General features: G+C 72.1%; 47 protein-coding genes. 24 read left to right on the forward strand and 23 right to left on the reverse strand.

Features of this window, described 5'->3' with window-relative positions:
* Positions 1 to 36: 36 nt before the first annotated feature.
* A complete protein-coding gene (locus ACFUN8_RS17075) occupies positions 37 to 2214 on the reverse strand; it encodes a phage holin family protein (RefSeq protein WP_383637467.1) in 2178 nt (725 codons plus the stop codon).
* A 151-nt stretch (positions 2215 to 2365) separates the two neighbouring features.
* Entirely contained in the window at positions 2366 to 2770 is a 405-nt protein-coding gene (locus ACFUN8_RS17080; protein WP_383637470.1) for a hypothetical protein, read from the reverse strand.
* A 239-nt stretch (positions 2771 to 3009) separates the two neighbouring features.
* On the opposite strand from ACFUN8_RS17080, the gene ACFUN8_RS17085 reads away from it, so the two are divergent.
* Both ACFUN8_RS17085 and ACFUN8_RS17090 read left to right on the forward strand, forming a co-directional pair.
* Positions 3010 to 3801, forward strand: a complete 792-nt coding sequence (locus tag ACFUN8_RS17085) for an MBL fold metallo-hydrolase (RefSeq protein ID WP_383637472.1) — start codon at positions 3010 to 3012, stop codon at positions 3799 to 3801.
* An 11-nt stretch (positions 3802 to 3812) separates the two neighbouring features.
* The gene (locus tag ACFUN8_RS17090) at positions 3813 to 4526 is read left to right on the forward strand and encodes a DedA family protein (protein ID WP_383637475.1); all 714 of its coding nucleotides are present in this window, start codon (positions 3813 to 3815) and stop codon (positions 4524 to 4526) included.
* On the opposite strand, the gene ACFUN8_RS17095 is transcribed toward ACFUN8_RS17090, so the two are convergent.
* The 3 genes from ACFUN8_RS17095 to ACFUN8_RS17105 all read right to left on the reverse strand — a co-directional run bounded on the left by ACFUN8_RS17095 (position 4506) and on the right by ACFUN8_RS17105 (position 7720).
* A complete protein-coding gene (locus ACFUN8_RS17095) occupies positions 4506 to 5603 on the reverse strand; it encodes an MBL fold metallo-hydrolase (protein WP_383637478.1) in 1098 nt (365 codons plus the stop codon). The genes ACFUN8_RS17090 and ACFUN8_RS17095 overlap by 21 nt on opposite strands.
* A gap of 81 nt (positions 5604 to 5684) precedes the next feature.
* On the reverse strand, positions 5685 to 6935 hold the full coding sequence (locus tag ACFUN8_RS17100; RefSeq protein WP_383637481.1) for an aminotransferase class I/II-fold pyridoxal phosphate-dependent enzyme: 1251 nt from the start codon (positions 6933 to 6935) through the stop codon (positions 5685 to 5687).
* Positions 6936 to 7147: 212 nt separating this feature from the next.
* On the reverse strand, positions 7148 to 7720 hold the full coding sequence (locus ACFUN8_RS17105) for a TIGR03086 family metal-binding protein (RefSeq protein ID WP_383637484.1): 573 nt from the start codon (positions 7718 to 7720) through the stop codon (positions 7148 to 7150).
* A gap of 116 nt (positions 7721 to 7836) precedes the next feature.
* On the opposite strand from ACFUN8_RS17105, the gene ACFUN8_RS17110 reads away from it, so the two are divergent.
* The 4 genes from ACFUN8_RS17110 to ACFUN8_RS17125 all read left to right on the forward strand — a co-directional run bounded on the left by ACFUN8_RS17110 (position 7837) and on the right by ACFUN8_RS17125 (position 11375).
* A complete protein-coding gene (locus ACFUN8_RS17110; protein WP_383637487.1) occupies positions 7837 to 9339 on the forward strand; it encodes a bifunctional phosphatase PAP2/diacylglycerol kinase family protein in 1503 nt (500 codons plus the stop codon).
* A 113-nt stretch (positions 9340 to 9452) separates the two neighbouring features.
* On the forward strand, positions 9453 to 10022 hold the full coding sequence (locus tag ACFUN8_RS17115; RefSeq protein WP_383637490.1) for a GNAT family N-acetyltransferase: 570 nt from the start codon (positions 9453 to 9455) through the stop codon (positions 10020 to 10022).
* A gap of 119 nt (positions 10023 to 10141) precedes the next feature.
* Positions 10142 to 10957, forward strand: a complete 816-nt coding sequence (locus tag ACFUN8_RS17120; RefSeq protein ID WP_383637493.1) for a methyltransferase domain-containing protein — start codon at positions 10142 to 10144, stop codon at positions 10955 to 10957.
* Positions 10958 to 11015: 58 nt separating this feature from the next.
* A complete protein-coding gene (locus ACFUN8_RS17125; protein WP_383637496.1) occupies positions 11016 to 11375 on the forward strand; it encodes a VOC family protein in 360 nt (119 codons plus the stop codon).
* A gap of 166 nt (positions 11376 to 11541) precedes the next feature.
* Here the strand turns inward: ACFUN8_RS17125 and ACFUN8_RS17130 are convergent, their stop codons facing one another.
* A complete protein-coding gene (locus tag ACFUN8_RS17130; protein WP_383637499.1) occupies positions 11542 to 13527 on the reverse strand; it encodes a DUF5107 domain-containing protein in 1986 nt (661 codons plus the stop codon).
* Positions 13528 to 13635: 108 nt separating this feature from the next.
* Entirely contained in the window at positions 13636 to 14532 is an 897-nt protein-coding gene (locus ACFUN8_RS17135) for an arginase family protein (RefSeq protein WP_383637502.1), read from the reverse strand.
* A 67-nt stretch (positions 14533 to 14599) separates the two neighbouring features.
* Between ACFUN8_RS17135 and ACFUN8_RS17140 the strand changes: the two genes are divergently transcribed.
* The gene (locus tag ACFUN8_RS17140; RefSeq protein ID WP_383637596.1) at positions 14600 to 14947 is read left to right on the forward strand and encodes a DUF6204 family protein; all 348 of its coding nucleotides are present in this window, start codon (positions 14600 to 14602) and stop codon (positions 14945 to 14947) included.
* A 28-nt stretch (positions 14948 to 14975) separates the two neighbouring features.
* On the opposite strand, the gene ACFUN8_RS17145 is transcribed toward ACFUN8_RS17140, so the two are convergent.
* From ACFUN8_RS17145 to ACFUN8_RS17170, 6 genes are all read right to left on the reverse strand, one after another.
* On the reverse strand, positions 14976 to 15935 hold the full coding sequence (locus tag ACFUN8_RS17145; RefSeq protein WP_383637506.1) for an LD-carboxypeptidase: 960 nt from the start codon (positions 15933 to 15935) through the stop codon (positions 14976 to 14978).
* Positions 15932 to 17947, reverse strand: a complete 2016-nt coding sequence (locus ACFUN8_RS17150; protein WP_383637509.1) for a prolyl oligopeptidase family serine peptidase — start codon at positions 17945 to 17947, stop codon at positions 15932 to 15934. The genes ACFUN8_RS17145 and ACFUN8_RS17150 overlap by 4 nt, the downstream gene beginning before the upstream one ends.
* A gap of 11 nt (positions 17948 to 17958) precedes the next feature.
* Positions 17959 to 19311 carry a M20/M25/M40 family metallo-hydrolase gene (locus ACFUN8_RS17155; protein ID WP_383637599.1) on the reverse strand — a complete coding sequence of 451 codons (1353 nt, stop codon included), beginning with the start codon at positions 19309 to 19311 and terminating at the stop codon, positions 17959 to 17961.
* A 37-nt stretch (positions 19312 to 19348) separates the two neighbouring features.
* Positions 19349 to 20182, reverse strand: coding sequence for a M55 family metallopeptidase (locus ACFUN8_RS17160; protein ID WP_383637512.1), 834 nt, complete (start codon positions 20180 to 20182; stop codon positions 19349 to 19351).
* Between the two features lie 281 nt (positions 20183 to 20463).
* Positions 20464 to 22620, reverse strand: coding sequence for an FAD-dependent oxidoreductase (locus ACFUN8_RS17165; protein WP_383637515.1), 2157 nt, complete (start codon positions 22618 to 22620; stop codon positions 20464 to 20466).
* A gap of 64 nt (positions 22621 to 22684) precedes the next feature.
* Positions 22685 to 25660, reverse strand: a complete 2976-nt coding sequence (locus ACFUN8_RS17170) for an ATP-binding protein (RefSeq protein ID WP_383637517.1) — start codon at positions 25658 to 25660, stop codon at positions 22685 to 22687.
* 214 nt (positions 25661 to 25874) lie between these two features.
* On the opposite strand from ACFUN8_RS17170, the gene ACFUN8_RS17175 reads away from it, so the two are divergent.
* From ACFUN8_RS17175 to ACFUN8_RS17185, 3 genes are all read left to right on the forward strand, one after another.
* Positions 25875 to 26018, forward strand: coding sequence for a hypothetical protein (locus tag ACFUN8_RS17175; protein WP_383637520.1), 144 nt, complete (start codon positions 25875 to 25877; stop codon positions 26016 to 26018).
* Positions 26019 to 26075: 57 nt separating this feature from the next.
* Positions 26076 to 26480, forward strand: coding sequence for a RidA family protein (locus ACFUN8_RS17180; protein WP_383637523.1), 405 nt, complete (start codon positions 26076 to 26078; stop codon positions 26478 to 26480).
* Between the two features lie 363 nt (positions 26481 to 26843).
* A complete protein-coding gene (locus ACFUN8_RS17185; protein WP_383637526.1) occupies positions 26844 to 27671 on the forward strand; it encodes a lipase family protein in 828 nt (275 codons plus the stop codon).
* An 89-nt stretch (positions 27672 to 27760) separates the two neighbouring features.
* Here the strand turns inward: ACFUN8_RS17185 and ACFUN8_RS17190 are convergent, their stop codons facing one another.
* The 4 genes from ACFUN8_RS17190 to ACFUN8_RS17205 all read right to left on the reverse strand — a co-directional run bounded on the left by ACFUN8_RS17190 (position 27761) and on the right by ACFUN8_RS17205 (position 34476).
* Positions 27761 to 28480, reverse strand: coding sequence for a class I SAM-dependent methyltransferase (locus ACFUN8_RS17190; RefSeq protein ID WP_383637528.1), 720 nt, complete (start codon positions 28478 to 28480; stop codon positions 27761 to 27763).
* A gap of 47 nt (positions 28481 to 28527) precedes the next feature.
* Positions 28528 to 31029 carry a SpoIIE family protein phosphatase gene (locus ACFUN8_RS17195; protein ID WP_383637530.1) on the reverse strand — a complete coding sequence of 834 codons (2502 nt, stop codon included), beginning with the start codon at positions 31027 to 31029 and terminating at the stop codon, positions 28528 to 28530.
* A gap of 146 nt (positions 31030 to 31175) precedes the next feature.
* Positions 31176 to 33638 (reverse strand): MFS transporter, encoded by a 2463-nt coding sequence (locus ACFUN8_RS17200; protein ID WP_383637533.1) that lies wholly within the window; start codon positions 33636 to 33638, stop codon positions 31176 to 31178.
* 379 nt (positions 33639 to 34017) lie between these two features.
* Positions 34018 to 34476 carry an SRPBCC family protein gene (locus tag ACFUN8_RS17205; protein ID WP_383637602.1) on the reverse strand — a complete coding sequence of 153 codons (459 nt, stop codon included), beginning with the start codon at positions 34474 to 34476 and terminating at the stop codon, positions 34018 to 34020.
* Positions 34477 to 34606: 130 nt separating this feature from the next.
* Between ACFUN8_RS17205 and ACFUN8_RS17210 the strand changes: the two genes are divergently transcribed.
* From ACFUN8_RS17210 to ACFUN8_RS17225, 4 genes are all read left to right on the forward strand, one after another.
* Positions 34607 to 35644 (forward strand): Rv2578c family radical SAM protein, encoded by a 1038-nt coding sequence (locus ACFUN8_RS17210; protein ID WP_383637536.1) that lies wholly within the window; start codon positions 34607 to 34609, stop codon positions 35642 to 35644.
* Positions 35645 to 35666: 22 nt separating this feature from the next.
* Positions 35667 to 36173 carry an O-acetyl-ADP-ribose deacetylase gene (locus tag ACFUN8_RS17215; RefSeq protein ID WP_383637539.1) on the forward strand — a complete coding sequence of 169 codons (507 nt, stop codon included), beginning with the start codon at positions 35667 to 35669 and terminating at the stop codon, positions 36171 to 36173.
* A gap of 369 nt (positions 36174 to 36542) precedes the next feature.
* Complete coding sequence (locus tag ACFUN8_RS17220; RefSeq protein ID WP_383637542.1) at positions 36543 to 36947, forward strand: RidA family protein; 405 nt, start codon at positions 36543 to 36545, stop codon at positions 36945 to 36947.
* A 3-nt stretch (positions 36948 to 36950) separates the two neighbouring features.
* The gene (locus tag ACFUN8_RS17225; RefSeq protein ID WP_383637545.1) at positions 36951 to 37505 is read left to right on the forward strand and encodes a GNAT family N-acetyltransferase; all 555 of its coding nucleotides are present in this window, start codon (positions 36951 to 36953) and stop codon (positions 37503 to 37505) included.
* Here ACFUN8_RS17225 and ACFUN8_RS17230 read toward each other — a convergent pair.
* Positions 37489 to 38178, reverse strand: coding sequence for a HEAT repeat domain-containing protein (locus ACFUN8_RS17230; RefSeq protein WP_383637548.1), 690 nt, complete (start codon positions 38176 to 38178; stop codon positions 37489 to 37491). The two genes, ACFUN8_RS17225 and ACFUN8_RS17230, sit on opposite strands and share 17 nt — an antisense overlap.
* 425 nt (positions 38179 to 38603) lie before the next feature.
* On the opposite strand from ACFUN8_RS17230, the gene ACFUN8_RS17235 reads away from it, so the two are divergent.
* From ACFUN8_RS17235 to pssA, 9 genes are all read left to right on the forward strand, one after another.
* On the forward strand, positions 38604 to 40394 hold the full coding sequence (locus ACFUN8_RS17235) for a 3-hydroxyacyl-CoA dehydrogenase family protein (RefSeq protein ID WP_383637551.1): 1791 nt from the start codon (positions 38604 to 38606) through the stop codon (positions 40392 to 40394).
* A gap of 40 nt (positions 40395 to 40434) precedes the next feature.
* Positions 40435 to 41274 (forward strand): TetR family transcriptional regulator, encoded by an 840-nt coding sequence (locus ACFUN8_RS17240; protein ID WP_383637554.1) that lies wholly within the window; start codon positions 40435 to 40437, stop codon positions 41272 to 41274.
* 520 nt (positions 41275 to 41794) lie between these two features.
* On the forward strand, positions 41795 to 43132 hold the full coding sequence (gene ccrA / locus ACFUN8_RS17245; protein ID WP_383637557.1) for a crotonyl-CoA carboxylase/reductase: 1338 nt from the start codon (positions 41795 to 41797) through the stop codon (positions 43130 to 43132).
* Position 43133: 1 nt separating this feature from the next.
* Positions 43134 to 45167 carry a protein meaA gene (locus ACFUN8_RS17250; RefSeq protein WP_383637560.1) on the forward strand — a complete coding sequence of 678 codons (2034 nt, stop codon included), beginning with the start codon at positions 43134 to 43136 and terminating at the stop codon, positions 45165 to 45167.
* A complete protein-coding gene (locus tag ACFUN8_RS17255; RefSeq protein ID WP_383637563.1) occupies positions 45164 to 46156 on the forward strand; it encodes an HpcH/HpaI aldolase/citrate lyase family protein in 993 nt (330 codons plus the stop codon). The genes ACFUN8_RS17250 and ACFUN8_RS17255 overlap by 4 nt, the downstream gene beginning before the upstream one ends.
* 3 nt (positions 46157 to 46159) lie before the next feature.
* Positions 46160 to 46678, forward strand: coding sequence for a MaoC family dehydratase (locus ACFUN8_RS17260; protein WP_383637566.1), 519 nt, complete (start codon positions 46160 to 46162; stop codon positions 46676 to 46678).
* A 3-nt stretch (positions 46679 to 46681) separates the two neighbouring features.
* A complete protein-coding gene (locus ACFUN8_RS17265; protein WP_383637569.1) occupies positions 46682 to 47887 on the forward strand; it encodes an acyl-CoA dehydrogenase family protein in 1206 nt (401 codons plus the stop codon).
* Positions 47888 to 48056: 169 nt separating this feature from the next.
* A complete protein-coding gene (locus tag ACFUN8_RS17270; RefSeq protein WP_383637572.1) occupies positions 48057 to 48704 on the forward strand; it encodes a phosphatidylserine decarboxylase in 648 nt (215 codons plus the stop codon).
* Entirely contained in the window at positions 48691 to 49545 is an 855-nt protein-coding gene (gene pssA / locus ACFUN8_RS17275) for a CDP-diacylglycerol--serine O-phosphatidyltransferase (protein ID WP_383637575.1), read from the forward strand. Before ACFUN8_RS17270 ends, pssA begins: the two co-directional genes overlap by 14 nt.
* A 120-nt stretch (positions 49546 to 49665) precedes the next feature.
* Here pssA and ACFUN8_RS17280 read toward each other — a convergent pair whose 3' ends face one another.
* From ACFUN8_RS17280 to ACFUN8_RS17300, 5 genes are read right to left on the reverse strand one after another with little or no spacing between them, the layout of a single operon-like run.
* Complete coding sequence (locus ACFUN8_RS17280) at positions 49666 to 50943, reverse strand: ABC transporter substrate-binding protein (protein ID WP_383637578.1); 1278 nt, start codon at positions 50941 to 50943, stop codon at positions 49666 to 49668.
* On the reverse strand, positions 50940 to 52049 hold the full coding sequence (locus ACFUN8_RS17285) for a branched-chain amino acid ABC transporter permease (protein ID WP_383637581.1): 1110 nt from the start codon (positions 52047 to 52049) through the stop codon (positions 50940 to 50942). The genes ACFUN8_RS17280 and ACFUN8_RS17285 overlap by 4 nt, the downstream gene beginning before the upstream one ends.
* Positions 52042 to 52932, reverse strand: a complete 891-nt coding sequence (locus ACFUN8_RS17290; RefSeq protein WP_383637584.1) for a branched-chain amino acid ABC transporter permease — start codon at positions 52930 to 52932, stop codon at positions 52042 to 52044. The genes ACFUN8_RS17285 and ACFUN8_RS17290 overlap by 8 nt, the downstream gene beginning before the upstream one ends.
* Positions 52929 to 53894 carry an ABC transporter ATP-binding protein gene (locus ACFUN8_RS17295; RefSeq protein WP_383637587.1) on the reverse strand — a complete coding sequence of 322 codons (966 nt, stop codon included), beginning with the start codon at positions 53892 to 53894 and terminating at the stop codon, positions 52929 to 52931. Before ACFUN8_RS17295 ends, ACFUN8_RS17290 begins: the two co-directional genes overlap by 4 nt.
* The gene (locus ACFUN8_RS17300) at positions 53891 to 54691 is read right to left on the reverse strand and encodes an ABC transporter ATP-binding protein (protein ID WP_383637590.1); all 801 of its coding nucleotides are present in this window, start codon (positions 54689 to 54691) and stop codon (positions 53891 to 53893) included. Before ACFUN8_RS17300 ends, ACFUN8_RS17295 begins: the two co-directional genes overlap by 4 nt.
* Before the next feature lie 216 nt (positions 54692 to 54907).
* On the opposite strand from ACFUN8_RS17300, the gene ACFUN8_RS17305 reads away from it, so the two are divergent.
* Complete coding sequence (locus ACFUN8_RS17305; protein ID WP_383637593.1) at positions 54908 to 56107, forward strand: PucR family transcriptional regulator; 1200 nt, start codon at positions 54908 to 54910, stop codon at positions 56105 to 56107.
* The last annotated feature ends 83 nt before the right edge of the window (positions 56108 to 56190 follow it).

Genomic DNA, 56190 nt, shown 5'->3' on the forward strand with positions numbered 1-56190 from the left:
CGCCCACACGGTGACCGCGCGGTCACCGTGTGGGCGTCAGGTGCCCTCGGGGCTCGGCTCCGGCTCGCCCTGCGGCACCGTGTCCTGGGGGACCGTGTCCTGGGGGACCGTGTCCTGGGGCACCGTGCCGCTCGCCGGTGTCTGGCCGAGAGGGACCTGCGGCCCCAGGCCGTCGTACAGCCAGCGCTTCAGCACCGCGTGGACCTGCTCCGCGCCCACCAGATCGCCGTCGCCGGGGACCGGCGCGGGCAGGGTCAGGGGTGACAGCAGGAAGGCGTTCGACTGCTCCCCGCCGAGTCCTCCGTGGGAGCCGATCTGCTCCTCGAAGGCGTGCACGCGGCCCGTCGCCGGGTCGTACATCGAGTTGACCATGATGTCCGCGACATGCGGGAAGGTGTCGGTGCGCCGGACCGCGTCGGCGGCACCCGGCCCCATCGTGGCCAGCAGCCCCGTGTCGTCCAGCTTGGCGACGGGGATCTCCGCCCCGGCGGGGCCGAGCACCACGGAGCCGTTCTCCTCGCTCCGTACGAGGAGGAAGCCGACGCCCGGATGGTTGGCGAGAGTCCGCAGCAGCGCGGGGTGGCGTTCGTCGATCTGCTCGCGGCTCATCCGCTCCGGGACGTCCGGGAAGGAGATCAGCCCCAGATTTCCCGAGGCGAGCACGATCGGGTCGGAGCCGCGCGCCGTTCGTTTCCCGTCGCCGTCGTCGCCCTCGTCCCCCTCGACGGGGCGGTGGAGGGCTATCCGTACGGCGTCACGCGCCGCGTCGCGCGCCTCGGCGCCGCTCTTGGTCCGCACCGCGCGGCGCGGCACGGGCAGCCCGCAGCCGGCCCGTACGAGATCCCGCAGCGTGAGCCCGTACACGCCCAGGAACGTCTCGCCGGGGCTCTGGCCGTGGTCGGACAGGAGCACGAGGCGGTACGAGCGCGGCGCGTGGTCGGCGACCTTGGCCAGCAGCGCGATCGAGCGGTCCAGCCGCTCCAGGACCCGCGTGGCGTCGCGGCTGTGCGGTCCCGAGTGGTGGGCGACCTCGTCGTACGCGACGAGGTCGGCGTAGACGGCGGCGCGCCCGGCCAGCATGTCCCCTATCACCGCCGCGACCACGACGTCCCGCTCCACGACGGTCGCGAAGGCCCGGATGAACGGGTAGAGCCCACCCCGGCCCACCCTGGGCCGGTCGCCTCGGACACGGGCCCGCGTCGACTGGCCGACCTCGCGGCCGACCTCGGCGACGAAGGAGACGGCCGTACGGACGGCGTTGGCCGGGTCGGTGAAGTACGCGAAGTAGCCGGCCCGGGAGCGGGTGGCCCGGCCGCGCCGCGCGGCCATCGACAGGACGAGCGCGAGCTGGTCGGCGCCGCCGCTGAAGAGGTTGCCGCGGCTGGCGCCGTCGAGGGTGAGGAGCCCGCCGTCGCGGGTGTGCTCGACGGCGCGGCGCTGGAGTTCGGCGGCGCTGGCGGGCCGGTTGCTGACCATGATCCGCCCGCTCTCCTTCTCGTACCAGCGGAAGGCGGGGACGTCGTGGTTGCTGCCGTGCAGGATGCCGAGCTGGCTGGCGCCGGTCTGGCTGGACCAGTCGGTGCGCCAGGGGGTGAGCCGGTGCGTGGGGCGCTCGCCGAGCCAGCCGGCGACGGTGGGCATGTGGCCGTCGGCGACGGCGTCGAGCAGCACCTGGTGCCCCACGCCGTCGAGTTGGAGGAAGAGCGTGCCGGGCGACGCCGTGTAGCCGCGGCGGGCGCTGTCCTCGCCGCTGCGGCGCCGGCGGCGTTCGGCGAGGCGCGAGAGCCTGCGCCGGTAGGCGTTGTCGTCGCGGACGGCGAGCGCGGTGGAGGTCGCCGACGCGACGGCGGACATGACGGCGGCGACCACGACGGCGTTCTCGGGGTTGGCCGTGCCGCCGCCGTCGGGGGTGAGTTTGAGGGCGACCAGCAGCAGCGAGCCGTTGAGGAAGAAGACGAGCAGACCGAGGACCAGGGCCGGTACGAGCAGCAGGGCGCGGACCAGGAAGGGCCAGACGAGGGCGCTGAGCAGACCGAAGGCGCCCGCTCCCCAGGCGGCGGTGATCGCGGTCCTGGTGAGGCTGTCGTCGGCGCCCTGGAGCTGGAAGTCGGGCAGGATCCCGGCGAGCGCCAGCATGGTCAGCGTGGACACCGCCCAGACGACCACCACCCGCACCAGGGCCCGGCCGGCCGTCCGCCATCGACCCTTGAACACCGCGTCTTCACCTCACGTCCAGGGCCCGCACACCTCCACGGGCTTGATGCACAGCCTGACACAGCGCGCGGCGGGGCCGGTCTTCTTGAGGAGGCGGAGACGTGACAGGGCGGTGGCGGGGGCGGGCTCGAAGAGGTGCGGCGGGACGGCTTCAGCAGCCGTCGTAGCCGGCGGTGGGCATGGAGAGCCTGCGGTGGACCTTGGCCTTCGACGTCGCGTCGTAAGAAGGTTCGTCCAGCCCCACGGTCTCCAGGGGGATGCCACGGCGCTCGCACTCGGCGGAGAAGGCGGGGGCCGACGCGAAGGCCCGGTCGAGCACGCGTTCGCTGGCGACGACGAAGGCGTCGATCTCACCGGCCTCGACGTCGACCCAGAGACCGCAGTGGTCGGAGCGCATCCCGTAGAGGAGCAGTTGCCGGGTGACGACGTACCCCTTGTCGGCGGCCCAGCGCGCGCACACCGCCTGCTGGCCGCGGATGTCCACCAGGAACGGCTCGCGGTCGAGTTCTTCGAGCGGGGTGAGGCTGGCTATGGCCGCCACTCGTAAATCGCCCATGTCTCTGGCCCCCCGCTTCGCTTCACCCGACCGCTCCCCCCGAAGCCGCCCCCTGTCCCCCGGTGTTCGACGACCCTACTCCGATCGGGCCCTCTTAAGGAGGCGCGTATCGAGCACGGGCGGGCGCACGGATGTGCCACAGGCGCACGCCTCGGGCGTACGCGGCACGACCTGGCCACCGGCGGCCCGCCGGCCGCCGTACGCTGAGGGCCGGATACGGACGGAGCTGAGGTCCCGCTTTGGGAAATGTCATCACCTGGTGGGGTCACGCCACCTGCACGGTCGAGGACTCCGGCGTCCGGGTGCTGACCGATCCGCTCTTCGCCCGCCGCCTGGCGCATCTGCGCCGCCGGCGCGGTGACGTGCCGCCGCCGGAGGCCGCGGTCGCGGACGCCGTCCTGGTCTCGCATCTGCACTCCGACCATCTGCATCTGCCGTCGCTGGCGAAGCTCGCGCCGGGCACCCGGCTGATCGTGCCGCGCGGCGCGACGCGGGCGGTGCCCGGACTGCGGCGGCTCGACGCCGTCCGGCGGCCGGGTGGTCTGCGGATCACCGAGGTCGACGCGGGCGACGAGGTGGAGATCGGGCCGCTGTGGGTACGGGCGGTGCCCGCGTACCACGACGGGCGGCGGCTGCCGGTGGGACCGCAGCGCTCCCCCGCGCTCGGCTATGTGATCAGCGGTGAGCGCCGGACGTACTTCGCGGGCGACACCGGGCTCTTCGACGAGATGGCGGACGTCGTGGGACCGGTCGATGTGGCGCTGCTGCCGGTGGGCGGCTGGGGGCCGCATCTGGGCCACGGCCATCTGAACGCCGACCGCGCGGCCGAGGCGCTGGCCAGACTCGCGCCCGGCGCCGCGGTGCCGGTCCATTACGGCACGTTCTGGCCGATCGGGATGGACGGGGTCCGACCGCACGAATTCCATTCGCCCGGCGACGAGTTCGTCCGCCAGGCGGCACGGCGCGCGCCCGAGGTGGCCGTGCACCGGCTTCAGCACGGCGAGAGCGTGCGGCCGGGGGCCGCCCTGTGATCGACCAGCTCATGAGCCAGCTGCCGTCGGAGTCCGCGCAGCAGGCCGTCACCTATCCGTCGCTGTTCCTGCTGGTGGCGCTGGGCGCGCTGGTGCCGGTGGTGCCGACGGGCGCCGTGGTGAGTTCGGCGGCCGTGGTGGCCTTCCATCAGACGGCGCCGCTCGCGCTGCTCTACATATTCGTGGTGGCCTCGTTTGCGGCGTTCCTCGGCGACATCACGCTCTACTGGCTGGGCCGGCGCGGGGTCAACTCGAAGAACGGCTCGCGCTGGCTGGCGGCGCTGGAGCGGCGGGTCTCCGACGACACGCTCGAACAGACGCAGCGCAAGCTGCGGGAGCACGGCGTGACGGTGCTGGTGCTGTCGCGGCTGGTGCCCGCGGGGCGGATCCCGGTGATGCTGGCGTGCCTGCTCACCAGGTGGCCGACGCCGCGGTTCATCAAGGGCGCGGTGCCGGCCTGTCTGGCGTGGGCGGCGACGTACCAGCTGATCGGGATCCTGGGCGGTTCGCTGTTCGACGAGCCGTGGGAGGGCGTGGTCGCGGCGGTGGCGCTGACGGTGCTGATCAGCGGCGGTCCCACGGTCTGGCGCAGGCTGCGGAGGCACGGCAAGGGGAAGGGCGGGTCCGCGCGCGGGGACGGAAACGGCACGCCCGGCGGGCCGGGCGCCTCGAACGGGCCGGCCGCCTGCGACGGGCCGGCCGAGTCAGACGGTCAGCAGGCGTGAGGATCCGACCGGCAGGTCCCACAGTTGTCCGCGTGGTCTCCCGGTCCGTTCCCAGGCGGCCCTGACCCGCTCCAGGGGCTCCATCACGGGCTCGGCCGACAGCAGGAACGTCGCCCAGTGCATGGGCGCCATGTTCCGCGCGCCGACGTCCTGGCAGGCCCGTACGGCCTCCTCCGGATCCGCGTGGACGTCACTGAGCCACCAGCGCGGTTCGTACGCCCCGACGGGCAGCAGCGCGAGATCGATACCCGGGTGACGGCGGCCGATCTCCTCGAACCAGTGCCCGTAGCCGGTGTCCCCGGCGAAGTAGACCCGCTGCCCGGTGGCCCCGTCACTCAGCACCCAACCGCCCCACAGGGAGCGGCAGGTGTCGGTGAGGGTGCGCTTCGACCAGTGGTGGGCGGGGACGAAGTCGAACCGTACGGTGCCGGTGCCGCCGTTCCCGGCCGGCAGTTCGGCGGCCTCCCACCAGTCCAGTTCGGTGACGTGGGTGAAGCGGCGGCGCCGGCACCAGCGGGCGAGCCCGGCGGGCACGAACATCGGGGTGTTCCTCGGCAGCCGTCGCAGCGTCGGCGCGTCGAGATGGTCGTAGTGGTTGTGGCTGATGACGACCGCGTCGACGGGCGGCAGGTCCTCCCAGCGGACACCGACGGGAGTGATCCGCGCGGGCGTGCCGAGGATCCGGCGCGACCACACCGGGTCGGTCAGGACGGTGAGCCCGCCCATACGGATCACCCAACTCGCGTGCCCCGCCCAGGTGACGGCGACGGTGCCCGCGTCCACGGCGGGCAGCGGCCCGGGTTCGAAGGGCAGCAGCGGGACGGCGTCGAGCGCGCCGGGGCCCGGCCGCGCGGCGCCCTCGCGGGCGAGCCGCGCCAGCGCGCGTACGCCGGGGAGCGGGGTGGTCAGCCGGCGGGCGAAGGACCGGGGCCAGTGGCGGCGGACCTCGCCGAGCGGGCGGAGCGCCCCGCCGGCCGCCGTGCGGCGGGCGGGGTCGGGCGCCCGGCCGTGCCCGCGCCCGCGTCCATGCTCCTGCCGGCGTCCTGTGAGGTCCGTCCGATCGGTCTGTTCCGTCATCGAAGCTCCGTTCAGCGCGGTGCGACACGGTTCGTCGGGGCGGTACGGGCGGTGCGCAGGGGTCGTCGGCGGTCGGCGGTCTCAGTGCAGCTCCCCCAGAGCCGCCGTCAGAAGGCTGAGCCCTTCGGCGACATGCGGCAGTTCCAGCGGTTCCACTGCGGTGAGGGACTCCGTCCGCCGCTCCGGGGTTGACCCGAGCAGCGGACCGGTGGCGAGCCGCACCCGCAGCGCGCCCAGTTCGTCCCCGAACCGGTGCCCGCCGGGCACCGGCATGCCCAGCCGTTCGCCCAGGAACTCTTCGAGTTCCATGGAGTCGCCGACCCCCCGCGCGCCGAGTCCGCGGCGCAACGGCCCGAGGTCCGCGTACAGATGACGGCCCGCCTGCGGCGGCCTGGCCAGCGCCCCGGCGGCGAGGACGACATGGTGTACGGCGGCGGCCACGCGCGCGTGCAGCGCGGCCGCCTCGGCGACCCGCGCCGTCACGGCCGGCGGCTCGTCGAGCGCGTGGGCGGCAGCGGCGGCGACCGGTCCCGCGACGAGCGCGCCCAGCGCGGTGAGGTGGTCCACCGTCCTGGCCCGGCGGGCGGCGCCGCCGGGTGTGGCGGGGAAGCGGGCGACGGCGGCGGGCCAGGACGCCGGGGTGAGCGCGCCCGCCAGGTCGAAGAAGACGGTGACGTCGTCGGGCCACATCTCGGCGGGGCTGAGCGGCACCGTCTCGTGCGGCCGGTGCAGCGTGTCGCGCCAGGTCTCGTCGCTGATGATGTGCAGGCCCTCGCCGACCGCGGCCTCGCACGCCTCCCGGAGGAGTTCGGGCGGGGCGACGGTGCCGGTGGGGTCGTCGGCGATCGAGAGCAGCAGCAGCCGTGGGGTGCCGCCCTCGGCCCGTACCCGGCGCACCGTCTCAAGGAGGGCGTACAGATCGGGAACGCCGCCGCACTCCGCCGGGGTCGGCACCTGAAAGACGGGCCGGCCCAGAAGTCTGGCCTGCGGCGCCCAGGACGCCGGGTGCGGGCGGGGCATCAGGACGTCGCCGCCGTGCGCGGCGAGCAGCGCGAGGAGCAGCGGCTGCGCGCCGGCCGCCACGGCGACCTCCTGGGGATGCGCGGGCAGCCCGCGCCTGGACCAGTAGCCGCAGGCCGCCTCGCGCAGGACCGGTCCGCCGCCGGGCGGCTCGGGCGCGGTCCGGCCGGCGGCTTCGGCGAGTACGGCGACCAGCTCGGGCAGCGCGGGGAGGCCCGAGTCCGGGGCCAGGGGCCCGTACCGTACGGGACCGCGTCCTTCGTGCGCCGCCCCCGCCGCCCCGGTCGTCTCCGTGGTCCCCGTGGTCCTCATGCGCCACCTCCAGACCGGGCCGGACAGAGGCCAGGCCGTATCGGGAAAGTCCCGGCGGGCCCGCGACGCCCGGCACGACCGAGCCGCGCTGTCGGCGTCGGCGTCGGCCCGGCACGCCTGGCACGCCCGGCACGAGACCCGATCCTCCGCCTTGCGATGGTGCGCCGTACCAGCCGCCGCGGGCCGGTCCCCGAAGATCCGCCGGCCAGGTCCTACGCCTCGCGGCCCAGCATCGCCAGCAGACGGGCCTGGGTGTCGGCGTCCGGTGGCGGATCCAGCGGGGTGTCGAACAGGCCGCTCTGCGACAGGCTCACCGCGTACGGCTCGACCTCCTCCAGCGCGAAGTCGACCAGCGGTCCGGGCAGCCGCTCGTTCACGCCGATCCCGCGCGACAGGTCCCAGGTGTGGACGACGGCGTCGAGCACCATCTGCGAGCAGTAGGCGGCGGCCGCGGTCGCGCCGTACGAGAGCGGCACCGGGCGGTCCAGCGCGCCCCGCTCGCCGAACGCGGCGCGCGCCGCCGCCGCGGCGCGGTCCCAGGCGGCGACCGGGTCGTCGCCCAGCACGTCGCCGTCGAAGGCGTCGCCGACCTCGGCCATGGTCCGGCCCTCACGCACCAGCGCGGGCACCCAGAGCTGCTCGGACGTCAGGTGGTTCACCAGGTCGCGTACGGACCACTCGGTGCACGGCGTCGACGCGCCCCACTGGTCCGCGCCGACGGCGTGCACCCGGTCCGTGAAGAGGTCGAGCGCCTCGCCGTGCCGGTCCAGCAGTGGATTGTCCATGTCCTCCACTCTCCCCGGCCCCCCGTCCGCACGCGAGTCCGGCCGGCCTGATCCCCGAGACACGCCCCGGATCCGGCCCCTGCTTGGGGCCACGTCGTACGGGGTACCCGCGTTCCATGTCTGACATCCACACGGGCCGTACCCCGGCCGATCCCGGCACCCGGTCCAGAGTCGCCGCGCTGCTCACCGGCTGGGACCAGCAGGTCTTCCGGTCGGCGGCGGACCGGCACTGGCCGGGCGCCGGGCCGGTGCTGCCCCGGCTCAGCCGCTCGGCCAACCACGGCCTCCTCTGGTTCGGCGCCGCCGCCGGTATCGCTCTCGTCGGGCGCGGGCAGCGCTCGCGGCGCGCCGCCCTGCGCGGGGTGGCGTCGCTGGCCGTGGCGTCGGCCGCGATCAACACCGTCGGCAAGCGCTCCGTACAGCGCCGCCGGCCCGTCCTGGACGCCGTGCCGGTGATAAGGCAGCTGAAGCGGCAGCCGATCACCACCTCGTTCCCGTCCGGGCACGCGGCGTCGGCCGCCGCCTTCGCCACCGGAGTCGCCCTGGAGTCGAAGGGCTGGGGCGCGGTGGTGGCGCCGCTCGCGTTCTCCGTCGCGGCGTCCCGCGTCTACACGGGCGTGCACTACCCGAGCGACGTCCTGGTGGGGGCCGCGCTCGGGGTGGGGGCGGCGTTCGCGGTACGTGGCCTGGTGCCGACCCGCTCCCAGCTGCCGTCGCCCGGCCGTCCGCACGCGCAGGCGCCGGCCTCGCCGGAGGGCGAGGGCATGGTGATCGTGGTCAACCGGGCGTCGGGCTCGTCGGACTCCGCGGGCGCGCTGCACGACGCGCTGCCGCTCGCGGAGTTCGTGGAGTGCGATCCCGAGGAGGTGAACACGGAGCTGGAGAAGGCGGCGGAGCGCTGCGCCGCGCTCGGCATCGTCGGCGGTGACGGCACGGTCAACCGCGCAGCGGTGGTCGCCGCCCGGCACGGGCTGCCGCTGGCGGTGTTCCCCGGCGGCACTCTGAACCACTTCGCGTACGACCTGGGGATCGAGGAGTTCCAGGACACGTGCCGCGCGATGGCGGCGGGCGACGCCGTCCGCGTCGACCTCGGGCGGTTCACCGGACCCGACGGTGTGAGCGGCCACTTCCTCAACACCTTCAGCCTGGGCGTCTATCCGGAGCTGGTGCGGGTCCGGGAGCACTGGTCGCCGCGGATCGGCGGCTGGCCCGCCGGGGTCGTGGCGGCGGTGAAGGTGCTGCGCGGCCAGCATCAGTTGGAGGCGGAGTTCGAGGGCCGGCGGCGGTCGCTGTGGATGCTGTTCGCCGGGAACGGCATCTACCAGCGCTTCGGGTTCACCCCCGGCCACCGGCTCGATCTCGCGGACGGTCTGCTGGACGTCCGGGTCGTGCACGGCGGGAGCTTCCCGAGTCTGCGGCTGCTGGCCGCCGCGGCGGCGGGGCCGCTGAGCCGGTCGCCGGTGCACGCGGCGGAGCGGATGCGGCGCGTACGGATCACGGGGATCGCGCCCGGTACGCCGCTGGCCTTCGACGGCGAAGTGGCCGAAGCACCGGCCGAGTTGACCCTCGACAAGGGGAACGAGGCGCTGACCGTCTACCGCCCGCGCGCGTTCCAGTGACCGCCGCGCGTCCGCCCGCCGAGCCGGGGACCGCCGCACGTACGACCGCCGGGCCTGCGACCGCCGCGCATATCGGTGGCGGGGCCGGCGGTCCGGGACGCAGGATCATGGACATGGACTCCGCACCCCCTCCCTCCGTCGAACCCTTCCTCGAAACCGCGCGGCTGCGGCTGCGTGACTGCGTCGAGGCCGACCTCGGCCGGCTCCTCGCGCTGGACAACGACCCCGGCGTGAAGCGCTTCATCGACGGCGGCGTGCCCGCCGCACCCGAGACGTTCCGTGCCGAGGCCCTGCCCCGGCTGCTCGGGCGCGGCTTCTGGGCGGCCGAGGAGCGGTCCACGGGCGAATGGCTGGGCTGGTTCGAGCTGAGGCCGCTGAACGACGCCGGCTGGGAGGTGGTGGAGCTGGGGTACCGGCTGCACCGGGCCGTGTGGGGACAGGGGTACGCGACGGAGGGCGCCCGCGCGCTGGTCCGTAAAGCCTTCACCGAGCTGGGCACCGAGCGGGTCACGGCGAACACGATGACGGTCAACGTGGGCTCGCGCCGGGTCATGGAGAAGGCCGGGCTGAGGTATCTCCGTACGTACGTCGAGGAGTGGCCGGAGACCATCGAGGGCTCGGAGCAGGGGGATGTGGAGTACGCGCTCACGCGTGAGGAGTGGCGGCTCACGGCTTCCGGATGACCCACGCCGGTCACCCGGTCCGGTAACCCACACTGGACCATATCGCGAGACACGGGTCTCATATTCCGACATCGCGGCGTACCGTGACGGCACCACTTCACCCCGAGGGAGTCCGGATCATGCCGAGAGAGACCGCCGTCTACACCCACGGCCACCACGAGTCGGTCCTGCGTTCGCACCGCTGGCGCACGGCGGCGAACTCGGCGGCGTATCTGCTCCCCGAACTCCGTTCCGGACTCGATGTGTTGGACGTCGGCTGCGGTCCGGGCACCATCACGGCCGACCTGGCGGCGCTGGTGGCGCCTGGCACGGTGACCGCCGTGGACGCGGCGGCGGACGTGCTGGAGCGGGCCGGGGAGGCGGTCGCGGCGCGCGGCCTGGACAACGTCCGGTTCGCGGTCGCCGACGTCCACGCGCTGGACTTCCCGGACGACTCCTTCGACGTCGTCCACGCCCACCAGGTGCTCCAGCACGTCGGGGACCCCGTACAGGCGCTGCGCGAGATGCGCCGGGTGTGCAGGCCCGGGGGCGTCGTCGCGGCACGCGACAGCGACTACGGCGCGTTCACCTGGTACCCGGAGTCACCGGCGCTGGACGGCTGGCAGGAGCTGTACCGCCGGGTCGCCCGCGCCAACGGCGGCGAACCCGACGCGGGCCGCCGGCTCCGCGCCTGGGCCCGGAGCGCGGGCTTCGCGGACCCGGACATCACGTCCACGGCGGGGACGTGGTGCTTCGCGACGCCGGAGGAACGCGCGTGGTGGAGCGGCCTGTGGGCGGAGCGGACGACCGCGTCGGTGTACGCGGAACTGGCGGTACGCGGCGGCCACGCGGACGAGGAACGGCTCACCGGGATCGCGGCGGCGTGGCGCGCGTGGGGCGCCGACCCCGACGCGTGGTTCATGGTCCCGCACGGTGAAGTCCTGTGCCGGGTTTGAGGGTTGGTTCCCCCGGGTTCATGGTCGCGGGGAACGGTGCTTCGATACCCTCACCGGTATGGAAATCCTGGGAACCACGCTGCGCATCTGCGTCGACGACCTGGAGACCTCGGTCGCGTTCTACGAACGACTGACCGGTAGCCCCGCGCTCCGTTTCGAGCGCGGCGGGGTCTCCGTCGCCGCCGTCAGTTGCTTCCTGTTGATGAGCGGTCCCGCCGAGGAGATCGAGGTGCTGCGCAAGGTCACCGCCACGATCGCCGTCAAGGACGTCGACGAGGCGTACGCCGCGCTCACCGGCGTCGGCGCCCAGGTCCTCGCGGGCCCGGTCCCCACCCCGGCGGGCCGCAATCTGATCGCCGTGCACCCGGACGGTTCGGTCTTCGAGTACGTGGACCGCAACCCGGTCCAGAGCGGCTGACGCGGCGCGGCGTGTCGGCGAAGTCCCTCCCGGCCGAGGCGCTTTGGCGCGCGCCGACGAGCCGCAGCACCGACGCGCCGCAGCGCCGACAAGCCGTCAGCCACCCGCCCGCGCGACCCGGCCGAGGACGAAACCGCCCCCGGCCGGGCCCCGTCGAGGTCCCCGTTCAGTCCCCCGGCCGCATCCGGTAGTCGTACGCCGCCGGCAGCGGGTCGTCCGTCAGGGACGCCCACACCTCGTTCAGCGTCTCCGCGCCCTCCCGCAGGTCCGCCACCTCGAAGCCCGCGTCGAACAGCGCGCGGGCCGCCGCCTTCTCGCCCTCGGCGAGCAGCAGTTGGGCCTCCACCAGCCGGAACGCGCCGCGCTGCCGGATCGCTTCCGGGAGCCGGTCGAAGACACGGCGCGCGTCGCGCTCGCGGTCGACGGCGAGCAGCGCGGCGATCGCCTCGCGTGCCAGCGCCGCCGTGGCCGCCGTCCAGGACTCGCCGTCGTTGTCCTCCCGCTCCCGGCAGAGGTCGTCGAACGCCTCCGCGTACTGGTCGGCCGCCCGCTCCGGGTTGCCGCCCTCCCGGTCGGCGACGGCCAGGCAGCGCAGCAACGGCCAGCGGGACGAGGCCAGTTTGAGGCCGCGTTCCCAACTCCGCACCGCCTGGGCCAGATCGCCCGCGTGCCACTGCGTGACACCGAGGTGGTACTCGGTCAGCGGCTCGGCGGGCGCCGTCTCCAGCATGTCGCGCCAGTGCGGGGCGACGAGCGTCGGCCCCGGCGGCTCGGCCTGCCGCGCCTTCGGGAACGTGCCCTGGGTGAACAGCTCGACCCACGGCTCCTGTTGACCGCCGAGCATGGACTCGTCGAACGGTGTTCCGGGCAGCTCGTACCCGCCTCTCATCGTGCCGCGCATCACTTCGAGCGCGCCCCAGCCCGAGCCGGTGGCGAGCCGTTCGCCGGGCTCGGTGTCCGCGTGCGGCAGCCACGCCTCGTACGCGGCGTCGACGTCCGCGCGGGGCAGGGCGCGCTCCAGCCGGTCCTCGACCTCGGCGCGGGCCGCGCCCCAGTCGGCGCCGTGGACGGTGGCGGGGTCGGCTTCGAGCGGACCGTACGACTCCAGCCAGCTGAAGTCCTCGTGGCCGTCGAGCTTGACGTGTTCGAGCTGGGTACGGGCGAGCCCGGCCTGGATCTCGGCGTAACCGGGGGTGCCCGGTTCGGTGAGCCACTGCTGCCAGCGCCGGCCGCCGCGCCCGGCACCCCAGAGGAAGAGCTTGCGTCCGCCCAGGAGGTCCGTGGACGTCTGGACCAGCCCGTGGCCGTCCGCGTCGAGCGAGGTGATCCACTTCCGGGCGGCGCGGGGGACCTCGTAGAAGTAGTCCGCGGGGTGTTCGCCGCGCAGCGGGTACGTGCGGTCGACGCCGGCGTACTCGGGCACCGGGACCCGGCGCAGGCTCCGTTCGTACCCGAAGTGCCACGCCTCCTCGGCGGGCGCGAGGACGCGGGTGTGCTCGTCCTCGGGGACGGCGATGTTGGACCACCAGTAGACGGGCGCGGGCCCCTGGTGCGGATTGCGTATCCGGACGCCCACGTGCAGGAAGTCGGAGTCGTCGGGCAGCCACAGGTCGACCTGGAACGGCAGGCCGCGCAGTGGCTCCCACTCCCAGAGCCGGACCATCTCGCCGCCGTCGGGCGCGGGGACCAGCGCGGCGTTCATGGGGGCGCAGGAGAGTGTGGTGTGGCCGGTGGCGCCGATGTTCCACTCGATGCCGCCGGAGAACCAGGCGCCGTTGAGCGCGAAGTCGGCGGGCTGGAACACCGGGTTGCGGTACAGCAGTTCGCGGCCGGTGGGCTTGTGGTGCAGGGAGTGGACGCGCCCGCCGAGACCCGGCAGGACGGTGGCCCGCAGCCGGTCGTTCTCGATGACGATCGTGTCGATGCCGGTGGGCTCGCGGTCGCGTCCGTAGCCGTCGAGGATCCGGACCGGCAGCAGGGTGCGCAGGGGCTCGTACCCGATCTGGCGCGCCATGTCGCGGGGCAGGTCCCGCTTGGCGCGTTCGTCGATGGAGTGCGTCTCGTCGAGCGGCCGGAGCGCGGGCAGGGGGTTCTCCGGCCCCAAGGGGGCGGCAGGCAGGGTCAGTACGGCACGTCGCACGCTCGTGGCCACAGGCAAACCTCGCTTCGCTCGCGGGGGCCGCCGGCGGCTCGGTTGGCCGGCGCGCACCCGATGACCATGGAACACGGTCGAGTGCGCGCCGAACAGAGCACCCAGGGGTCAGTCTTGGGTGAAGGCCGCCACAACGATGTCCGCGAGGAGGGCCCCGGCGGTGCCGTCGGGGTCGAGGTCGGGGTCGTAGATGGTCAGGTTGAGACCGACGCAGCGCTCCGAGCGCACCAGGACCCGCAGCAGCGACTCCAGCTCGTCGGGGAGCAGTCCCCCGGCGTCCGGGGCGTCGACGGCCGGCATCACCTCGGGGTCGAGCACGTCCGCGTCGAGATGCACCCAGAAGCCGTCGGTGACGGGCGTCTCCAGGGTCTGGAGTACGGCGCCGGCGAGGTCGGCGGCGCCCCATTCGCGGAACTCGCCGACGGAGACGGTGGGGATCCGCAGCCGGGCCAGTTCCGCGCGGTCCTCGTCCTCGTCGCGGATGCCGAAGAGCCGTACGTCCTCGTCGCGGACGTACGGGCGCAGCCCCTCGATGTCGCTGAGGTCGCTCTGGCCGCGTCCGGTGGCGATGGCCAGCTCCTCGCCGCCCGCCGCGCCGACGGACGGGGAGTTCCCGAGGTGCCGGAAGTCGGCGGAGCCGTCGATCGCGGCGATGCCGTACCGGCCGAGCCGCCGCAGCGCGAGCGAGGCCCCGAGCTGGATGGAGCAGTCGCCCCCGAGGACGAGCGGGAAGTCACCGGCCCGCACATGGCGTTCGATCCGGTCGGCGAGCCGGGGGGTGTACGCGGCGATGGCGGCGGCGTTGAAGACGCCGTCGCCTTCCTTCCAGTCGCCCCGGTCGTAACGGGGCGGGACGACGACCCCGCCCTCGAAGGCGCCGAGCCGTTGCAGGATGCGCTGTTCGCGCATGGCGCCGGCGAGCTTGTAGCAGCCGGGGACGGTGCCGGGTGCCGGGGGCCGCAGGCCGAGGTTGGAGGGAGCGTCGATCACCACGATATTCCGCATGCGGTCCATCCTCGGCGTCGTACTCTCGTTCTTCAAACAGGATCTTCCGGAAGAGGGCGGCACACCCATGACCACGCAGCACACGTACCGGGTGATCGTGCGCGGGACCTTCTCGGCGCTGACGGACGAGGCGCGTGCGGGGTTGCTCGACGAGGTCGAGGAGCACGGGCTGAGCCAGATGCGGTTCACACCCGAGGGCTCGCTCACGTACGACCGGGTGCTCAAGCACTTCTCGTACCGCTTCGTGGTCGTGTCCGACGCGGCCGACGGCGAGGAGATGGCCGCGGCGCTCGCCGAGGACCGGGCGGAGACGTCGCTGAAGGCGCTCGCCGGGGGTGTGGGGGTCGGCTTCGGGGAGCTGCGGTCGACGGTGACGGACATGGACACGATGAAGATCAACCGAAAGGGCCGCTGATACCTCCGGCTGATGGGCACAGCACCACTCAGGTCAGCGCCGGCACGTCCAGGGTGAGGGTCGCGGTGGCGGACGTCGCCTCCAGGAGGGCCGGGACGCCCAGTGGCACCGTCAGGTTCGTCGGGCCGTGGCCGAAGCCCAGCTCCTCCACGATCGGGACGCCGAGTCCGCCGAGGCGGTCGAGCATCAGGGCGCGTACGGACTCGTACGGGCCGCAGCCCGCCCAGGAGCCGAGCGCGATTCCGGCGACGCCGTCCAGCCAGCCGGAGCGCAGGAGTTGGGTGAGGATCCGGTCCAGTCGGTACGGCTCCTCCTCGATGTCCTCGATCAGCAGCAGGCCGCCGGCGGCGGAGGGGCGGGCGTGCGGGGTGCCGAGGTCGGCGGCGAGGAGGCTGACGCAGCCGCCGAGGGTGATGCCCCGGGCGCGGCCGGGGACCAGGGCCCGTGCGGTGGCCGGGCCGATGGTCCGGGCCGTGTCGGGTTCGAGGAGCGTCGCGCGCAGCGACTCCTGGGTGGCGGGGTCCTTGAGGAAGGTCAGGGCGGCGACCATGGGGCCGTGCAGGGTGGCGACGCCCGCGCGTACCGCGAACGCCTCGTGCAGCGCGGTGATGTCGCTGTAGCCGACGAAGGGCTTGGGCGCCGCCGCGCGCATGGCGTCCCAGTCGAGCAGGTCGACCATACGCTGGACTCCGTAGCCGCCGCGCGCGCACAGGACGGCTTCGACGGTCGGGTCGCACCAGGCGTCCTGGAGGTCGTGGGCGCGTGCCTCGTCCGTCCCGGCGAGATACTCCAACTCCCGGTGTCTGTCGAGGACATGGGGTGCCACGACGGGATCGAGGTCCCAGCCGCGCAGGATGTCCAGGCCCGCTTCGAGGCGGTCGGCGGGCAGTCGGCCGCTGGGGGCGACGACGGCGACCTTCGCGCCGGGCCGCAGCCGGGGCGGGCGGATCAGGGACTCCAGGGAGTCCGGAGAGTCTGCGGACGTCACTTCTTCAGCTCCAGCGGCGGGACGTCGGGGCGGTCGATCCCGAACGTCTGGGCGTACAGGGACAGTTCGGCCTCCAGCGCGCGGACCATCGTGTCCGCCCTGCGGAAACCATGGCCCTCGCCCTCGAAGGCGATGTACGCGTGCGGGATGCCGCGCCCGGCCAGTTGGTCGAGGAAGCGTTCGCACTGGACGGGCGGGCAGATCACGTCGTCCAGCCCCTGGAGCAGCAGGAACGGCGCGGTGATCTCGTCGACGTGGTTGATCGGGGAGCGGTCGCGGTAGCGGCCGGGCACCTCGGCGAAGGGGCCGACCAGCGACTCCAGATACCGCGACTCGAAGTCGTGCGTCCCGTCGGTGGCCCAGCTCGACAGGTCGAGGATCGGGTAGATGACGGTGCCGCACGCGTAGACGTCGGTGCCGGTGAGCGACGCGGCGCTGGTCCAGCCGCCCGCGCTGCCGCCCCGGATCGCGAGGCGCGCGGGGTCGGCGGTGCCCTCGTCGGCGAGGGCGCGGGCGACGGCCGCGCAGTCCTCGACGTCGACAACTCCCCATTGTTCACGCAGCCGTTCGCGGTACGCGCGTCCGTAGCCGGTGGAGCCCCCGTAGTTGACCTCGGCGACGCCGATGCCGCGCGAGGTGAAGTAGGCGATCTCCAGGTCGAGTACGAGCGGGGCGTGGCTGGTGGGTCCGCCGTGCGCCCACACGACGTACGGCGGCAGTTCGTCGCCGGGCGCGCTGTGGCCGGGGCTGTGCGGCGGGTAGATGTGGGCGTGGATCTCGCGGTCGTCGGGGCCGGTGAACATACGGATCTGCGGCTCGGGGTAGTACACGGGATCGACCGGGTCGTCGTGCGCCGAGCCGATGACCCGGGCCCGTCCGGTCGCCGTGTCCAGCTCCACGATCTCGTACGCGCTGCGCGGGCTCGCGCCGACGCCGATCACGCGGGTGTCCCGGACGGCGAGGGTGGCGGCCCATTCGGTCCAGGGCCCCGCCGCGTCGGCGAGCTGGCCGGTCTCGGGGTCGAGTATGCCGAGCGCGGTGGCCCCCTTTCCGTGGACGACGGCGACCATGCCGTCGGCCATGGGCCGGAACCACTGGAGGCCGATCTTCCACAGCGGTCCGCCGAACTCCTCCTCGACGGCCGGGCTCAGCCGGGCGGGCGGGGAGACGCCGGCCGGCGCCGAGGAGTCGAGCCGCAGCCGGTTCAGCTGCCACCAGTCGCCGGGGTCGGAGACGTACAGGAGCGAGCCGTCGAACGCCCAGTCGGCCTGCGCGACGGACTCGGCCGGACCGCCCGCCACCGTGCGTACCGCCGTGAAGGTGCCCGCCTCCGTGATGTCGGCGAGCAGCAACTCCGTGCCGTCCCACGGCATTCGGGGGTGGTCCCAGGCGATCCACGCGGCGTGCCGGCCGTCCGGCGAGACACGAGGTCCGGTGACGAAGTGGTGCCGGTCGTCGGAGAGTTCACGTACCGCCGTACGGTCGTCGGCGGCCGAACCGTCCAGCGGTACGGCGGCGACGACGCGGCGTACGTCGGTGGGTGCCTCGCCGGTGAACTCCTCCAGGACGCACCAGACTTCGCCGCTGTCGAGTCGCAGCTGCGGGTCGGCCCAGCGCAGGGAACCGGTCTGCCGGCCGTCCGGGGGCGGGGCCGGAGTGAGCGGGCGCGGCTGCGCGTCGCCGTCCGGCTCGTACGCGTACAGCCGCTGGTCCGGGAAGTGCGCGAAGACGACGAGGGTCGTGCCGTCGGCGCGTACCGCCCCGTCCCAGGGCCTGCCGCCGTACTCGATGACCCGGCTGCGGACGTTCCACGGGGCGGGCAGAACCGATTCCTCCCGGCCGTCCGCCCGGCCGCGCACGAGCGCGCGCCGGCCGCCTTCCGTGGGACGCGGCTCCGTCCACCACACCTCGTCGCCGACGGTGGCGACATACTCCGGCCGCCCGTCGTGCGAGGCGGCCAGCGCGGCGTCGACCGGTGACGGCCATGAGCCGTACGGTGCGATCTGCGGCATGTCCAACTCCCCTACGCGGACTGGAGATAGTGGTCGAGGACGCGGACTCCGAAGTGCAGGGCGTCGACCGGGACCCGCTCGTCCACGCCGTGGAAGAGGGCCTGGTAGTCGAAGTCGGCGGGCAGCTTCAGCGGCGAGAAGCCGTAGCCGGTGATGCCGAGGCGGGAGAACTGCTTGGCGTCCGTACCGCCCGACATGCAGTAGGGCACGACGTGCCCGGCCGGGTCGAACCGCTCGACGGCCGCGCGGAGTTTGGCGTACGTCGGGGAGTCGACCGGGGCCTGGAGGGCGACCTCGCGGTGGTGGAACTCCCAGTCGACGTCGGGTCCGGTCAACTCGTCCATCGTGGCGCGGAATTCGTCCTCGCCGCCCGACAGCATGCGTCCGTCGACATAGGCGACGGCCTGACCGGGGATCACATTGACCTTGTAACCGGCCTCCAGGACCGTCGGGTTGGCGCTGTTGCGTACGGTCGCCGCGACCAGGTCGGCGGCCGGGCCGAGCTTGGCGAGCAGTTCGTCGGCGTCGAAGTGCTCGGCCTCGACGTCGGCGTCGATGTCGTGGAGCGCGGCCAGCTCCTTGAGCGCGGCGCGGACCGTCGGGGTGAGCCTGAGCGGCCATTCGTGGTCGCCGATGCGGGCGACGGCCGCGGCCAGCCTGCTGACCGCGTTGGCGCGGTTGACCTTGGAGCCGTGGCCCGCCCTGCCGTGCGCGGTGAGCTTGAGCCAGCCGGTGCCGCGCTCGCCCGCCCCGATCGGGTAGAGCGCCATGCCGGGCCCGGCGTGGAAGGTGAAGGCCCCGGACTCGCTGATGCCCTCCGTACAGCCCTCGAACAGCTCCGGGTGGTGGTCGGCGAGGAAGCCGGAGCCGTCGATCGCGCTGGCCTCCTCGTCGGCCGTGTACGCGAGGACGATGTCCCGGCGCGGCCGGACCCCGGACCGGGCCCAGGCGCGGACGACGGAGAGGACCATCGCGTCCATGTTCTTCATGTCGACGGCCCCGCGGCCCCACACGACGCCGTCCCTGACCTCGCCGGAGAAGGGGTGCACGGACCAGTCGGCGGGCTCGGCGGGTACCACGTCCAGATGGCCGTGGACCAGGAGCGCGTCGGCCGTCGGGTCGGTGCCGGGAATGCGCGCGACCACGTTCGTCCGGCCGGGGGTCCGTTCGAGGAGGGTGGGCTCCAGTCCGGCGGCGGCCAGCCGCTCGGCGACGTACTCGGCGGCCGGGCGTTCGTTGCAGTCGCCGTTGCCCCGGTTGGTCGTGTCGATACGGATCAGCTCCGAGGTGAACGACACCACCTCGTCCAGCGCGACCATGTCGATGGCCTCGGCTCGGTCGGTACTCGCGTCCACGGGCGTCATGTCAGGGGACCCCGCTGGCGTCTCGATGGGCGTCATGTCAGCCATACTGCTCCTCCACGGCGGACGAGACGATCGTGGTGACCGCCTTGAACGTGCGAATGCCCTCATACATCGTCTCGCTGGTGTACGCGACACGGCGTTCGCCGCCGCGTACGACTCCGGGTACGACCGTGGCGGCCGCGGAGAGATGCTCGGCGTCGAACTCCAACTCCACGGTGAACGGGCCGCCGTCGGCCGGTTCGTACCGTACGGCCAGCGCCGTCGCCTCCTTGGCCGCGGCGCGGATGTCGGCGGCGGTACGGGCGGGGGTGCGGCAGACCGCGGCGTACCGCGAGACATGGTCCTTCACCGCGACCTTGCGGGCGGCGGGCGCGTAGCCGTCGGCGTCCCGGCAGGTCAGGTCGTCGCCGGTGACGAGGACCACGGGGACGCCGTACTCGGCGACGACATGGGCGTTGAGCAGCCCCTCGCTAGCGCGCTCGCCGTTGAGCCAGACGCCGGTGATGGAGTTGGCGAGATAGGTGTGCGCGAGGACGCCTTCGGTGCCCGCGCCCGTGTGATAGCCGACGAAGGCGATGGCGTCGACGTCACCGTGCTGGACGCCCTCGACCATGCTCAGCGGCTTGTGGCGGCCGGTGAGCAGCTGGGCCCGTTCGTCCAGTTGCTCCAGCAGGAGATTGCGCATGGTCCAGTGCGCCTCGTTGATCAGCACCTCGTCGGCGCCGCCGTCCAGGAAGCCGAGGACGGCGGCGTTCACATCCGAGGTGAACAGGGTGCGGCAGCGCTCCCACTGCGGCGTCCCCGGCAGGACGTCGGCCGGCCAGGTCACACCGGTGGCGCCTTCCATGTCGGCGCTGATGAGAATCTTCACCGGACTTGCCTTCTTCCCAGGTCAGAAGCGTGGAGATAACCAGCTGGCAGCAATTGTCGCAGCGGCGAGTGTAGACCGGCGCGTCGGCGTCGACGCGCCCGCGTCCAAGGCCGTCACCGGGAAGGGGGCGAGGGGGGCGGGGGGCGAGGCGGGGCCAGGTCGTACCCGGCACTCCGGCGGGCCGCGCACCCGGACGGCGTCATGTGTCGGACACGGCCGCGGGCAGCGTCCGCGACCGTCCACCGTCACGTACGGCGTCATGTACGGCGTCACGTCCACCGTCACGTACGGCGATTCCGTTGCCCTTCCAGCAGTTGGACAGCGGCGGTCGCGGCCCGTCGGGCCGCCGCCGGGGCGGTCTTGAAGCCCGCTCCCGACCATCCGGCCGCCACCACCGTGTGCGGCAGGCCGGGCAGCGGGCCCAGCGCCGGCAGTCCGCCGTCGACGAACAGGTCCGTGCCGCTCGATCCCGTGAGCAGACTGGCCTCGGCGAGGAAGGGCAGCCTCGGGGAGAGCCCGTCCCGTATCCACCGCACCTGCTGGTCGTCGGGGATCGTCGCGGGCCCGGCGGGCGCGTTCCACGGGGCCGCCAGCGGGAAGCCGGCCAGCAGCCCGTCGACGCCGTCCGGGCGGGCCCAGGAACCGGTGACGCCGTCGACGATGGTGGGCAGCCGCCGACCGCCCAACTCGAAGATCCCGTACCGGATGAGCTTGCTCGCGGCGGGCCGGTCCGCCGGCCAGCGGTCCCCGAGCAGCGAGGGGGTGGCGCAGCCGGCGGCGACCAGGGCGACGTCGGCACGCAGTTCGCCGTGGGCGGCCGACCGGTCGCCGGCCCGATCGTCGCCGTGGGCCGCCGCCCGGTCGCTCTCCCGATCGTCGCCGCGATCTCCCTCTCCGGCCGCGGACCAGGTCAGTACGGCGGTGCCGCCCGCGTCGGCGGTGAGGGAGTCGACCCGGTGCCTGGGAAGCACCCGTACACCGGCCAGCCGGGCGCGGTCCAGCAGTGCGGCCATGGCCACCGGGCCCCGTACATAGCCCGCTCCCGGCTCCCAGACCGCGCCCGCGAGCCCGGCCGTCCGCAGGTCCGGCCAGCGGGTGTGCAGCCCGGACACGGAGACCATCTCGGCGGATACGCCCAGCTTGTTCAGCTCGGTGACGGAGACCGCGGCCTTTTCCACGTCCGCAGGCCCGAGCAGTACCAGGGCACCGGTGCGGCGGAAACCGTGCGCGGTCGCGAGTTCCGGCCGTCCCCACAGCGCGAGGAACGCCTCGCAGGCGAGGTTCCGCTCACCCTCGTCCAGTTCGAAGGCCCGGACCAGACCGCCGGACACCGCGCTGGCGGACGATCCCGGGGTGCCGTCGTCCACCAGCACCACCGAGGCTCCGGCCTCGGCGAGTTCGGCGGCGGCCGCCCTGCCGACCATGCCGCCGCCGAGTACGGCGAAGTCGTGGTGCTCGGCGGTGGCCGGTCCCGAGGGCCGGGAGAGCGGTCGCCGTGGCCGCACCTGCCAGCCGTGCCGGGGGGTGTCGCCCCGCGGGCCGGTGGGCACGGCCAGTTCACCGCGCACCGTGTCCAGCAGGGCGGCTCCCCGTCGCTCCGGGTGTTTGGCCAGCGCTCCGCCCAGCGCGACGAAGGCCGCAGCCACCCGGGTGGCCCCGCCACCGACCGGCCGGGCCACCACGACGGTCCTGCCGGACGCCGGGAGGTCGCAGTCGTCGGTGAGGATCACCAGTTGTTGGGGAGCGGAGGGCGCGCGGCGCAGCAGACCAGCCATGCCGGCGGGAGTGCCGCACAGCACGACCGCTCCGGGCGATTCGCCGGGGGGCCACTCCTCGTACGCCTCGGCGACCGGCTCGGTGCTGTCCCCCTCGGACACGGTCCCGGTCACGGCCTCCGATACGGTCCCGGCCACGGCTTCGGTCACGCCCCCGGCCCCGGTCCCGGCCGTTCGCGCGATCAGCCGCTCGGCCAACCGCCTGCCGCGTTCACCGCCGTCGTGGAGAACGGCGAGCCGCCGTAGACCTCGTTCCTCGCAGACGCGGGTGATCGCGGCCACCTGACCCCCGTCGGGGGGATACAGCCGCAGGACGGTGTCGTCGCTCGCCGCGGCCGGGCCCGGGCCGGTGGCCAGGGGCAGGAGAACCGGCAGGCCCGCTTTCCGGTAGAGCCGCAGAGCCGCCTCGGACCGCTCCGCGGACTCCTCCTCCGGCAGTGCCGCGACGACCGCGGTGAACCCGCCGTCGGCCACCACCTCTTCCGCGACGGACACGGCGTCGCCGGCCCCGCCCCGATCGTCGAACAGCTCCCAGCGGGTGGCCGGATGCCGGACGGTGGCCGCGGCCTCGACGAACCACTCTCCCCGGGGGTCTCCGGGCACACCCACGGCGCCCACCACCGCGACCCTGGCGCCCTGTCGGTCCGACCGCGTCGAATGCATGTGATTCCTTTCCCATGACGGGATGTGTCTCGGCCGCGCGACGGTGATTCCCGGGCGACGGCGCTCAGTTGTGCGCCGAACGATCGTCGGTCGGCGGGGCGGTGGGCAGATTGGGAGGGCCCGGAGGGCCGGGGGAAGCGGCCGGGCCGGGAGGACCGTCCGGATCCGTCGGCCGTACGGCATCGGTCAGGCCGGCCAGTCGCCTCGCGGCCGGCTCCACCTCGGCGGCGCCGAGACGCCGGTAGATACCGACCGCCCCTCTGATGTCGGCCAGTGCCTCGGTCGGCGCGCCGGTGAGTTCCTTGCACCGGCTGATGCCTTCGAGCGCCCGTCCCTCCTCCAGCGGATTCGGTACCGCGGCGGTGAGCCGCAACGCCTGCTCGTACCGGGCGCGCGCCTCGTCCGCGCCGCCGGACTCGACGAGGAGGTCACCCAAGGCGTTCAGTGCCTCGGCCTCCCCTCGGGCGTCGCCCAGTTCCCGGCGCAGCGAGAGCGAGCGCCGCAGCAGTTCGGTCGCCTCCGGGTACTGCCCGGTGACCGTGCGAACCCTGCCCAGCCACGTGAGGACGTATGCCTCATGCAGATGGTCGCCCAGCCGCCGCAGCAACTCCAGCGCGCGCTCAAGGAGTTCGACTCCCGTCGCGTGGTTCCCGGCCGAGACCTGTGCCCGGCCCAGTTCCGTCAGCGCGTCCGCCTCACCGTGCCGGTCGCCGAGGTCCCGGTAGAGGGCCAGCGCGCGCCCCAACGGCTCGTCGGCGGCGGCGTGCCGGCCGCTGACGATCTCGATGTGGCCCAGTTCGGTCAGCACGTTGGCCTCGCCCTGGCGGGCGCCCAATTCCCAGTAGATGAGCCGGGCCCGGTCCTGGAGCGCCGCGGCGGCCGGATAGTCCCCGGTCCGGAATCGTACGAATCCCAGTCGGCTGAGGACGCCGGCCTCGCCGTGCCGGTCGCCGAGGTCCCAGTAGAGGGTGAGGGCGCGTGCCTGCAGTTCGGCGGCTTCCGGGTAGTCGTTGGTGCGGTATCGGATGAAGCCCAGTTCGGTCAGGGCCTCGGCCTCGCCGTGCCGGTCGCCCAGGCTCCGCTGGAGGGTGAGCGCCTGTCGTTGCGACTCGGTGGCGGCCGGGTACTCGTTGAGCAGCCGGAGCACGCGGCCCCGTACGGTCAGCGCACGGGCCTCGCCGTGCCGGTCGTCGAGTTCGCGGTAGAGGGCCAGCGCGCTCTCTTCGAGCTCCAGCGCCGCCGCGTAGTCGTTGGTCAGCAGCCGTACGGCGCCCAGTGCCGTGAGCGCGCTGGCCTGGCCGTGCCGGTCACCGGCCGCCGCCGCGGCGGCCACCGCGCGCCCCTGGAGGGCGGCGGCCTGCTGCCAGGGGCCCTCCTGATGGAGGAACGCGGTCATGGCCGCGGCCAGTCGGACGACCCGGGCGTGCCGGCCGGTGGTGGCGGCGTGGTCGGCGCACGCGAACAGATTGGCGCGCTCCGCGTGCATCCAGGTCAACGCCCTTTCCCGGGAGGTCAGTTCCTCGTCGAAGGCGGCGGCGCTGCTGGGGGACGGGGAGAGCGAGAGGTGCCGGTCGGCGGCTTCCGCCCGGTGCTGGTAGTGGTCCAGGAGACGCGCGGTGGCGCGGTCGCGGTCCTCCGCCGGGTCGCGGGAGGCCAGCACGCGTGCGTAGGCGCGCACCAGGTCGTGCGGGCGGTAGCGACCCGGCGCCTGCTCGTCGATCAAGTGGTCGGTGTACAGCGCCTCCAGCTCCCGGCGCGCGCGGGCCACGGAGATGTCGTCGAGCGCGGCGGCGGCGCGGGCGTCGATGTCGGGCCCGGGGTGCAGTCCGATCCGGCGGAACAGGCGCTGCCGGTCCAGGGGCAGGTCGCGGTACGACAGCTCGAACGCGGCGGCCACCGTACGGTCGCCGGCGTGCAGTTCGTCGAGCCGGTCCCGTGCCGCGATGAAGTCCGACGCCAACTGGGCGATGCTCCAGGCCGGATGGTGCGCCAGCCGCCCGGCCAGCAACGAGATGGCCAGCGGCAGCCGGCCGCACAGCCGCACCATCTCGTCGATCATGTCGGCGTCGGTGCCGCTGTCGGTGGCCGCGCGGTGGGTGAGGCGCGTGAACAGTTCGGCGGCCTGGCGCTGCGGCAGGATCTCCAGCGACAGCGGCGTGGCACTCTCCATGGCGACCAGCCGACGGCGGCTGGTGACCAGCACCAGACAGTCGCCGATGGCCGGCAGCAGCGGCTCGACCTGCGCGTGGTCGACCGCGTCGTCGAGGACCAGCAGCATCCGGCGGCCGGCCAGGTGGGCGCGCCACAGGGCCGCCCTGCTGTCCAGGTCGACCGGGATCTGCTGCGCGGCCCCGACCACTCCGGCGAGCAGCGCGGCGAGTACTTCCGCGGGCTCCGCCGGGCGCTGCCCCGGGGTGTGGGCATGCAGCCGGATGAACATCTGGCCGTCCGGAAACCGGTCGGCGAGCAGATGCGCGGCGCGGGTGACCAGCGCGGTCTTCCCCACTCCTGGCATTCCGTCCACGGTGCGTACGGTGACGCCACGGGCCGGACCGGCCGCCGCGACGAGCCGGTCCAGCTCACGGTTGCGCCCCGTGAACGCCGTCACGTCACGGGGAAGGGTGCGCAGCGAGGCGACGGCGGACGATGACGACGCCGGCCGTGGCTCGCCCCGCTCGGCGTGCCGGGCGTCGGCCGGCCCGGTCGCGCGCCCACGCTCCGCGGGCTGGGCCTGGTCCAACAGGGTGCGCCAGTAACGTTCGTTGGGTACTTCACCGGCCCAGTGGCTCCACAGCCGGACCAGGGCCCAGACCTGCTCGCTGCTGCCGGGGCTGGGCACCTTCGCGCGCCCGGCGGTGTCCGACAGCCAGTCGCTGACCCGCTGCGCGCTCACCTCCGCGCCGTACTTCCTGACGGCGCGGCCGACCTCCCGCCGGGAGTAGCCCTGGCCCGCGGCACGCCTCGCGGCCCTGGCACGGTTCTCCAAGGCCCGTAACTCCTCGTAGAACGCACGAGCGCGCTGGTCCATCGACTCCCCCATGGCGATGACGGTCCTTGTCCCCGCCCCCGACCGCCGTGTCCGCTGCCCTCGACGGGCACTGCGGGCACACCCTGTGACAAGGAGGTATACGAGGCTTCTGCCCGTAGTGCCCGGTTCAACAGCCTTCCCCGGTGCCGGAGGCCCAACCTCGTTTCAGCGCCCGCTCGTTGTCGTCGGCGGAGCGGCGCACCGTACGAGAAGCCGGGGAGTGGTCATGGAACCGACGAGGTCCACCGCAACGCAGGTCACGGTCCGGAGTTTGCGTGCGGCCGCGCTGTACAGCTTCGTGACGGGAGCCGCCACCGCCGCGGGCACCGGCACCGTCGCGTGGATCGTCTGGTTCCTCCAGAACCGCTGAGCCCGCCGTTGGGCGGGGGTCGGAATAGGCGGCCGGGCGGGGACGGTTGCGGCAGTCATGTCCACCGACCGACGCACCCTCACCAACCCGGCCGCTCTCCACGACCCGGCCCCGTTCGGCTACAGCCACGCCGCCTCGGCCCCCGGCCAACCCGTCTTCATCGCGGGCCAGTACGCCTCCGACGCGACCGGAGCCGCCCTTCCCGGCGACTTCGCCACCCAGGTGGACGCGGCGTTCGACCGGCTGAGATCGGCGCTGGAGGGCGTCGGCCTCGGGTACGAGGACGTGGTCCGCCTCGGCACCTACATCGTCGATCACGACCTCGGCCGGCTGGAGATCCTCGGCAGAGCGCTCCACGCGCGCTTCGGCGACCGCCTCCCGGCCCAGACACTGAGCGGCGTCGCCGCGCTCGCGCTGCCGGGGATGCTGTTCGAGGTGGACGCGGTGGCGGTCCGCCCCTAGGCCCTGTCTTCAAAGTCCCGCCTGGCCTGCGACGCCTGGCACGGCACCTCGCCGCGTTGTCGGAGTCGCCCAAGTACGCCCAGTACGAGGCCGATCCTCCGCCTTGCGATGCACCGCACCAGACGCCGCAGGCCCCGCCCTACGGGCGGACGGCGCTACTTTGAAGACAGGCCCCAGGCCCTGCCGATCTGGCCGGGACGGTGGTGAGCGGAGTGCGCCGGTCGGCGTGTGCGCCGGGGCGAGTGCGCCGGTCGCCTACCGGGCGGGCGGTTCGGGAGGCGGACTCGGCGTGCCGGACGGCGGCGCGTCGTCGTTTGCCGGGCGTACGACCCCGAACGCCGCCGCCCCACCCGGAGGACACCGATGGCCATCCCCGCCCTGGACCACTCGACGACCCGCTACTCCCTCCCGCACGCCTACTGGATGGCCCGCGCGGCCGGGCTGGCCCCGCTGGGCCGGGACGCCATCGAGGCGCAGGCCGCCGCGTGGGGTTTCGACGAGGTGCGGCACTTCGAGTCGACACACCGGATGCCGTTCCCGATCGAGGACACCCAGGCGTACGTGATGGGCGGCGACCGCATGATCGTCGCCGGTTTCCGGGGCACCGAGGTCCTGAAGATCTACGACTGGCTCACCGACGTCAACACCCCGCCCGTCCCCGGACCGGGGAACAGGGGCTTCGTCCACTACGGCTTCCACCAGGCCCTGCGGTCGGTCTATCCCCGGATCCGCGACACCATCCAGGAGCTGCGCACCGACGGGCAGAGTGTCTGGTTCACCGGCCACAGCCTGGGCGGGGCCCTCGCGATGCTCGCGGGCGCCCGCTGGTACTTCGAGGAGCCCCGGCTCCTGCCCGACGGCGTCTACACCTTCGGCCAGCCCCGTACCTGTGAACGGCTCCTCGCCGGACTGCACAACAAGGCGTTCAAGGACCGCTGTTACCGCTTCGTCAACAACAACGACATCGTCCCCCACCTCCCGCCCGAACCGGCGTTCACGCACGTCGACTCGCTCCGCTACTTCGACGCCGACGGCCGGCTCCACGAGTCCCTTCCCCTGACGGCCCGGCTGCTGGACCGGGTCAAGGGACTGAGCGCCGACCTCTTCGCACCCGAGACCGACGCGGTGAAGGACCACCATCTGGCCAACTACCTGGCCGCGTTCGAGAAGAACCTCTCCAACGCCGTTTGAGAGCAGGGGAGTTCCAGCCCGGGGTTGATCTCGTACGCGGCGGCGGGTACGCGGCCGTCGTCCAGGGGCGGGGTGGGAATCGCGTGACCTCAGCCGGCCGCCAGGACGAACCATCGGGCCGGCAGGTCGATCCGGGTGCCGTCGGCCAGGTACTCCGTCTGAGGCAGCGTGGTGTCCCCGCTGTCGATGATCCGCAGGCCCGCCTCGCCCAGCAGCCTCGGCACCTCGTCGTCGGCGGCCCCGGCCGGCCTCAGGCCGTGGTCGAAGACCCGGCGCAGCTTCGCGGGCGGCCCGCCGGGGGACTCGACGGCCCGCTGGAACAGCGTCTTCGAGCCGGAGGTCAGCTCCACGACGAACGCCCGGCCGCGCGCCCCCAGCAGCGCGGCCACCGCTCCGGCGACGGCGGGCCGGTCCTGCGGTTCGCTCTGGTGGATGACGGCGCGCATATAGACGTGGGTGTCACCGATCCGCTCCGACAGTGCCCGGACCGCCTCGTGGTCCACGAGGCTGAGCTGTTCGAACTCGGCCACCTTCTCGGTGTCGGCCCGCCTGGCGTGCTCTATCGCCGCGTGCGAGAGGTCCACACCGACCGCGTGGGCGAAGCGGGTGGCGAGATAGCGGGTCTGGGTGCCGTTGCCGCAGCCGAGGTCGACCACGGGCAGCGCCGGGTCGGCGTGCGGCAGCAGGATCTCGCAGTGCGGTACGGCCGTGAGGGAGGGGTCGGAGTCCCAGATCGCCTCGCCCGGTGCGTCGGACGTGTCGCGCCAGTAGCTTTCCCACGAATCCCGGTAGCGCTCCGACACACCCATCTGCGTCCTCCTCAATATGCGCCCGCGAGAGGCGAATTGACGACGCGTCAGCTCCGCGTCATGCGCGAACCCTTTCCCCCCAGAGTCTGTTCGAACCACACCGTCTTGCCCCGCGCCGTGCTGCTGCTCCCCCAGCCGCGGGCCAGCCGGCTCACCACCCGCAGTCCCCGCCCGAATTCGTCGTCGGCCGTCGCGCCCAGCAGGCTCGCGGGGGCCGGCTCGTCGTCGGAGACCTCGCAGAGCAGGGCGTCGTTGCGGACCAGCCGCAGCCCGACGTGGCGGATGCGGGCGTGCCGTACGGCGTTGGTGACCAGCTCGCTGACCATCAGCTCCGCGCTCTCCACGGCCTGTGGCAGATCCCAGTCGTACAGCTTGCCCCGCACCAGGCGCCGGGCCCGTGCGACCTCGCGCGGGTCGAGGGCCAGTTGCCACTCGGCGACGTCACCGTCCGGGATGCCGTTCAGCCGGGCCATCAGCAGCGCCACGTCGTCCTTGCGTCCGCCGTGGGTGTTGAGCGCGCGGATGATGGTGTCGCAGGCGTGGTCCATGGAGGCCGCGGGATGCGCGGCCGACTCGCAGAGCGCCGCCAGGCCCGCGCCGATGTCCTGGCCGCGCACCTCGACCAGGCCGTCGGTGCAGAGCACCAGCCGGTCGCCGGGGCGGACCCGTACGGTCGCGGTCTCGAACGGCACTCCGCCGACACCGATGGGAGCGCCGGTCGGCAGGTCGAGCAGTTCGCTGCGGCCGTCGGCGGCGCGGACCACGACGGGCGGGATATGTCCGGCGTTGGCGATCTGCAGCTCCGAGCGGATGGGGTCGTACACCGCGTAGAGGCAGGTCGCCAGATAGTTCTCGCCCAGGCGCTGCGCCAAGTCGTCCAGGTTGCGCAGCAGTTGGGCGGGCGGCATCTCCATGGTCGCCATCGTCTGCACGGCGGTACGCAACTGGCCCATCATCGCCGCCGAGTTGAGCCCGTGGCCCATGACGTCGCCCACGACGAGCGCGGTACGTGAGCCGGGCAGTTTGACGGAGTCGAACCAGTCGCCGCCGATCCGGCCGAGGCGGGCGCCGGGCAGATAGCGGGTGGCGATGTCGCAGCCCGCCATGCGTGCGGCGACCTGCGGCAGCATGCTGTCCTGGAGGGTGTCGGCGACATTCTCCTGATACGTGTACATCCGGGCGTTGTCGAGTACGAGACCGGCCCTGGCGGCCAGTTCGGCGCCGGTGGTGCGGTCCATGTCGTCGAAGGGCTGCCGGCCCTGACGGCGCATCAGCACCATGAAGCCGAGGACCACGTCGCGCGCCTTGAGCGGCACGAGCAGCATGGAACGGTTGTTGATGAGCGGGCGCAGGTCGCGCTTCTCGAACTGCGCGGAGATCCGGTCGCCGTCCTCCTCGCTGAGCCGCGGGATGAGGACGGGCTCACCGGTGACCATGCACTGGAAGAACGGGGTGTGTTCGGGGAAGGCGATGGCCTCGCCGACCGGCACGGTGTCGTCCCAGCGGCCCGGTTCGTCGTTGTGCTCGACCCAGACCCGGTGCCAGATGGTGGTCACGTCGGGCCGGCCGGTGGGGAAGCCCTCACCGGCCAGGACGGCGGCGCGCAGATGGGTGCCCGCGAAGTCGGCGAAGCGGGGCACGGCGGCGCTGGTGACCTCGCGGATGGTGCGGGACAGGTCGAGGGAGGAGCCGATCAGTCCGCTGACCTCGTTCAGGAACTCCAGCCGCTCGCGGACCGCGGCGTATTCGAGGTCGAGTTCGGGCGCGGGCGCCGCCGCGAACGCGGGCCGGTCGTCGGGCTGGTGACCGGCGTGGTGGTGTACGGGGTCGGAGCCGGGGCCTGCGGGCTCCTTCGTACCGTACGCGCGGCCCGGCCGGCCGGGGGCACGGCGCGGCACGCCCCAGTCGGGAGTGACCGGCACCCGGTCGTGATGGCTGAACTCCAGCACCGGATAGCCGAGTTCGAGGACCTGGGCGACGATGCGCTCCGCGTCCGCGACGCTCATGTTCGGCAGGATGTGCGGGAGTTGGCCGGCCAGCGACTCTGCGTCCGGGAATTCGGTGTGCAGCGAGAAGCTCGGCGCGATCCGTGTGCTGTCGGCGCCGGCGTCGATACGGAACTGGGCGACGTCCGCGGCGAGTACGAGATGGCGGCCGGGTCCGGGACCTGCCAGCGGATAGGCCCACCACAGCACGTCGAGCCGGGGGCGCCCCTCGTCGGAGAGCCTCGCCCGGCCGGCGGTGGGGTAGGAGCTGCGCCCGTGCAGCTCCGGACCCAGCTCGTCGTACCCGTCGTACCCCTCGTCGTACGCGTCGTTGGCGCCGTTGACCCGACCCGTCCGGTCCTCGGTGAGTGCCCCGGAGACCGGCATCAGATCGCCCGCCGGCTGCCCGACCGCGTCTTCCTTGGAATGGCCGAAAAGCCGCCGTGCGCCGCTCGACCAGTGCGACACGAGGCCGTCGGCGTCCACGACGACCACCGCAAGCGGAATCCGGCCGGTCACGGCGCGCTGCCGCCGTGACCGGAGCGGCGGAGTGCCACTGTCCATGGGTGGAAGGCTCCTTCCCCGCCGCCGGGATCTGCGGCTGTGCACCCACGGTACGGCTCCGAACACGCAATGCGCCGGGCAATGAACTAATAGGTCGTGCGCCCGCGCACGCCCAAAAGTTGACTGAAATTCAGTCAGTAGTCGGCTCAGTCCTCGTGCCCCAACTGCAGGTCCCTTTCGGTGCGTCCGCCACCCGCCATCCGCAGGACCGTGGCCACCGGCGGATAGCCCGCGGCGATCACCGTGTACTCGCCCGACGACAGGTCGACGAAGCGGAATGTCCCGTCCGCGCTCGTCGTGAGCGTGTCGACGACATTTCCCGCCGCGTCGAGCAGGGTGACGCGCGCGTCCTCGACCGGACGGCCGCCCCCGGCCCGTACGGTGCCGCGCAGCACCGCGCCGCCGGCCAGTTCGATGTCCTGCCGGGTCTCGCGCGACGCCTGGACGCTGACGAGGAGCGCGGCGGGCCGGAAGGCGGGCGCGCTGGCCGCGAGGGTGTACTCCCCCGCCACCAACTCCGAGATGACATAGCTGCCTTCGCGCCCGCTGCGGGTCGAGGCGACGACATCACCGCGTACGTCGGTGAGGGTGACGGCGGCGTCGCGCACGGGTGTGCCGTCGGCGGTCAGTACGGCGCCGGCGAGGCGTCCGGCGCCGCCGAGGACCACGTCCAGCTCGACGGGGCGCTCGCCCACGGTGACGGTGACCGCCTGCGGCTGGTGTCCGCCGGCCGCGGCGATCATCACGTACGAACCGGCTCCCGGCACGCTCAGCGCGTACCGCCCGTCCTCGCCGCTGGCCCCGCGCCCGATCTGGCTGCCCTGTACGTCGATGAGGGTGAGGGCGGCGCGCGGGACGGTGGTGCCGTCGTGGTGCTGGACGACGCCGCAGACGGGGACGCCCGGGGTGTACGCGGGCGACGCTGCGGCCGCGCCGTTCGCGGGGACGGAGACGGAGACGGACGTCTGAGCCGGGGACGGGGCGGCGCCGCGGGCGGCCGGGACGGCGGTGGACTCGGCGGCGGAGGCGTTGTGGGACACCAGCGGTTTCTCCTTGAGGAAGAAGGCGATGAGCAGGCCGAGCAGGAGCACCGGCACGAGGTAGAGGAAGATCCGCGGCATCGCGTCCGCGTACGCCTGGATGTAGCCGTCCCGCAGCGCGGGCGGCATCGCGTGCACCATCTGCGGCGTGATGGATTCGGCGCTCGGCAGCCCGGCCCCGGCCGGGATGCGGTCGGCGAGGGCGTCGGTGAGCCGGTCGGCGAAGAGCGTCCCGAAGATGGCGGCGCCGACACTGCCGCCGATCTGCCGGAAGTAGGTGTTGGCGCTGGTGGCGGTGCCCAGGTCGGTGGGCTGGACGGAGTTCTGCACGGCGAGGATCAGCACCGGCATGACCAGGCCGACGCCGACGCCGAGCACGGCCTGCCAGACGCTGTATTCGAGCCGGGAGGTGTCGGTCTCCAGCCGGGACAGCAGCCACATGCCGACGGCGGAGATCCCGGCGCCGAGGATGGGATAGATCCGGTAGCGGCCCGTACGGCTGATGAGTTGGCCGGAGACCACGGAGGCGACGACGATGCCGCCCATCATCGGGATCATCAGCAGACCCGACTCGGTGGCCGACGCGCCGTCGACCATCTGGAGGAAGGTCGGCAGATAGCTGGCGGCGCCGAAGAGCGCGACGCCGATGACCGCGCCGACGAGACTGGTGACGTTGAAGATCGAGTCACGGAACAGCCGCAGCGGGATGATCGGTTCGGGCGCGAAGTGTTCGACGACCACGAACAGGACCGCCGATACGACGGCGCCGGCGGCGAGGCCGAGGATGACGCGCGAGCCCCACTCGTGCTCCGTACCGCCCCAACTGGTCAGCAGCACCAGGCAGGTTGACGCGGCGGCGAGCAGCGCGGCGCCCATGATGTCGATCCGGGCCTTGCTGCGGGGCTTGGGGAGCTTCAGCACGGCGGTGACGACGGCGAGCGTGACGAGTCCGAACGGGACGTTGAAGTAGAAGCACCAGCGCCAGGAGACATGGTCGGTGAAGAAGCCGCCGAGCAGCGGTCCCGCGACGGAGGCGAGCCCGAACGCGCCGCCGATGAGGCCCATGTAGCGCCCGCGTTGGCGGGGCGGCACGATGTCGGCGATGATCGCCTGCACGCCGATCATGAGGCCGCCGGCGCCGACGCCCTGGAGGGCGCGGAAGGCGATCAGTTCGTTCATCGTGCGGGACCAGCCGGCCAGGGCGGATCCGATGACGAAGACGATGATGGCGAACTGGAAGACGCCCTTGCGGCCGAAGAGGTCGCCGAGTTTGCCGTAGATCGGCAGACCGATGGTGGAGGTCAGCAGATACGCGGTGATCGCCCAGGACATCCGGTCGAGGCCCTGCAGCTCCCCGACGATCTTCGGCAGGGCGGTGGCGACGATCATCTGCTCCAGCGCGGCGAGGAGCATCGCGAGCATCAGCCCGAAGAAGACCAGGCGCACCCGGCGCGGGGAGAGTTCACCGCCCGGGGTGTCGGCGCCGGGGGCGGGTGGAGGCGGGTTGATCGTGGCCGGAGCGGGCACGATGGCCTGCTCGTCGTCCTTCACCAGCGTGATCCCACCCACGAATTGCTCCCCTTCGTCGCGTCTGCGCGGCGTAATTCTTCACATTGCACGCAGAGCGGGAGCAAGTTGGGCGCTTGATGGAGAGGTGCGCGGCGCGTGGAAGCACGGGGTTGTGAGGGTCGATCAGGGGGCGCTCATCAGGGGCTTTCCCGTAACGCGTGGTGCGCGGGCGCACGTCACGCGTCACGGGGAAAACCACTCGAATCGGTGACCCCGGGGAGGTGGTGGGTGGACGTCGGGTCCGCCCTGGCCGCAAGGGACTTGACGGCCTGGGGGTGGCCCCGGAACGGCCCCGGCACGGCCCCCGGACGGCTCAGAGCGGCCCGGCCGTCCGACCGGTGACCGCCCGGAAGAACGGCTCACGACGACTCAGAACGGGTCAGGACGCCTCGGGGGCCTTCTCCGTCTCGGCCGCCAGCTTCGCGAGCAGTTCGTCGTAGATACGGGCGAGCCCCTTGGGCGCGAACGTCCTCTCGAAGAAGCCGCCGATGCCGCCCGCGCCGTCCCAGACGGTGGTGACGACGGCCTTCGAACGGCCCTCGCCCGCCGGGGTGACCACCCAGGTGGTGACCATCGAGGAGTTGCGGTCCTTCTCCACGAGCTGCCCGTCGGTGGGCTCGGTGACGTCGAGGAGGCAGTCACGGACGCGCTTGCTGGTCGCCTGGAGCTTCCAGTGGACGAGCGTCCCCTCGCCGTCGCCGCCCTCGCGGACCTCGTACTCGCTGAAGTGCGCGGGCAGCACCTTCGGGCGGATGTCCTGGTAGTCCGCCAGCGCGTCGAACACCGTCTCCGGGTCCGCCGCGATGATCCGCTCCGTCGTGGCTTCGACCTGCGCCATGGCTTCCTCCAGCATTCGGTTCTCCGGGCGGCCAGCCAACCATCTCCACGAGGTGCGCCCAAATCCGGGGTTGCATCGATCATGGGAACACGTGTTCTATTCTGTGGTCAGTACAACTGAGGAGGCGCACATGCGCTGGGACAATCTGGCCGAGAACCCCATATCGGCCCGCGACGCCGCGCTCTTCGGTACGGACGTGGTGACCACCAGGACCTTCGACACCCCTGAATTCCGGGGCATCACCTTCCACGAGATCCGCGCCCGTTCGATCGTGAACCGGGTGCCGGGCGCGTCCCGGATGCCCTTCGAGTGGACGGTCAATCCGTACCGGGGCTGCTCACACGCCTGTGTGTACTGCTTCGCCCGCAAGACACACAGCTATCTGGACCTCGACACCGGCATCGGCTTCGACTCGCAGATCGTCGTCAAGATCAACGCGCCGGAACTGCTGCGGCGCCAGCTCGCGTCGCGCCGCTGGCAGGGCGCGCACATCGCGATGGGCACGAACGTCGACTGCTACCAGCGGGCCGAGGGCCGCTACCGGCTGATGCCGGGCATCATCTCGGCGCTGCGCGACCGCGCGAACCCCTTCTCCATCCTGACGAAGGGCACGCTGATCCTGCGCGACCTCGAACTGCTGAGGCAGGCCGCCCAGGTCACGGACGTAGGCGTGTCCGTCTCCGTCGGCTTCACCGACCAGGCGCTGTGGCGCACGGTAGAGCCGGGCACACCTTCGCCGGAACGCCGCCTGGACGCGGTCCGCACACTGACCGACAGCGGCATAGCCTGCGGGGTACTGATGGCCCCCGTCATCCCCTTCCTCGGCGACAGCGCCGACCAACTGCGCGCCACGGTACGGGCGATAGCCGCGTCCGGGGCGACGTCGGTGACCCCGCTGGTACTGCACCTGCGGCCGGGCGCGCGTGAGTGGTTCATGCAGTGGCTGCGGGAGCACCACGCGTATCTGGTGCCGCGGTACGAGCGGCTGTACGCGGAGGGCGCGTACGCGCCCAAGTGGTACCAGCGCCGCATCACCCGCCAGGTCCACGAACTGGCGGACGAGTTCGGCATCGGCCCGGCGGGGCGGGCGGGCCGGCGGGGCGTCCTGGTTCCGGAGACGCCCGATGTGGCGCCGGAGCCGGGTCCGACACAGCTGACGCTGTTGTAGTGCCGGGTGCGATGATCCCGGTATGACAGTGATCGAGGTCGTAAAGGGCGACATCACGCGCCAGGACACGGACGCCATCGTCAACGCGGCGAACGAGTCACTGCGCGGCGGAGGCGGCGTGGACGGCGCCATCCACTGGGCGGCGGGCCCCCGCCTGGCCGAGGCGGGCGCGGCGATCGCGCCGTGCGCCCGCGGGGACGCGAAGGCGACACCGGGCTTCGACCTCCCCCCGCCGATCCGCCATGTGATCCACACGGTGGGGCCGACCTGGAAGGGCGGCGACCGCGGCGAGCCGGACACCCTGGCCTCCTGCTACCGCCGCTGCCTGGAGGTGGCGGACGAACTGGGCGCCAGGAGCGTCGCGTTCCCGGCGATCTCGACGGGCGTCTTCGCCTTCCCACCGGACCGGGCGGCCCGCATCGCGATCGACACACTCAGGTCGACGCGGACGTCTGTGGAACGGATCAGGCTGATGGCGTTCGACGTCGAGTCGTACCGCCTGCTGACGACGGCGCTCGCGACGGAGTAGGGCGCCGCGCCGGGTCCCGGGAGGGGGTGGGTGGCCGGGTTGCGCGGCTCTTGGGCCGCGCCTGTCCTCAATCGCCGGACGGGCTTCAGATGCAGCCCGTCCGGCCCCCGCGGACGAACCGCCCGCCGGGCGGGGCATTTTCAGCCCGTCCGGCGTTTGAGGACGAACCGGCCACCGGACGGACCCGGTGCTGCCAACTCGGCCTGGCCCCCGGCCGGGTGGCAGACCCACGGCATCCACTCGCCACGGATCAGCGGCGCGCGGCGGTTGGATGGCCCCGGCCTCCACCCTCCCGGCGGGCTCCGACCGGCACGCCCCGCCGGCGAAAAGCCCTGGTCGCGCGGTGGGCACGTCCGCGAGGATGGCCGCATGACTCGACTCGCTCACGTGCACTCCCCCGCCGGCGTCGCCCCCGGCAACGGCTACAGCCACGTCGTCTGGGGCACCGGCCGCTTCGTCGCCGTGTCCGGGCAGTGTGCCTTCGACGCCGACGGCGGGATCGTCGGCGAAGGGGACGCCGGGGCCCAGGCGCGGCAGGTGTTCGAGAATCTGCGGCGCTGTCTCGCCGAGGCGGGCGCGTCCTTCGAGGATGTCGTGAAGCTGACGTACTTCGTGACCGACGTCGCGCACCTCCCCGCCGTGCGCGTCGCGCGCGACGAGGTGATCGACACCGCGCGGCCCCCGGCCAGCTCCGCCGTCCAGGTCGCCGCGCTGTTCCGGCCCGAACTGCTCGTCGAGATCGAGGCGTTCGCGATCGTCGGCGAGGGCGCCTGAGCCATGAGGCTTCTCGTCCGGGCGATGACCGTCGCCGACTGCGACGCCGTCGCCGCCGTGCGGATCGGCGGCTGGCGGTGGGCGTACGCCGGGATGATGCCGCAGGCATACCTCGACGCGATGAGCGTCGAGGAGGACGCGGCCCGCCAACGCGACCGGCTCACCGACACCGAAGGCGCCGAAAACACCGACAGCACCAACCGCACCGTCGTGAACCTCGTCGCCCAGCGCGACGGCGCGGTGGTCGGATGGGGCTGCTTCGGACCCCGCCGGGATCAGGACGTGCCCGACACCGCCGGTGAGCTGTACGCCCTGTACGTGCGGCCGGAGCACGCCTCCACCGGCGTCGGCCGCGCGCTGACGGACGCGCTGGTGGAGCGCGCCACGACCGACGGTTTCGATCGGCTGGTGCTCTGGGTGCTGGAGGAGAACGCCCGCGCCAGGCGCTTCTACGAAAAGGCCGGTTTCCTACCTGACGGCGCGCGGGAACCCTTCGACGTCGGCGGTGTCTCCGTGCCCGAGGTGCGCTACGCCCGTTCCCTCACGCGAGCCGGCTGAGCGCCTCCGCCGCCGCGCCGGACAGCCGGGGGTGCGCGCGGGCCGCCCGGAGCAGGGGCAGCGCGCGTCTGTCCCCCAGCCGCCCCAGGCCCTCGACGCACGCGAGCGCCACCCGCCAGTGGGTCTCGCCCGGCGCCAGCAGCCGCTCCAGGGTCGCGACCAGGGCGGGTACGGACTCCGGAGCCCGCAGCTCGGCGAGCAGCCGCACCGCGTGGAGCGCGTACGCGGTGCGCAGCACGTTCGTGGCGAGCGCGGCGGCGGCGCGCGCCGTACGCGGGTCGGCCAGCCGGGCCAGCGCGTGGGCGGCCGACGCGCAGCGCTCGGGATCCCGGTGGTTCAGGAGCAGCACCAGCGCCTCGAAGGCGCGCCGGTCCCCCGCGCAGCCGAGCCGGAAGGCCGCGATCTCCCGTGCCCACAGGGGGTGTTGGGGGGCGACGAGGACGTCGGCAAGTTCCTCGTGGTTCTCGGTGGCGATCAGCCGCCGGTACGTGGCCGAGTCGCCGGACTCGTCCCGTACCCGCTCGGACAGTGCGCGCAAGTCCTCGTCCGTGACGGCCTGTTGCGCACGGGGGGTGACCGAGGCGCGGGGCCTGGTCACCCCCGCCGCCTCGGCCGCCCCCGACACCGTCCCCGCCGTATCCGCAGGTCCTGCCTGCCGTTCCAGCTCGCTCATGCCGGGCAGAGTATCCGCGCTGTGTGTCCGCGAGGATGCTCTCCGTGACCAACGGAGCCGGGAACGGCTGGTTTCCGCCGGTGACGTAGCGCACATCTCCCCAGGGCTGGCACGCTCATTACCCACCGGTTAACCTCAAGTGAGCGGGAAACCCCCGCGGCTCCCGGTGGCCTGGTGACGCAGCCACCGTGAGTGCCCGTCGGTTCGGCAACACGTGGTTCGACAACAGCACGCGGTGCGACAGCACAGCGCGACAGCACCGCACGGCGCGACTCCGGGACAGGGTCCGCCAGTTCTCAGCTCTCCACGCCATCGACTCGCCACCCCGTCGACTCTCCACGCCATCGACGCACGCGCGGCCCCCGGCATTCGGCCGTCGCGCATCTGTCCCCTCTTCAGTCGTCACTCACCCCTGGAGTCCCGTGATGGACATCCCTCTCTCCACCATCGCCGTCGTCGGTCTCGGCACGATGGGGACCGGTATCGCCGAGGTCCTCGCCCATGCCGGCCGCGAGGTCATCGGCATCGACATCGACGAGATCGCCACCGCCCAGTCGGTCGCGGCGCTCGAAGCGTCCACCGCGCGCGCCGTGGAGCGCGGGCGGATCACCGAGGAGGAGCGGCGCGGCATGCTCGCCCGGTTCCGTACCTTCACCGATCTCCAGGCCGCCGCCGAGGCCGATCTCGTCATCGAGGTCGTCCCGGAGTCTTACGAGATCAAGCAGCAGGTCTTCCGGGCGCTGGACGGGATCGTCGGCCCCGCCACCATCCTGGCCACCGGCACGAACGCCCTGTCGGTGACCCGGCTCGCCGCCGACTCCTCGCACCCCGAGCGGGTGCTCGGCATGCACTTCTTCAACCCCGCCCCCGCGATGAAGCTGGTCGAGGTCGTGTCGTCGGTGCTGACCGCGCCGGCGGCCGTCACCGCCGTCACCGCGCTGGCGCGCGAGCTGGGCAAGGAGCCCGTCGCGGTGGGCGACCGGCCCGGTTTCGTCGCCGACGGGCTGCTCTTCGGCTATCTGAACCAGGCCGCCGCGATGTACGAGGCCAAGTACGCGACGCGCGAGGACATCGACGCCGCGATGCGCCTCGGCTGCGGTCTGCCGATGGGTCCGCTGGCGCTGCTCGACCTGATCGGCGTCGACACCGCCCGTACGGTCCTGGAGGCCATGTACGCCGCGTCGCGCGACCGGCTGCACGCCCCGGCGCCGGTCCTCAGGCAGCTCAGCGAGGCCGGGCTGACCGGCCGTAAGTCGGGGCGCGGCTTCTACACGTACGAGGCGCCGGGCAGCGGCACGGTGGTGCGTGACGCGCTGACCCCGCTGGACAGGGCGAGCGTGGCGCGCGGCGACCGGCCTGCCGTCCGCTCGGTCGGCGTCGCCGGCTCGGGAACGATGGCGAGCGGTATCGCCGAGGTCTTCGCCAAGGCGGGTTACGTCGTGGTGCTCGCGGCCCGCAGCCAGGAGAAGGCGGACGCGGCCAAGGCGCGGGTGGCCAAGTCCCTGGGCCGTTCCGTCGACAAGGGGCGGCTGACCGGGGAGGCGCGCGACGACGCCCTGGCGCGGATCACGCCGGCCGCGTCGCTGGACGCGTTCGACGACGTGGATCTCGCCGTCGAGGCCGTGGCCGAGGACCTGGAGGTCAAGCGGCAGCTGTTCGCGACGCTCGACAAGGTCTGCAAGCCGGGCGCCGTGCTGGCCACCACGACGTCGTCGCTGCCGGTCGTGGCCTGCGCCCGCGCCACCACGCGTCCGCAGGACGTCGTCGGCATGCACTTCTTCAACCCGGCTCCCGCGATGAAGCTGGTCGAGGTGGTCCGTACCGTCCTCACCTCGGACGACGTCCACGCGACGGTCCGCGAGGTGTGCGCGACGATCCGCAAGCACCCGGTGGACTGCGGCGACCGGGCCGGGTTCATCGTGAACGCGCTGCTGTTCCCGTATCTGAACAACGCGGTCAAGATGGTGCAGGAGCACTACGCGACGCTGGACGACATCGACGCGGCGATGAAGCTGGGCGGCGGCTATCCGATGGGGCCGTTCGAGCTGCTGGACGTGGTCGGTCTGGACGTCTCGCTGGCCATCGAGCGGGTTCTGCACCGCGAGTTCCGCGACCCGGGGCTGGCGCCGGCGCCGTTGCTGGAACACCTGGTGGCGGCGGGCTGCCTGGGCCGTAAGACGGGGCGCGGCTTCCGTGAATACGCGGCCCGGCGATAGGGCCTCGGAGCCGCCCCCGCAGGCGCGCTCTCCTGCACGGATGCAGTACGTTCGGGGCATGGCTCAGCCCGCTGACTCCGCCCGACGGCCCGCCCGTACGAACCCGACGACCGACGCGCCGGAGAGCGCCGCCGGCGGCCGTGCGGCGGCGCAGCGGCTCAAGATGCGCCGGGAACTGTCGGCGGCGGCGATGGAGTTGTTCTCGACCAAGGGGTACGAGGCGACGACCGTCGACGAGATCGCGGCGGCGGCCGGGGTCGCGCGGCGGACGTTCTTCCGGCACTTCCGTTCCAAGGAAGAGGCGATCTTCCCCGACCACGACGACACCCTCGTCCGCGCGGAGGCCGTCCTGAACGCGGCGCCCGCGCACGAGCATCCGCTCGACACCGTGTGCCGGGGCATCAAGGAAGTCATGCGGATGTACGCGGCTTCGCCGACGCTGTCCGTGGCGCGCTACCAGCTCACCCGTGAGGTGCCCACGCTGCGCGAGGCCGAGATCGCCTCGGTGGCCCGCTACGAACGCCTCTTCACGCGCTATCTGCTGGGCCACTTCGACGAGCACGACCACCCGGACGGCAACGACGACCCGCTGCTCGCCGAGGTGGCCGCGTCCGCCGTCGTCACCGCGCACAACCATGTGCTGCGGCGGTGGCTGCGCGCCGACGGCCGGGGTGATGTGGAGACACAGCTCGACCACGCCTTCGCGATCGTCCGTGACACGTTCGGCTCGGGCATCGGCGCCGGCCGGACCATGGGCGGCGGCGAGCGGCCGGCGGCCACGGTGAGCACCAGCGGCGAGGTCCTGGTGGCGGTCGCCCGTACCGACGCGCCGCTGGACGAGGTCATGCGCACGATCAAGCGGGCACTCAAGGACGCGTGACGCGTCTCCCCCAACCGCTCCCGCGGCGGCTCCGGCGACCACCCCGGCAGCGGCTCCGGCATCCGCGCCGGTAACACGGCTCGTGCGAGATGCCCTCGGTGACACGCCTCTACTGAGACACCCCGCCGCCAATCAGCCACTTATGGTGACATTTCACCTCACAGAGTGGACCGATGGTGCTCATGCGTGCCTCACGGATGACAACTGAGACCAATTCTTGGCACGCAGTGCCTTGTCCTATGACACGGCGTGCCATATGTTGTGGGTGTCCGGGCGGCCGGCGTACCGAGACCTCTCGTACGCCGGCTGTCCCCGCAAGCCCCCCGGCCTGTGTGCCCGGACGCCTGCGTCACAGGCATTCCGCACGCCCACCCGGCGTCACCACGCACCACCCCGCGTCGAACCACGCGCCGAACCGACGGCACACCTCCCTCGCACCACGCGCACAGCGCGACCCCTCGTCCCATCCCTCAGGGACCTGTTCAGCGTTCCCGCAACACGCTTCGCCGGAGGCCACACCGTGAAGGACATCCTGGACGCCATCCAGTCGCCGGACAGCACGTCCGCCGACTTCGCCGCACTGCCCATGCCCGAGACGTACCGCGCGGTGACCGTGCACAAGGACGAGACCGAGATGTTCGCCGGTCTCGACTCCCACGAGAAGGACCCGCGCAAGTCACTCCACCTCGACGACGTGCCGGTGCCCGAACTCGGCCCCGGTGAGGCCCTGGTGGCGGTCATGGCCAGCTCGGTCAACTACAACTCCGTCTGGACCTCGATCTTCGAGCCGATGTCGACCTTCGGTTTCCTGGAGCGCTACGGGAAGCTCAGCGAGCTGTCGAACCGTCATGACCTGCCGTACCACGTCATCGGCTCCGACCTGGCCGGGGTGGTGCTGCGCACCGGACCCGGCGTGAACACCTGGCACCCGGGCGACGAGGTCGTCGCGCACTGTCTCTCCGTGGAGTTGGAGAGTTCGGACGGGCACAACGACACGATGCTCGACCCCGAGCAGCGCATCTGGGGCTTCGAGACCAACTTCGGCGGCCTGGCCGAGATCGCGCTCGTCAAGTCCAACCAGCTGATGCCCAAGGCCGCGCACCTGAGCTGGGAGGAGGCCGCCGCCCCCGGCCTGGTCAACTCCACCGCGTACCGCCAGTTGGTGTCGCGCAACGGCGCCGGGATGAAGCAGGGCGACAACGTGCTGATCTGGGGGGCGAGCGGCGGACTCGGCTCGTACGCCACCCAGTTCGCGCTCGCCGGCGGCGCCAACCCGGTCTGTGTCGTCTCCAGCGACCACAAGGCGGAGATCTGCCGGCGCATGGGCGCCGAGGCGATCATCGACCGCACCGCCGACGACTACCGGTTCTGGCGGGACGAACACCATCAGGACCCGCGCGAGTGGAAGCGGTTCGGCAAGCGCATCCGCGAACTGACCGGCGGTGAGGACGTCGACATCGTCTTCGAGCACCCGGGCCGCGAGACCTTCGGCGCCAGCGTGTACGTCACCCGCAAGGGCGGCACGATCGTCACCTGCGCCTCGACGTCCGGCTACACCCACGAGTACGACAACCGCTATCTGTGGATGTCGCTGAAGCGGATCATCGGCTCGCACTTCGCCAACTACCGCGAGGCGTGGGAGGCCAACCGGCTCGTCGGCAAGGGCAAGATCCACCCGACGCTGTCCAAGGTGTACCCCTTGGAGGAGACCGGCCAGGCCGCGTACGACGTGCACAGCAACCGGCACCAGGGGAAGGTCGGCGTGCTCGCGCTGGCGCCCCGCGAGGGGCTCGGTGTCAGCGACCCGGAGACCCGCGCGCAGCACATCGACGCCATCAACCGCTTCCGGGACGTGTGACATGCCGGAAGCGGAGACCGGCGGCGGCAGGGGCCCCAAGGACCGGCCGTGGCTCATGCGGACGTACGCGGGCCACTCGACCGCCGAGGCGTCGAACGCGCTGTACCGCAACAACCTCGCCAAGGGCCAGACGGGTCTCTCCGTCGCCTTCGACCTGCCGACGCAGACGGGTTACGACCCCGACCACGTCCTCGCGCGCGGCGAGGTCGGCCGGGTCGGCGTGCCCGTCTCCCATCTCGGCGACATGCGGCGGCTGTTCCAGGACATCCCGCTCGACCGGATGAACACCTCGATGACCATCAACGCCACGGCCATGTGGCTGCTGGCGCTCTACCAGGTGGTCGCCGAGGAGCAGGGCGCGGACCGCGATCTGCTGCAGGGGACGACGCAGAACGACATCGTGAAGGAGTACCTGTCGCGCGGGACGCATGTCTTCCCGCCGGTGCCCTCGCTGCGGCTGACCACCGACATGATCACGTACACGGTGGCGCACATCCCCAGGTGGAACCCGATCAACATCTGCAGCTACCACCTCCAGGAGGCGGGGGCCACCCCGGTCCAGGAGATCGCGTACGCGATGTCGACGGCGATCGCCGTACTGGACGCGGTGCGCGACAGCGGGCAGGTCCCGGCGGCACGGTTCGGCGATGTCGTCGGCCGTATCTCGTTCTTCGTGAACGCCGGGGTGCGCTTCATCGAGGAGATGTGCAAGATGCGCGCCTTCGGCCGCATCTGGGACCAGGTCACCCGTGAGCGGTACGGCGTCGGAGACGAGAAGCAGCGGCGCTTCCGCTACGGCGTCCAGGTCAACTCCCTCGGTCTGACGGAGGCGCAGCCGGAGAACAACGTCCAGCGCATCGTGCTGGAGATGCTGGGCGTGACGCTCTCCAAGGACGCGCGGGCCCGCGCCGTACAACTCCCGGCGTGGAACGAGGCGTTGGGGCTCCCCCGGCCGTGGGACCAGCAGTGGTCGCTGCGGATGCAGCAGGTACTCGCCCTGGAGAGCGACCTGTTGGAGTACGAGGACATCTTCGCCGGGTCGCACGTCGTGGAGGCGAAGGTGGCGTCGCTCGTCACGGACTCGCTGGCGGAGATGGACCGGATCGAGAAGATGGGCGGCGCGATGGCGGCCGTCGAGTCCGGCTATCTGAAGTCGCGGCTGGTCTCCTCGCACGCCGAGCACCGGGCCCGGATCGAGTCGGGCGAGGACAGGATCGTCGGCGTCAACTGCTTCGAGTCGACCGAGCCCAATCCGCTGACCGCCGATCTGGACACCGCGATCATGACGGTCGATCCGGCGAACGAGGCGCGGGTGGTGGCCGCGCTGCGGGAGTGGCGGGCGGACCGCGACGACACGCGGGCGAGCGCGTCGCTGGCCGCCCTGAAGCGGGCCGCGGCCGGCACCGACAATCTGATGGCGGCCACCGTGGAGTGCGCGCGGGCCGGGGTGACGACCGGCGAGTGGTCCTTCGCGCTGCGGGACGTCTTCGGCGAGTTCCGCGCGCCGACGGGGGTGGGCGGCGCGCCGGTCGCGGTCGCCGCCGAGGCGGGGACACCGCTCGCCGCCGTACGGAGCAAGGTGGACCGGACAGCCGCCGAACTGGGCTCGGGGCGGCTGCGGCTGCTGGTGGGCAAGCCGGGGCTGGACGGGCACTCCAACGGGGCCGAACAGATCGCCGTACGCGCCCGGGACGCCGGGTTCGAGGTGGTCTACCAGGGCATCAGGCTGACGCCCGAACAGATCGTGAACGCCGCCGTCGCCGAGGACGTGCACTGCGTCGGCCTGTCGATCCTGTCCGGCTCGCACGCCGCGCTGGTGCCGGACGTACTGGGCCGGCTGCGGGAGGCGGGGGCCGGGGACATCCCGGTGATCGTCGGCGGGATCATCCCGAGCGCCGACGCGGCGGCGCTGCGGGCCGCCGGAGTGGCCGCCGTCTTCACCCCGAAGGACTTCGGGATCACCGAGATCATCGGTCGTATCGTCGACGAGATCCGTCACGCCAACAAGCTCGACCCCCTGGAGGTCTCCACATGACCACGTCGCCGCAGTCAGCCGCGCCGGAAACGCCCGCGAACAGGCTCCGGCCGCGCCGGTCGTGCCTGGCGGTTCCCGGCTCGAACCCGCGCTTCCTGGAGAAGGCCCAGGGACTCCCCGCCGACCAGGTCTTCCTCGACCTGGAGGACGCCTGCGCGCCGCTCGCCAAGGAGGGCGCCCGGCACACCGTCGTCGACGCGCTGAACAAGGGTGACTGGACGGGCAAGACCCGGGTCGTACGCGTCAACGACTGGACGACGCACTGGACGTACCGCGACGTCATCACGGTCGTCGAGGGCGCCGGCCACAACCTCGACTGCCTCATGCTGCCCAAGGTCCAGGACGCGCAGCAGGTGGTGACGCTCGACCTGCTGCTCACCCAGATCGAGAAGACGATGGGCTTCGAGGTCGGCCGGATCGGTATCGAGGCGCAGATCGAGAACGCCAAGGGCCTGGTGAACGTGGACGAGATCGCGGCCTCGTCGCCGCGGCTGGAGACCATCGTGTTCGGCCCCGCCGACTTCATGGCGTCGATCAACATGAAGACGCTGGTGGTCGGCCAGCAGCCGCCCGGTTACGGCGCCGACGCGTACCACTACATCCTGATGCGGATCCTGATGGCGGCCCGTACGCACGATCTCCAGGCGATCGACGGGCCGTTCCTCCAGATCCGGGACGTGGACGCGTTCCGTGAGGTGGCGGGCCGTGCCGCGGCGCTCGGTTTCGACGGCAAGTGGGTGCTGCACCCCGGCCAGATCGACGCCGCGAACGAGATCTTCTCGCCGTCGCAGGAGGACTACGACCACGCGGAGCTGATCCTCGACGCGTACGACTACGCGACGTCCGAGGCCGGCGGCAAGAAGGGGTCGGCGATGCTCGGCGACGAGATGATCGACGAGGCGAGCCGCAAGATGGCGCTGGTCGTCTCGGGCAAGGGCCGGGCGGCCGGTCTGCGAAGGACCTCGACGTTCGAAGCCCCGGAGGCGTGAGAGATGCGATTCGGACGCACCTTTGAGGAGTTCGAGGTCGGGGCCGTCTACAAGCACTGGCCGGGCAAGACCGTCACCGAGTACGACGACCACCTGTTCTGTCTGCTCACCATGAACCACCATCCGCTCCATCTCGACAGCAACTACGCCGAGAAGACCACCGACTTCGGCAGGAATGTGGTGGTGGGCAATTACATCTATTCGCTGCTGCTCGGGATGTCGGTGCCCGACGTCTCCGGAAAGGCCATCGCCAATCTGGAGGTCGAGTCGCTGCGGCACATCGCGCCGACCTTTCACGGCGACACGCTGTACGGCGAGACGGTCGTCCTGGACAAGACACCGTCGCGGTCGAAGGACGACCGGGGAGTCGTATATGTCGAGACCACCGGCTACAAGCAGGACGGCACGGTCGTGTGTGTGTTCCGCCGCAAGGTGATGGTGCCGACCGCGACCTATGTCGAGGCGCGCGGCGGCGAACAGCCCGGCCGCCCCGAGCCGATGCCCACGACGAAGGAGATCTGACCCATGAGCCGTCTCGCCCAGACCGCGGACCTGACCGACATTCAGCGGGAGATCCTTTCCACGGTAAGGGACTTCGTCGACAAAGAGATCCTGCCGGTGGCCACGGAACTGGAGCACCGCGACGAGTACCCGACCCGGATCGTCGAAGGGCTCAAGGAACTCGGCCTGTTCGGGCTGATGATCCCCGAGGAGTACGGCGGTCTGGGCGAGTCGCTGCTCACGTACGCGCTCTGCGTGGAGGAGATCGCCCGCGGCTGGATGTCCGTCTCGGGCATCATCAACACGCATTTCATCGTGGCCTACATGCTCAAGCAGCACGGCACCCAGGAGCAGAAGGACACCTTCCTGCCGCGCATGGCGGCCGGCGAGGTGCGTGGCGCGTTCTCGATGTCCGAGCCGGGGCTCGGCTCGGACGTGTCGGCGATCACGTCGAAGGGCGTCAAGGACGGCGACGACTACGTACTCGACGGCCAGAAGATGTGGTTGACGAACGGCGGCACGTCCACGCTCGTCGCCGTGCTGTGCCGCAGTGACGAAGGCCACCCCGAGGGCACGGCCCGGCACAGGTCGATGACCACGTTCCTGGTCGAGAAGGAGCCCGGTTTCGGTGAGGTACGGCCCGGTCTCACCATCCCCGGCAAGATCGACAAGATGGGCTACAAGGGCGTCGACACCACCGAGTTGATCATGGACGGACTACGCATTCCGGCCAATCGGGTCCTCGGCGGCGCCACCGGCCGAGGGTTTTACCAAATGATGGACGGCGTCGAGGTCGGCCGGGTCAATGTCGCCGCGCGTGGCTGTGGCGTCGCACAACGCGCCTTCGAGCTCGGCGTCTCGTACGCCCAGCAGCGTCAGACTTTCGGCAAACCGATCGCCCAGCACCAGGCAATCCAGTTCAAGCTGGCCGAAATGGCCACCAAGGTCGAAGCGGCGCATGCGATGATGGTGAATGCGGCACGCAAAAAGGACTCCGGGGAACGAAACGACCTGGAGGCAGGGATGGCGAAGTACCTCGCCTCCGAATACTGCAAGGAAGTCGTCGAGGACGCCTTCCGTATCCATGGCGGTTACGGCTTCTCCAAGGAGTACGAGATCGAGCGCCTCTACCGCGAGGCGCCGATGCTGCTGATCGGCGAGGGTACCGCCGAGATCCAGAAAATGATCATTGGCCGCCGACTGCTGGAGGAGTACCGATTCCAGGGTTGATCGCGGCCTATGGTCCCATTTGACCGCACACGACATCACACCGCGTCATCGTCTTCCGGCCGCCGACTCGGCTTCTGCATTGCCCAGTTGCACCCGGCAACCGATACCATCGACGGAAAGCCGCCGTCCCCCGTTGCCCGTGCGGCTCCATCCGCTACGAAGGTCATTCATGCCCCACAGCCAAACCTCCGCACCACGCGGCAGCGTCCGCCTCGCGCGCGGAGCATCGCCGTGGCTTCTGCCGACCGTCGCCACCGCAGCACTCAGTCTGGTCCGCGCGCGCCGCTCGAAGCGCGCCGCCGTCCTCGCCGTGCCCGCCACCGCTCTCGCGGCGGGCATGCTGTGGTTCTTCCGCGACCCCGAGCGAGAGATCACACAGGGCCGGGTCATCTCACCGGCCGACGGAGTGGTGCAGAGCATCATGCCGTGGAAGGACGGGCGCACCCGCGTCGCGATCTTCATGAGCCCGCTGAACGTCCACGTCAACCGCGCCCCCCTCGCGGGCACGGTGACGTCCGTGGAGCACATCCCCGGCGGTTTCGTCCCCGCGTTCAACAAGGAGAGCGAGAACAACGAGCGCGTTGTCTGGCACTTCGACACCGAACTGGGCGACATCGAGATGGTGCAGATCGCCGGCGCCGTGGCCCGGCGGATCGTGCCGTACGTACCGCAGGGGACCAAGCTGGAGCAAGGCGAGCGCATCGGCCTGATCCGCTTCGGCTCGCGCGTCGACATCTACCTTCCGGAAGGTGTCGAGGTCGCTGTCGAGGTCGGCCAGACCACGACCGCAGGGGTGACTCGAATTGACCGTGATTGATCCCGACACACAGGCCGGCTGGGCCACGGACGCCGAGGAGGAGGACGAAGCCGAAGACATGCCGCTGTCCATGCGGCTGTCGATAGCGGACACCCTCACCCTCGGCAACGCCACCTGTGGCTTCATGGCCGTGTACTTCACCACCACCGGCATTCTGATCCCGCACCTCACGGGCAGCGAAGAATCCGGCATGGCGCGGCACTCCGCGGCCACCGCCGTGATCCTCATGCTGTGCGCGGCGGTCTTCGACCTGTTCGACGGCCTCGTGGCGCGCAAGCTGCGCAGCTCCCCGATGGGTGCGGAGCTGGACAACCTCTCCGACCTCATCAGCTTCGGCCTGGCGCCCGCGTACTTCGTGCTCGTCTACGGCATGGTCGCCGACGACGCGCATCAGCGGGTGTCCGCGCTGGCGGCGATCGTGGTGCTTCTGGCGGTGGTCCTGCGGCTCGCGAGATTCTCCTGCGTGACGCTGAAGGACGGCATGTTCCAGGGCATGCCGAGCCCCTTCGGCGCGCTCACGGTCGTCTCGATCGTGCTCCTGGAGCTGCCCTTCGTGCCGACGCTGCTCGCCATCTTCGGTGTGGCGTGGCTGATGGTGAGCCGGGTCGAGTATCCGAAGCCACGAGGTGTCCTCGCGGTGGCGATGCTCAGCTGGATCGTGGCCGCGATGGGGCTGCTCGCGGCCTGGGCGTTCGACGCGCCCGGTGGTCAGCTGCTGCTCCAGACGGGCTGCGCGCTCCAGGTGGTGACGGGCGCGGTGATTCCGCTCTTCGCCACGGCGCGACGGGTGAACACGTTCCGTGACAACCGCCGTGAGGCGCGGGCGGCGCAGCTGCCGTAGCGGTACGTACCGATACATCGGAAGGGCCCGGACGCGTGCGGCGTCCGGGCCCTTCCCGTATGCGCGGTGACTGTTCCGTGTGTGCGGTGACCGTGACCGGTCCGTGTGCGCGGTGACCGGTCAGTCGCCGAAGGTGAACGACTCCGCGGGCTTCGCCACCTGCGCCTCCTGGACGACCTTCAGACCGCCGGGCACCTTCGAGTCCGGCTTCATGATCACGGACTGCCGGGTGGAGGGGGCCGCCGGGTCCGAGAAGTCGTGGGTGATCCCGAAGCCGGTGGAGAACGCGTCGAGCCCCAGGAGCGCCTTGTCCACACCCGCGCGGGTGAGGTCCTTGTTCTCGCACGCCTTCTTCAGCAGCTCGCCGTAGAGCGAGGCGGCCGTCCAGCCGGACACGACGCCGTTGTCGAGACCGTCGTCCGGGTAGGCCGCCGCGTACTCCGTGGCCAGCTTCTTCGGCGCCGGCTCGGCCGAGCCGATGGGCAGGGTGGAGGAGGCGACGTAGTAGTCCTTCATCAGCGCCGGGCCCGCCGCCGTGGCGAGCAGCTGCGGCGCGAACGCCGAGTTGTTGCCGACGACCGGCACATTGAACCCGCCCGCCGCCGCCACGCCCACCAGGGAGGCCGCCTGGCGCGGTCCGGCGCTGATGACGACGGCCTTGACCCCGGCCTTCTTGAGCGCGGCGACCTGCGCGGACATGTCGTTGTCGGTGGGCCTGATCTTCTGCTCGACGACCGTGAGACCGGCCTGCTCGGCCGCGTACTCGGAGCCGACGAGGGCGTTCTCGCCGTAGTCGCCCTCGAAGTACACATGGCCGATCTTGTCGCCCTTGGTGATGCGCTTGTTGGTGAGGAGGTAGTCGATGGCGTTGATGGTCTCGATGTCGTACGTGGCGCCGACGACCCGTACGTACGGGCTGCCGAGCAGATTGGCCGACCACGCCTGCGGCAGCACCAGGCCCTTGTCCTGGCCGTCGATGCGCTTCTCGACGGCGGCGACGAAGGGTGAGCCGATGAACTGGGCGAAGCCGAGCACGTCCGGCTCCAGCTCCGTGTAGGCGGCGACGGCCTTCTGCGGGTCGTAGCCGTGGTCGCGTACGGTCAGCTCGATGTCACGGCCGCAGATACCGCCCGCCTTGTTCGTCTGGTCCGCCCACAGCTGCTGGGCCTGGGTGACGCTCTTGCCGAGGGAGGCGTAGACGCCGGTCATGTCGGTGAGTACGCCGAGCGAGATCGTCTTGTCGCTGACGCCCTGCCCGGTCTTCACTCCCCCGGCGTCCTCACCCTTGTCGTCCCCCTCCGTGGCCTTGCCGCTGCACCCGGCGAGCGCGAGGGCGAGTACGACCAGCAGCGCCGCGCCGCTCCTGGGTGCCTTCGTGTGATGTGCGCGTCGCTTCATGACTTCTCCCGTGAGAACCGTCGAACCGTCGGAACTGACAGGCGGGTGAGTCCGCCGGGCAGGAAGAGCACCACCGCGACGATCGCGGCGCCGTACAGATAGCGGGACGCCTCGCCCGGTGTGACGCCGCCCGAACCGGGGTCGGCGACCAGCGGCAGCGAGTCGCTGTAGTGGGTGAGGAGCTGGGGCAGCAGGGCGACGAAGGCCGCGCCGACGACGGCTCCGGCGACCGTGCCCAGACCGCCGATGACGATCATGGCGAGATATTCGAGGGCCAGGATCATGCCGAAGTAGTCGGGCACGGTCCGTTGGAAGATCAGCGCGATCAGTACGCCGGCCAGCCCCGCGTACATCGAGGAGAGGACGAACACGGCGGCCCGGTAGCGGGCGACCGGCACGCCCATCACACCGGCGGCGACGCGGTGGTCGCGGATCGCGTTCATGGCCCGGCCCGGCCTGCCGCGCAGCACGCCGCGGGCGAAGAGTCCGCCGACGAGGAGGGCGAACAGGCCCGCGTACCAGAGCTTCTCCGACGAGCCGAAGGGGACCGCGGCGATCACGACCTCGGTGTCGTCGAAGTCGAAGCCGAAGAGGGAGAGTACGGGGACGTCGCGGCCGTTGAACCCGCCGGTCAGATCTCCGGCGTTGAAGAGGACGTGCTGCCCGATGAAGATCAGCGCGAGGGTCGCGATGCCGAGGTAGGCGCCGCGCAGCCGGCCGGCGATGGGGCTGAAGAGACCGCCCGCGGCGCCCGCGAGGAGTACGGCGAGTACGACGGCGAGCCAGGTGGGCAGGCCGAGTCCGGTGAGCTGCCGGCCGTTCTCCGCGCCGCTCTCGCCGCCCTCGCCGGCGAAGACGCAGTAGCCGTAGGCGCCGACGGCGAGGAAGAAGGAGTGGCCCATGGAGAGCTGGCCGGTGGCGCCGGTGAGGAGGTTGAGGCCGATGGCGCCGATGGCGGCGGCCATGGCGAAGAGACCGGCCTGGAGCCAGAAGCGGTCGAGGTAGAAGGGCAGGGCGAGGAGCAGGAGGGAACCGGCGAGCCAGGCGTACGCGCGGGGGCTGCGGTGCGGTGGGGCCTTGGTGGCCGCGTGGGTCGGGTCAGACACGGGCCAGCTCCTTCGTACCGAACAGCCCGGCGGGCCGGATGAGCAGCACCACGACCATCACGAGATACGGCGCGAGGTCGCCGAAGCCGCGTCCGAGGAAGGTCAGATCGCTCTGGTAGCCGGTGGCGAAGGACTCCGTGACGCCGACGATGAGTCCTCCGGCGAGCGCCCCGGTCGTGGAGTCGAGGCCGCCGAGTATCGCGGCGGGGAAGGCTTTGAGCGCGGCGAGGGACGTGGCGCGTTCGAGGCCGGGGGTCGGGAAGACCGTGAGGAACAGCGCGGCGACGGCGGCGAGCGAGCCCGCGACCGCCCAGGCGGAGAGCGAGACGCGGCCGAGGCGTACGCCCATGAGCGCCGCGGTCTGGGGGTTCTCGGCCGCCGCGCGCATCGCGACGCCCCAGGTGGTGAAGCGGAAGGCGAGCAGGAACGCGGTGATCAGCAGCGCCGCCGCGACGAAGGCCGCGACCCGCGTCTGGGCGATGGTGATGTCCCCGATGGTGAGGAGCTTGTCGCCCCACGGGTCGCCGAGCGCGAGGACGTCGGTGCCGATGCGGCGGGTGAGTTCGGTGGTGAGGAGGATGTCGACGCCGATGGTGACGATCGCGAGGACGCTGTGGTCGGAGCCGCGGTAGCGCCGCATGACGGTGTACTCGACGGCCGATCCGACGACGGCGGCGCCCGCGATGCCGACGGCGAGCGCGGGCCAGAAGCCGAGGTCGTCGTGGAGTACGGCGGTGACGTAGCCGCCCGCGAGGAGGAGCGAGGCGTGGGCGAAGTTGACGACCTCGGTGGCTTTGAAGATGACGACGAAGCCGAGGGCGATGAGGGCGTAGACGGAGCCCATCGAGAGCCCGCCGAGGAGGAGTTCGACGAAGGTGGTCATGAGGCGGCCTCCTCGCCGCTGGGGCTGTTGGGGGCGCTCTCGATGGTGTCGGCGGTATCGGCGCTCCCGCCGAGATAGGCGCGGACGACCGCCGGGTCGCTCTGCACCTGGGCGGGCGTACCGCCGGCGATCCGGCGTCCGAAGTCGAGTACGGTCACGGCGTCGGCGAGCCGCATCACCACCCCCATGTCGTGTTCGACCAGCACGATCGAGATGCCGAGGCTGTCGCGTACACCGGCCACGACGGCGGCCGTACGGCGCCGCTCGTCGGCCGTCATCCCGGCGACGGGTTCGTCCAGGAGCAGCACCGTGGGCTCCATGCACAGGGCGCGGCCCAGCTCGACGAGCTTCTGTTTGCCGTACGGGAGGGCGCCCGCCGGCCGGTCCAGATCGTCGGCCAGCCCCACGAACTCGGCTATCTCGCCGACCCTGGCCCGGTGTCGGCGTGCCTCGCGGGCGGCGGACGGCAGACGGAGGCCGGTGGCGAGGAAGCCGGCGCGGGTGAGGCGGTGACGGCCGAGCAGCATGCTGTCGGCGACGGTGGCGTGCGGCGGGAGCGCGAGGTTCTGGAAGGTGCGGGCGACGCCGAGCGCGGCGACGCGGTGCGGGGCGAGGCCGGTGAGTTCGGTCGCGCCGAGGCGGACGCTGCCGGAGGTGGCGCGGTAGACGCCGGACAGAACGTTGAAACAGGTGGACTTGCCGGCGCCGTTGGGGCCGATGACGGCGTGGACGCTGCCGGGTTCGACGGTGAAGGAGACGGCGTCGAGGGCGGTGAGCCCGGCGAAGCGGACGGTGACGTCGGTGACGGTGAGGGGTGGTGGGGGGCTGTGGGCCGGACCGGTGCCGCCGGGGTCGGGCCCGGTGTTGCCCGGGTCCTGCCCGGTGCCGCCGACCGTCCGTTCGGGATGTCCGGCCGACGCGTGGCCTTCGGCGCCGGCCGGGCTCGCCTCGAAGTCCGTCACGCGGTCCACCTCCGGAGCACCGGGGCGGACGCCTGTGCCCGGCCCGCGTCCTCGGCGGCCGTCTCGTCCACGACGCCGAGGTAGCGGCGGCGTACCTCGTCGGAGGCGGCCAGCTCGGCGGCGTCCCCTTCGAGCGTGACCTCGCCGACCTCAAGGACGTACGCGCGGGAGGCCAGCCGCAGGGCCATGGACGCGTTCTGTTCGACAAGAAGGACCGATGTGCCTGTGGAGTTGATCTGCTGGATGGTCTCGCCGATCCGGGCGGCCATCAGGGGGGCGAGCCCGAGGGAGGGTTCGTCCAGGAGGAGCAGCCGGGGGCGGGCCATCAGGCCCCGGCCGAGCGCGAGCATCTGCTGCTCGCCGCCGGAGAGCAGTCCGGCGCGCTGGCCGGCGCGGTCGGCGAGTACGGGGAACAGCGCGTGCACCTCGGCGAGGGAGGCCAGGTACTGCTTGCGGCCGCCGCGCGCGCCGAGTGCGCCGGCCCGCAGATTGTCCGCCACCGTCATCCGGGCGAACACCTGCCGCCCTTCCGGGACCTGGACGACTCCGGCCGCCACGACCCCGGCGGCGCCGAGCCCGTCGAGGGACCGGCCGTCGAAGTGGACGGTACCGGCGCCGGCCGTGCCCCGGTGGAAGCCGAGTGTGCGGGAAATGGCCCTGAGCAGGGTGGACTTGCCCGCGCCGTTGCCACCGAGCACCGCGGTGATCCCGCCGGACGGTACGTCGACGGACACCTCGTGCAGTGCGCGCACCGGGCCGTAACCGACGGACAGGGCACGCACTTCGAGCGCGGCCATGCATTCTCCTCTGCGATCGGCTCCGCTTGATTCCGCTTCATTCGGCCGTCCTGACCTGCGTCCTGACACGCCGTGGAGGCACACCTCAGCACCGGGCCGGGGCACCGTCCACGGCGCGGGCCCGAATCGCTGCTGATGACCAGCGGTGCGGTGGCCGGATTGTGCACGCGCACAAGGGGTGTCGTACCGCGCCTCCCGGTGGCATCCTCACCAGCCATGGGTGGCCGCAGAGCGCGCACTGATCGTGAGTGGTCGGTCCTGGTGACCGCGTCCCGGACGCTGCTGGAACGCGTACCGGCGCTGACCGACCAGCTGATGGACGAACTCGACGACCACTCCGAGCAGTTCGAGGCGGCCGTGCCGCGCGACGAACACTGGCGGCAGATCAACGAGGCGATGCGGTACGGGATCGAGGCCATCGCCGCCCCGCGTTCGGCCCCGCGCCGCGATCTGGCGTACGCGGAGGAGCTGGGACGCCGGCGCGCGGAGCAGGGGCTGGCGCTGGACCTGGTGCTGCACGCGTACCGGCACGCCGGCTATCTGGTGTGGGACGAACTGCTGCGCATCGTCGGCGAGAAGGACCCCGACGACGTGCCGATGCTCGTGCACACCGCGTCCCACATGTGGGCGGGGGTGGACCGGCAGGCGACGACGGTCGCGGAGGCGTACCGCAGCACGGAGCAGTCGATGCACCGGCGGAGCGACGAACGGGTGCAGGCGCTCCTCGACGCCCTGTTGGAGGGCCGCTCGACGCCGGGCCTCGCGGCCCGCGCGGCGGCCGGGCTCGACCTGCCCGAGCAGGGGCGTTACGTGGTGGTGGTCGTCCGGGTGGAGCGGCAGAGCGGGCGGGAGCCGTTCCAGCGGGTGGCCGTGGCGGACGGGATGCGCTTCTTCTGGCGGATGCGTACGGACTGCGAGATCGCGGTGGTCGCGCTCGACGGGGAGACGGGTCTCACGGAGCTGACGGCGCTGCTGTTACGGCTCTGCCAGGGCCCCGGTGGCATCAGCCCGGTGGTGGACAGCCTGGCCGGGCTGGGCCGGGCGCGCCGGCTGGCGGAGACGGCGCTGCGTACACTCCCGCCGGACGCTCCGAGCATCGTCCGCCTGGACGAACGCCTCCCGACAGCCCTGGTGGTGAGCCAGCCGGAACTCGCGGCCCGGCTGATCGCGGACGTGTTCGGCCCGCTGCTGGACCTGGACCCGGCGGACCGCGCGATCCTGCTGGAGACGCTGGACGCGTGGCTGGAGTACGGCGGCTCGGCGGGCCGCGCGGCGACGCGCCTGTACTGCCACCGCAACACGGTCTTCAACCGCCTGCGCCGCCTGGAGCAACTGACGTCCCGCTCGTTGTCCCGCCCCCGGGACCTGATCGAGATGACGCTGGCCCTCGACGCGTTCCGGCTGACGCCGGGGTGAGGGGGTGGCGCCCGGTCGTGTCCTCGGTCGCCGGACGGGCATTCAGCCCGTCCGGCGATTGAGGACACAGCACGAAGCCCGTC

The organism is Streptomyces sp. NPDC057307, assembly GCF_042667665.1.
In the GTDB taxonomy this organism is placed as follows: domain Bacteria; phylum Actinomycetota; class Actinomycetes; order Streptomycetales; family Streptomycetaceae; genus Streptomyces.

Excerpts from the sequence above, each read along its gene's own strand:
- ACFUN8_RS17080 (WP_383637470.1), bottom strand. The coding sequence starts at position 2,770 with ATGGGCGATTTACGAGTGGCGGCCATAGCCAGCCTCACCCCGCTCGAA.
- ACFUN8_RS17090 (WP_383637475.1), top strand. The coding sequence starts at position 3,813 with ATGAGCCAGCTGCCGTCGGAGTCCGCGCAGCAGGCCGTCACCTATCCG.
- ACFUN8_RS17095 (WP_383637478.1), bottom strand. The coding sequence starts at position 5,603 with ATGACGGAACAGACCGATCGGACGGACCTCACAGGACGCCGGCAGGAG.
- ACFUN8_RS17100 (WP_383637481.1), bottom strand. The coding sequence starts at position 6,935 with ATGAGGACCACGGGGACCACGGAGACGACCGGGGCGGCGGGGGCGGCG.
- ACFUN8_RS17105 (WP_383637484.1), bottom strand. The coding sequence starts at position 7,720 with ATGGACAATCCACTGCTGGACCGGCACGGCGAGGCGCTCGACCTCTTC.
- ACFUN8_RS17110 (WP_383637487.1), top strand. The coding sequence starts at position 7,837 with ATGTCTGACATCCACACGGGCCGTACCCCGGCCGATCCCGGCACCCGG.
- ACFUN8_RS17115 (WP_383637490.1), top strand. The coding sequence starts at position 9,453 with ATGGACTCCGCACCCCCTCCCTCCGTCGAACCCTTCCTCGAAACCGCG.
- ACFUN8_RS17120 (WP_383637493.1), top strand. The coding sequence starts at position 10,142 with ATGCCGAGAGAGACCGCCGTCTACACCCACGGCCACCACGAGTCGGTC.
- ACFUN8_RS17125 (WP_383637496.1), top strand. The coding sequence starts at position 11,016 with ATGGAAATCCTGGGAACCACGCTGCGCATCTGCGTCGACGACCTGGAG.
- ACFUN8_RS17135 (WP_383637502.1), bottom strand. The coding sequence starts at position 14,532 with ATGCGGAATATCGTGGTGATCGACGCTCCCTCCAACCTCGGCCTGCGG.
- ACFUN8_RS17140 (WP_383637596.1), top strand. The coding sequence starts at position 14,600 with ATGACCACGCAGCACACGTACCGGGTGATCGTGCGCGGGACCTTCTCG.
- ACFUN8_RS17150 (WP_383637509.1), bottom strand. The coding sequence starts at position 17,947 with ATGCCGCAGATCGCACCGTACGGCTCATGGCCGTCACCGGTCGACGCC.
- ACFUN8_RS17155 (WP_383637599.1), bottom strand. The coding sequence starts at position 19,311 with ATGACGCCCGTGGACGCGAGTACCGACCGAGCCGAGGCCATCGACATG.
- ACFUN8_RS17165 (WP_383637515.1), bottom strand. The coding sequence starts at position 22,620 with ATGCATTCGACGCGGTCGGACCGACAGGGCGCCAGGGTCGCGGTGGTG.
- ACFUN8_RS17170 (WP_383637517.1), bottom strand. The coding sequence starts at position 25,660 with ATGGGGGAGTCGATGGACCAGCGCGCTCGTGCGTTCTACGAGGAGTTA.
- ACFUN8_RS17175 (WP_383637520.1), top strand. The coding sequence starts at position 25,875 with ATGGAACCGACGAGGTCCACCGCAACGCAGGTCACGGTCCGGAGTTTG.
- ACFUN8_RS17180 (WP_383637523.1), top strand. The coding sequence starts at position 26,076 with ATGTCCACCGACCGACGCACCCTCACCAACCCGGCCGCTCTCCACGAC.
- ACFUN8_RS17185 (WP_383637526.1), top strand. The coding sequence starts at position 26,844 with ATGGCCATCCCCGCCCTGGACCACTCGACGACCCGCTACTCCCTCCCG.
- ACFUN8_RS17190 (WP_383637528.1), bottom strand. The coding sequence starts at position 28,480 with ATGGGTGTGTCGGAGCGCTACCGGGATTCGTGGGAAAGCTACTGGCGC.
- ACFUN8_RS17195 (WP_383637530.1), bottom strand. The coding sequence starts at position 31,029 with ATGGACAGTGGCACTCCGCCGCTCCGGTCACGGCGGCAGCGCGCCGTG.
- ACFUN8_RS17205 (WP_383637602.1), bottom strand. The coding sequence starts at position 34,476 with ATGGCGCAGGTCGAAGCCACGACGGAGCGGATCATCGCGGCGGACCCG.
- ACFUN8_RS17210 (WP_383637536.1), top strand. The coding sequence starts at position 34,607 with ATGCGCTGGGACAATCTGGCCGAGAACCCCATATCGGCCCGCGACGCC.
- ACFUN8_RS17215 (WP_383637539.1), top strand. The coding sequence starts at position 35,667 with ATGACAGTGATCGAGGTCGTAAAGGGCGACATCACGCGCCAGGACACG.
- ACFUN8_RS17220 (WP_383637542.1), top strand. The coding sequence starts at position 36,543 with ATGACTCGACTCGCTCACGTGCACTCCCCCGCCGGCGTCGCCCCCGGC.
- ACFUN8_RS17225 (WP_383637545.1), top strand. The coding sequence starts at position 36,951 with ATGAGGCTTCTCGTCCGGGCGATGACCGTCGCCGACTGCGACGCCGTC.
- ACFUN8_RS17230 (WP_383637548.1), bottom strand. The coding sequence starts at position 38,178 with ATGAGCGAGCTGGAACGGCAGGCAGGACCTGCGGATACGGCGGGGACG.
- ACFUN8_RS17235 (WP_383637551.1), top strand. The coding sequence starts at position 38,604 with ATGGACATCCCTCTCTCCACCATCGCCGTCGTCGGTCTCGGCACGATG.
- ACFUN8_RS17240 (WP_383637554.1), top strand. The coding sequence starts at position 40,435 with ATGCAGTACGTTCGGGGCATGGCTCAGCCCGCTGACTCCGCCCGACGG.
- ACFUN8_RS17250 (WP_383637560.1), top strand. The coding sequence starts at position 43,134 with ATGCCGGAAGCGGAGACCGGCGGCGGCAGGGGCCCCAAGGACCGGCCG.
- ACFUN8_RS17255 (WP_383637563.1), top strand. The coding sequence starts at position 45,164 with ATGACCACGTCGCCGCAGTCAGCCGCGCCGGAAACGCCCGCGAACAGG.
- ACFUN8_RS17260 (WP_383637566.1), top strand. The coding sequence starts at position 46,160 with ATGCGATTCGGACGCACCTTTGAGGAGTTCGAGGTCGGGGCCGTCTAC.
- ACFUN8_RS17265 (WP_383637569.1), top strand. The coding sequence starts at position 46,682 with ATGAGCCGTCTCGCCCAGACCGCGGACCTGACCGACATTCAGCGGGAG.
- ACFUN8_RS17270 (WP_383637572.1), top strand. The coding sequence starts at position 48,057 with ATGCCCCACAGCCAAACCTCCGCACCACGCGGCAGCGTCCGCCTCGCG.
- ACFUN8_RS17280 (WP_383637578.1), bottom strand. The coding sequence starts at position 50,943 with ATGAAGCGACGCGCACATCACACGAAGGCACCCAGGAGCGGCGCGGCG.
- ACFUN8_RS17290 (WP_383637584.1), bottom strand. The coding sequence starts at position 52,932 with ATGACCACCTTCGTCGAACTCCTCCTCGGCGGGCTCTCGATGGGCTCC.
- ACFUN8_RS17300 (WP_383637590.1), bottom strand. The coding sequence starts at position 54,691 with ATGGCCGCGCTCGAAGTGCGTGCCCTGTCCGTCGGTTACGGCCCGGTG.
- ACFUN8_RS17305 (WP_383637593.1), top strand. The coding sequence starts at position 54,908 with ATGGGTGGCCGCAGAGCGCGCACTGATCGTGAGTGGTCGGTCCTGGTG.